Here is a 57671-nt window from a genome sequence, read left to right as displayed (position 1 = left end):
CTTCCGCCTCGTCTTTGGCGCGCATCAGGCTGGCGGTGCGGCGCTCGACCATTTTCAACAGCTCGTCACGGTTGTCCTGCAAGGCCAGGCGATCGGTTTCCCGGCGCTCGATGTCCCGCAGGATCGCCCGGCGCATGTCATCCAGTGCGTGGGCCACGGTGTCGATTTCGTCGCTGCCGCGGCGCTTGTCCAGGTGCAGGGGTTCCTGCCATTCACCGGCGGCGATGCGCCGGGCAAACTCGGCCATGACTTTCAGGTGCCGGGTCACCAGTCGATAAAACAGCCCCGACAAGGCAACGGCCAGACCGCAGAGGAACACCGCCATCCACAACAGGCTGGTCAAACCGGTGGCGTAGAGACGCTGGTACACCGCCCCCAGATCGGTACTGACCTCCAGCTCGCCAAGGTGGCGCAAAGGGCCTGACGGCGGCTGATAGTCCAGGGCAAAGCGCTCGATGCGCAGCGGTCCCGTGGGGTGCGGATTGCCCTGTACCAGGTCGAAATCGGCGCCGGTCAAGTGCACCCGCGCGACGTCGGAGAAGTCCACCAGCCCGCGCAACTGCACGTTCAACTGTTCCTGGTTCAAGTCCCAGAGGCTGCGTTCCAGGCTGGCCAGGTAGCCGGCGCGGATCAGCTCCATGCGCGAATCGATATCGCGCATTTCCCGCCGATACTCGATGTACAGTTGCACGCTGCTGGCCAGCACGGTGAAGCACAGGCTGAACAACAGAATGAACAGCAACAGGCGTTGCAACAGTCCACCGGGACGGGCGCGAATCATTGCGCATCTGCCGGCAGATTGATCATGTCACGGTAGGTCACTTCGCTTTCGTTGAGCCAGCGTTCGATGTCGCCGGCATCGACCATGCGCTGCAACTGCGCATTGATCTCGGGCATGCGCTGGGCCAAGGGTGAGCGCCGCGACACGGCGACGCGCAGATAGTCCACGCTCAAGGCCTTGGGCAAGGCAATGATGTCCTGGCCGCCGGGCAGGTTTTCCACATACAACTGGCCGGTGCGCCGCTCCTGAGTGATGAAATCGATGCGCCCGCGAATCAGCTTGCCGAAGTTCTGGTGGCTGTCGGAAACCCATTCGATATTGTTGTTGTGCGCAACCATGCGATCGAACTCCACACCGTAGCTCTCGCCGAACAACAGGCCGCCACGGTAATGGGCCAGATCGTCCAGTTGTTCGAATGTAACCGGGTGTTGGCGGTTGATGAACAGCGCCACTTCTTCACGCAAGACCGGCACCGTCGAGAACAGCATGCTCTGTTCGCGTTGCGCGGTGCTGTAGGCCAGCACCACATCGACCCGGCCTTCAGCGGCGTCCAGCAGGCAGCGTTTCCAGTTGCCCAGCACGACCATCTCGACCTCATACCCCAACTGGCCGAACAGGCTTTTCACCACGCTCGGCGCCAGGCCGCGCACCTGCTTGCCGTCGCTCCAGGAGATCGGCGGGTACACCGGGTAATCGCAATAGCGAACCTTGTCCGCCGCGACGGCATGGCCGGCCACCAGCATCGCCAGCAGGCAAAGCCATCGCGCCATCAGGTTCAGGCTGCCACGCCAGCGGTGAACAGGTAACCGGCGCCATGGATGGTGATGATCAACTGCGGTTCGGCCGGATCGTCGTGCAACTTGCGGCGCAAGCGCCCGACCAGCACGTCAATGGAGCGGTCGTTGGGCACCCATTCGCGGTTGCGGATCTGGTCCATCAACTGATCGCGGCTGAGGGTGTGGCCGCTGTTGCGCAGGAACACGCTGAGCAATTGGTATTCGCCATGGGTCAGCAGGGTTTCGCTGCCGGACGCATCGATCAGGCGACGGCGGTCGGTGTCCAGTGACCAGTCGGCGAATTGCTTGACCGGTTTGGCCACCGCGACGGCAGGTGCTGGCGTTTGCGCATGACGTACCCGGCGAATCAGGTTTTTCGCCCGGGACACCAGCTCCCTTGGATTGAGGGGTTTGATCACGTAGTCATCGGCGCCGCATTCGAGACCGACGATGCGGTCGATTTCGTCGTTGCGCCCGGTGATCAGGATGATCCCGACTTCCGAACGCACCCGCAGCTCGCGGGTCAGGGTCAGGCCGTCCTTGCCCGGCAGGCGGATGTCGAGCATCACCAGGTCCACGGCCTGGCCGGCGAGGAAGGTTTCCGCCAGTTCCGCCGTGGCGGCGCAATGGACGTCGTAGCCTTCCTGGGACAGGTAGGCGTGCAACAGATCGCGAATCAGCGGATCGTCATCGACGATCAATACCCGAGGAGTCATCGCTTGGTGTCCGGCTCAGGCCCGAGGGCCAGTTTCTTATTAGAGTGTTTTCCCGCTTCGGCGCCAGAGAGTATCCAGTACTGAACGACTGATCAACAGTCGCTCGTCTGCACGCAAAAGCGCTGACGGCCGCCGGCCTGCAACCCGTCGACCCAAGCCTCGCAAATCTGGATGCCCTGCTCCGGGGTGAAGGTGCCAGGGTTCAGCCCGGACTCCAGCCACAAGCCGTCGAGCAACGCGCTGAGGCTGATGGCGGCGAGGTCGGCGTCGAAGTTTTCCCAGCCCTCCTCCCGGGCCAGTTCCGCCAGCACCTTGCGCAGGACGCCGCGATACTCGCCATAGGAATGATCGTGGGCCTGGTTGATGGCCTCGGCGGTTTTCACCGCGCCCCAGAACGCCAGCCAGGCATCGAGCAGTTGCGGATCGAGCAGTTCGGCGGAAAACGACCCGCGGAAAAACGCCGACAAGCGCTCCCGGGCATTCGGCGCGGCTTGCTCCATGGCGTCGCGCAGCAAGGTCATGACCCGCCCGGTGATCGCCATGTAGGCCTCGGCCACCAGTTCATCCTTGCCGGAATAGTGATGGCTGATCAGCCCCACCGAAACCCCGGCCTCGGCAGAAATCTTGCGGATCGACGCGCCCTGGAAGCCATGACGCTTGAGGCACACCAGGGTCGCTTCGATCAGGTTGGCTTTGCGCAACTCCGGTTCCATGCGGGAAAAACGGGCTTCCTGATTCATGGGCGACACGCTCCTTGGTTCAATCGTTTAGGCCTGCGCGGGTTAGCGGCGGGCTGAACGACTGTACAGCAAGAGTGTGCCATTTCTCCAGTCAGTTGCCAGTCTGATAGACCGCGGCGCCTGCTTCGCTGGCAAGCCAGCTCCTACAGGTTATCGGGTTGCCACACATTTTTGTGGTCGACACCCCCCCCTGTAGGAGCTGGCTTGCCAGCGAAGGCGCCAGCCCATTCATCGCAGAGACTTGATCAGTCCCGATACCCCGGCGCCACTCGATCCAGCATTCGCAACAACGCCGCCCAGGCCAGTTGCATGGCATCCGGATCGCTCAGTTCACCCTCCTCCGGCGGCCGTCCCGGATCATTGAACTGGCGTTCTGTATGCGCGCAAACCTCGTCGGACGGCAATACCACCTCACCGGCAGCCTGCGCGGCCAACTGAATCTCACAAGCCTTTTCCAGGTAATACATACGCAGGAACGCCTGGCTCACCGTCTCGCCGACGGTCAGCAAGCCATGGTTGCGCAGCATCAACACCGGCTTGTCACCCAGGTCCGCCACCAACCGTTGCTGCTCACTGAGGTCCAGCGCGACACCTTCATAGTCGTGGTAAGCAACACGGCCATAGAACTCCATGGAAATCTGGTTCACCGGCAACAACCCGCACTTCAACGCCGCCACCGCGCACCCGGATTTGGTATGGGTGTGCAGCACGCATTGCGCATCTTCACGGGCGCCATGAATGGCACTGTGGATCACGAAACCGGCCGGGTTCACCGGGTACGGCGACGACTCCACGGCATGACCATCGAGGTCGATCTTCACCAGATTCGACGCAGTGATTTCATCGAACATCAACCCGTAAGGGTTGATCAGAAAGTGATGCTCCGGCCCCGGAATGCGCACCGAGATGTGAGTGAAGATCAAATCGGTCATGCGAAAGTGCGCAATTAAACGGTAACAGGCCGCCAGCTCCTCGCGCAGGCGCTGCTCGGTGGCGTTGCGTTCAGGGGCCAGGTAGCTGGCGATGTTGTTCATGGTTGTGGTTCTCCAGGCTGATCGGCTGGGGCAGACGGTAAGGCTGGACGCTTGGACACGTCCAGCCATCCGCGTTTATTTGCTGGCCCAGGCGTTGAAGCGCTCTTCCAGTTCTTCGCCATGATCGACCCAGAAACCGACATTCATCGACAGTGCGCCCTTGAGGTTCTGCGGCGCGGTGGGCACCCATTGCGCCAGTTTATCGTCCAGCCGTGCGGCGGCCTGGGTGTTGGTCGGGCCGTAGGGAATCTGCTGCACGTAGTTGACCTGGGCGTCCGGCTGGTTGGCGAAGGCGATAAAGCGCTTGGCCTGATCCACATGCCTGGAGCCTTTGATGATCGCCCAGTAGTCCATGCCGTACAGGCTGCCGGGCCAGACCAGCCCGAGGTGGCTGCCTTTCTGCGCGGCGTCGGCGATGCGTCCGCTGTAGGTCGAGGTCATCACAACATCGCCGGCGGTCAGCCATTGCGGCGGTTGCGCGCCGGCCTCCCACCACTGGATGTAAGGCTTGAGTTCAGTGAGTTTGGCAAATGCCCGGTCCACGCCCTGTGGGGTGCCGAGCACCTTGTAGACGTCTTCGGTCTTGACCCCGTCCGCCAGCAAGGCGAATTCCAGGTTGTACACCGCGCGTTTACGCAGCCCACGCTTGCCGGGGGTTTTCTTCACGTCCCAAAAGTCTGCCCACGAGGTCGGGGCCTGGGCCAGTTTGTCGGTGTCGTAGGCAATCGCCACGCTCCACACCAGCGCGGCGGAACCGCATTCCTGCGCCGCTTCGGGGATCAACTGGTCGGCGTGGCCCAGGCGGGTCCAGTCCAGCCGCTCGTACATGCCTTCCTCGCAGCCGCGCATCAGGTCCGGGCCTTCGATCTGCACTACGTCCCAGTCGACGTTGCCGGTGTCGACCATCACTTTGATCCTGGCCATCTCGCCGTTGTATTCGCTCTGGATCACCTTGCTTTGATCCACGGCGGCGAACGGTTGAAAGAACGCCACGTCCTGGGCTTTTTGTCCGGCTCCGCCGTATCCGACCACCACCATGTCCGATGCTGCCTGAGCGCTGCCCAGGCCCATGGCCACGGACAACACCAAGGGATAAAAACCGTGCTTGAGCGTGTGCGACTTCATCAGTGGTTCCTCTTGCAGGTGCCACGGGACCCAAGGCCCATGCAGCCCTTTTTTATTGTTGTGAGGTTCGGCCCGGGAGCGGGCTCGAGACGAAACTACTGCAAGGCATAGTAAAAAAACAAGTTGATTTTTTACTGAAGGTAAATTTCTATAGGCCAATAATAACAACCGAAAACCTAATGCCTCTGTAGGAGCGAGCTTGCTCGCGATGGACCTGAGGGCGACGCGTTCATCCAGACAACACGCGTTATCGTTAACGTCCATCGCGAGCAAGCTCGCTCCTACAGGCCAGCCTGCCAGGAGTACCCGCCCCATGCCGACCTCGACACCCGCCTTCGCGCACCTGTTCGAACCCCTGGAGATCCGTGGCAAGCGCCTGAAGAACCGCATCATGTCCAGCGGGCACGACACCTCGATGCCCACCGACAACCTGGTCAATGAACAATTGATCGCCTATCACCGGGCACGTGCCGAAGGCGGTGCCGGGCTGATCGTGCTGCAAGTGGCCGGGGTGCATGACAGTGCGCGCTACACCTCCCACGTGCTGATGGCCACCGACGACGCGTGCATCGAGGGTTACCGCAAACTGGCGCAAACCTGCCATGCCCACGGCACGGTGGTGTTGTCCCAGGTGTTCCATCCGGGGCGGGAGATCATGGAGTCCAGCGATGGCCTGCTGGCGGTGGCCTACTCCGCCTCGTCGGTGCCCAACGAACGCTTCCGGGTGATGCCCCGCGCGCTGGATCAGGCGATGATCGACGAGATCGTCGACGGTTACGCCGCTGCCGCCCGCCGCCTGCATCAGGCCGGGATCGATGGCGTCGAGGTCGTGGCCAGCCACGGTTACCTGCCGGCGCAATTCATCAACCCGCGGGTCAACCGGCGTACCGATGGCTACAACGGTGAGCTGGAACAGCGTTTGCGTTTTCTGCGCGAAGTCATCAAAGCCGTGCGCGCGGCGACCGACGAGCAGTTCATCGTCGGCCTGCGCATCTCCGCCGACGAGCGCGACCCGGAAGGCCTGACCGAGGACGAATCCCTGGCCGCCGTGCAGTCACTGCAAGCGCAGCTCGATTACGTGCATATCGTCGCCGGTACTTCGGCATCCCTTGGCGGCGCGGTGCATATCGTGCCGCCCATGGCGATCGAAGCGGCATACCTGGCTAAAGAAGCCGGGACATTCAAGGCGAGTCTGAACATTCCTTTGTTCGTCACCGGGCGCATCAACCAGCCCCAGGAAGCCGAGCTGATTCTGGCTCGCGGCCAGGCCGATGTGTGCGGCATGACCCGGGCACTGATCTGCGATCCGCAAATGCCCAACAAGACCGACACCGGCCGCGTCGAAGACGTGCGGGCGTGCATTGCCTGCAATCAGGCCTGTATCGGCCACTTCCACAAGGGCTTGCCGATTTCCTGCATCCAGCACCCGGAAACCGGGCGCGAACTGATCTTCGGCGAACGCCGACAAGCGCCACAGCGCAAACGCATCATGATTGCCGGCGGTGGTCCGGCCGGGATGAAAGCCGCCACCGTCGCGGCCCAGCGTGGTCATGAGGTGACGCTGTACGAAGCCAGTTCGCAATTGGGTGGTCAGGTGTTGCTCGCGCAGTTGCTGCCACGGCGCAGCGAGTTCGGCGGTGCCAGCACCAACCTGCAGCGGGAAATGGAGCTGGCCGGTGTGCGCGTGGTGCGCAATACCCGGGTCGACCGCACGCTGGTGGAGCAGGAAAAACCGGACATGGTGATCGTCGCCACCGGTGCCGAGCCCTACTGGCCAGCCTTCGAGCGCGGCGGTGAATTGCAGGTGGTGGACGCCTGGCAAGTGCTGCGCGATGAAGTACAGATCGGCCGTTCGGTGGTGGTGGTCGACTGGCGCTGCGACTGGATCGGCCCCGGCATCGCCGAACGCCTGGTCCGCGCCGGGCATCAGGTGCAACTGGCGGTCAACGGCACCCATTGCGGAGAAAACCTGCCGCTGTACGTGCGCGATCAACTGGCCGGCGAGCTGCATAAACTGGGGGTTCCGATCACGCCGTACGCGCGGCTGTACGGCTGCGATGACAACACGGTCTACCTGCAACACACCGCCAGTGGCGAACCGATGCTGATGGAGAATATCGATACGCTGGTGCTGTGCCAGGGCCACCAACCGCTGGATACGTTGGGTGATGAACTGCAAGGGCTGGTGGAGTTTCGCCGCATCGGCGACTGCCTGGCGCCGCGTACCGCCGAAGAAGCGATTTATGAAGGCTTGAAGGTCGCGTGGGAGCTTTAAGGCTGTTTATACTCCGGGGCTTTAGATTCAAATGATCGCTCTCTGTAGGAGCGAGCTTGCTCGCGATGGTCGCTAACGATGACGCGTGTTTTCTGGATAAGACGCGGTGTTCTGAAGTCCATCGCGAGCAAGCTCGCTCCTACAAGGGGCGAAGTGCAGCCCCCGGTTCGGAACATTCCATGAGCAACAACAGCAAGACCCCGCCCGCATCAGGCAGCGCCGAACCGCATTTCCTCGGCACGCGCATTCGTGGCCTGCGCAAGCGCCGGGGCATGACCCTGGCGGAACTGGCGCAACAGAGCGAACTCACCGCCGGCTACATCAGCCAGCTGGAACGCAACCTCGCCTACCCGTCGATTCCGGCGCTGTTCAACATTGCCCGCAGCCTCGGCGTGACCATCCAGTGGTTCTTCGCCAGTGAAGCGGTCACCGCGCCCGAAGACGATGGCATCGTGGTGCGCAAGAGCAGCCGCCTGAACGTGCATTACGAAGACGGCATCGTCGACCAGTTGCTGACGCCGCAAGCCAACCGCCAACTGGAAATGCTCCACTCGCGTTTCCCGCCCGGCACCTACAGCCAGCAAAGCTACAGCCACGACGGTGAAGAAGCCGGTTACTTGCTCTCGGGGAGTTTCGAGTTGTGGGTTGGCGAGCGCCATTTCCAGCTCAATGAAGGCGACAGCTTCAGCTTTTCCAGCCAGGAGCCGCACCGCTACGGCAACCCCGGCGATGTCGATGCGGTGGTGATCTGGGTGATTACACCGCCGACGTTCTAACGTCGGCTGCGACCGCTTGCCTGACTGGTACTCGCACGCTTGAGGGTGTCACTCGGCAACTCGTTGAACAACGCGCGATAGCTGCTGGAAAACCGCCCCAGATGCCAGAACGACCAATGCATGGCAACTTCAGCCACGGTGGTTTGCGTGGGCGTGCGGCTCAGCAGTTCGCGGCGGGCACTGTTGAGTCGACGCAGGCGCAGCCACTGGGTCGGCGACATGCCGGTGTAGGTCTTGAACGCATGCTGCAACTGGCGCAGTGAAACCCCGGCCACCTGGGACAACTCCAGCAGGTTGAGGTGTTCTTCCGGGGTGTCCGCGGCCCATTCCCCTACCCGCTTCATGATCGCCCGCTCCCCGGCCCGACGCTGCAATGCACCCTGGTCGAGGCCGACACAGGCGTTGTCGAGAATGAACAGGCAATCTTCCAGCAATTGCTGGGTCAGCGCTTCGCGGCTCGGTGGATCGAAGGTTTGCGACAGCCGCGTCAAGGTGCCGCTGAGCCAACGGCAGAACAGCGCGTTCTGCTGGGAGTTCAGCGGTGCCATGAACAGCCCTTCGAGCCTGGCGATGTCGAGGCTGTGGCGCTTTACAAACTCCGGCCCGAACACCACGGCGATTTCCTGGTAGTTCTCCGGGGTGATCCAGATGTTGCGGCTTTCGCCATTCAACACGTACAGCGCGTTGTCGCCGCGATCGAAACAGAACGACAACGAGCCCTGGGGCGCACTGAAATTCTGCTCGACCCGGGTGTTCATCGACTCTTCGTAAATCTCCACGCCCTGCAGGTCCAGATAACGCACCCTACCCGCGAAATGCCCCGGCGACATCTGCTGGTATTGCTGCACCCAGCCCGGCGTGGCGCGGATTTGCTCGGCGACATCGGCGGTGTTGAAGGCTTGGACCTGGAGGGAATTGGAACCTGTCATGGGGCGACCTTACGCACTCTTTTGGTGCGCTTTGTGCTGCTTAAAGTGGATAGATGGAACTGCAAGGCTCGCACAAGATAGTCGTCAACGCGCTACAGGGGAAGTGTCCGGCGGATGAAACCGGTCTCTCCTGGCGTTAATAAAACCAATAACGAGGTCTTTATGAATGTCCCTTTCGATCAGCTGTTCACTTGGCTGAAAGATCACAAGATTACCGAAGTCGAGTGCGTCGTCAGCGACCTGACCGGCATTGCACGCGGCAAAATCGCACCCACCAACAAGTTCCTGCATGAGCGAGGCATGCGCCTGCCGGAAAGTGTGTTGTTGCAAACGGTAACCGGGGACTTTGTCGACGACGACATCTACTACGACCTGCTCGACCCGGCCGATATCGACATGGTCTGCAAGCCGGACGCCGACGCCGTCTACGTGGTGCCATGGGCCATCGAGCCGACCGCCATCGTGATCCACGACACCTTCGACAAGTTCGGCAACCCGATCGAACTGTCGCCGCGCAACGTGCTGAAGAAAGTCCTGCAGCTGTACACCGACAAAGGCTGGCGGCCGATTGTCGCGCCGGAAATGGAGTTCTACCTGACCCAGCGCTGCGAAGACCCGGACCTGCCGCTCAAGGCGCCGATGGGCCGTTCGGGCCGAGCCGAAAGCGGTCGCCAGTCGTTCTCCATCGACGCGGCCAACGAATTCGATCCGCTGTTCGAAGACGTCTACGACTGGTGCGAACTGCAAGGTCTGGACCTCGACACGCTGATCCACGAAGACGGCCCGGCGCAGATGGAAATCAACTTCCGTCATGGCAACGCACTGGACCTGGCCGACCAGATCACCGTGTTCAAACGTACCATGCGTGAGGCGGCGCTCAAGCACAACGTGGCGGCAACCTTCATGGCCAAGCCGGTCGGCGACGAGCCGGGCAGCGCCATGCACCTTCACCAGAGCGTGGTGGACATTGCCACCGGCCAGCCGATCTTTGCCGATGCCGATGGCAACATGAGCGAGCTGTTCCTGCATCACATCGGTGGCTTGCAGAAGTACATCCCGAAAGTGCTGCCGATGTTCGCGCCGAACGTCAACTCGTTCCGCCGCTTCCTGCCGGACACCTCGGCACCGGTGAACGTCGAATGGGGCGAAGAAAACCGCACCGTCGGCCTGCGCGTGCCGACCTCAAGCCCGGATGCCATGCGCGTCGAGAACCGTCTGCCGGGCGCTGACGCCAACCCGTACCTGGCCATCGCCGCCAGCCTGCTGTGCGGTTACCTGGGCATGGTCGAGCGCATCGAGCCGAGCGCTGCGGTGCAAGGCCGCGCCTATGAGCGTCGCAACCTGCGCCTGCCGATCACCATCGAGGACGCCCTGACCCAAATGGAAGAGTGCGACACCATCGGCCGCTACCTGGGCAGCAAATTCGTGCGGGGCTATGTCGCGGTCAAACGCGCCGAGCACGAGAACTTCAAGCGGGTGATCAGTTCGTGGGAGCGTGAGTTCCTGATGCTGAGCGTTTAAAGCCCTCGCTCCCCCAAGGGATCACACATCCCCCTGTGGGAGCGGGCTTGCTCGCGAAAGCGGCCTGTCAGTCAACGATGATGTTGAATGTACCGGCCTCTTCGCGAGCAAGCCCGCTCCCACAGGAGGACACAGAACACCAAAGATTTGCCTGAAGAATCCAATAATTCCAAGAAGGTATCGATATGCGTCTTTTGAAATCCGTGGTCCCGGCCGCGCTGGCGGTCTTGTTCAGTGCCGTTGCCCAGGCCCAACCCCAGGTCAGCGTGTACAACTGGACCGACTACATCGGCGAAACCACCCTCGTCGACTTCCAGGCCAAGACCGGGATCAAGGTGATCTACGACGTATTCGATTCCAACGAAACCCTGGAGGGCAAGCTGCTTGCCGGTCGTACCGGGTATGACGTGGTGGTGCCGTCCAACCACTTCCTCGCCCGCCAGGTAAAGGCCGGCGCGTTCCTCAAGCTCGATCGCGAGCAACTGCCGAACTTCAAGAACCTCGACCCGAAACTGCTGGCGCTGCTGGAGAAAAACGATCCGGGCAACTCGCACTCGGTGCCGTACCTGTGGGGCACCAACGGCATCGGCTATAACGTCGACAAGGTCAAGCAAGTGCTGGGCATCGATCACATCGATTCCTGGGCCGTGCTGTTCGAACCGGAAAACATCAAGAAGCTCAGCGCCTGCGGCGTGTCGATGATGGACTCGGCGGACGAAGTGTTCCCGGCGATGCTCAATTACATGGGCATGGACCCGCGCAGCGAAAGTGTCGAGGACTACAAAAAGGCCGAAGCCAAGCTGCTGCAGATCCGCCCCTACATCACCTACTTCCACTCCTCCAAGTACGTCTCGGACCTGGCCAATGGCGATATCTGTGTAGCGTTCGGTTATTCGGGTGACGTGTTCCAGGCCGCCAACCGCGCCAAGGAAGCCAAGAACGGCGTGAACATCGCCTACGCCATTCCCAAGGAAGGCGCCAACCTGTGGTTCGACCTGCTGGCCATCCCCGCCGACGCCAGCAACCCGAAAGAAGCCCACGCCTTCGTCAACTACCTGCTGGACCCGCAAGTGATTGCCAAGGTCAGCGCTTCGGTCGGCTACGCCAACCCGAACCCGGCCGCCAAGCAGTACATGGACCCTGAGCTGGTCAGCAACCCCGAGGTTTATCCGTCCCAGGAAGTCCTCGACAAACTCTACATCTCCACCACGCCGCCGCAGTCGATCATGCGCCTGATGACCCGTTCGTGGAGCAAAGTGAAGTCCAACAAATGAATCAGTACACCAAGGAACACGCCCACTCCTATTACGCAGCGTCCGCCAAGGGCATGAGGCAGCGTCCCGCGCTGTCCTCGGACCTGGAGGCCGATGTCTGCGTGGTCGGCGCGGGCTTCACCGGCATCAACACCGCCATCGAACTGGCCCAGCGCGGGCTCTCGGTGGTCCTGCTGGAGGCTCGGCGGATTGGCTGGGGCGCCAGCGGGCGCAACGGCGGCCAGTTGATTCGTGGCATCGGTCATGACGTCAGCGGCTTTGCAAAGCACATCGGTGCCGAAGGCGTGCAATACCTGGAGTACGCCGGGACCGAATCGGTGCAGGTGGTGGCCAATCGCATCCGAGAGCAAGGCATTGATTGCGACTTGCGCTGGGGGTTCTGCGAACTGGCCAACACCCCGGCGCATTTTGCCGGGCTGAAGGCCGAGCACGCGCAATTGCTTGAGTCTGGTTACGCCCATGAAACCCGCTTGATCGAACCGGGCCAGATCCGTGAGCACGTGGTGGACTCCGGCGTTTACGCGGGCGGTCTGGTAGACATGGGCTCGGGCCACCTGCATCCGCTGAACCTGACGCTTGGCGAAGCGAACGTCGCCGAGTCCTTGGGCGTGCAGATCTTCGAGCAGAGCCCGGTGCTGGAGTTGATCCACGGCAGCACCGTGCAGGTGCGCTGTGCCGGCGGCACTGTGCGTGCGGGCACGTTGGTGCTGGCTTGCAACGCGCATCTGGAAGAACTCGAACCGAAGCTCAGTGGCAAGGTGCTCCCGGCGGGTAGCTACATCATCGCCACCGAACCCTTGTCGGCAGAGGCCGCCGCAGAACTGATCCCGCACAACCTCGCGCTGTGCGACCAGAAAGTCGGACTGGATTACTACCGGCTCTCGGCTGACCGGCGTTTGTTGTTCGGCGGTGCCTGTCATTACTCCGGGCGCGACCCGGCGGACATCGCTGCCTACATGCGCCCGCAGATGCTCAAGGTGTTCCCGCAACTGGCCAATGCGCGCATCGACTTTCAATGGGGCGGCAAGATCGGTATCTCGGCCAACCGCTTCCCCCAGGTCGGGCGCCTGAGCCAGCACCCGAACGTGTTCTACGCCCAGGGTTACTCCGGCCATGGCCTGAACGTGACCCACTGGTGCGCGAAGTTGTTGGGCGAAGCGATCCATGCCGGCCACAGCAAAGGCTTTGACGTGTTCAGCGCCGTGCCGCACATGACCTTCCCCGGCGGACGCGCCCTGCGCTCACCGTTGCTGGCCCTTGGCATGTTCTGGTATCGGATGCGGGAAGTGCTGGGTTGACCGGGTAGCCGTGGCGAGGGAGTTCCCCCGCCTGGCCGACAGAAATGCAGCGGTCTTGAGCAAGACCGCTGCCGCACCGCTAGTTAGGCACCGGGATATTGACGCCCTCCTTCTGCAAGCTTTCCCGAATCGACTGGAATTTCTGGTACTTCGACAATTCGATCGGCCCGTCATAGCCCATGCTTTGCAGCTTGCGTGGCGGGTATTTGATGTAGGTCTGCATCAGCTTGTTGATCGCCTGACTGATCGGCACCATGGTCCAGGTGCGCTCGGTGACATTACTCATGAAGATGTCATAGCGCTCCTGTGGATCTTGCAGCAAGTCAAAGACTTGCGGTACGACCGCCACGTACTTCGACTCACCTTTCCAGCCCAGGTTGGTGTCCACGGCCAGGCCACCGGTCGGCACACCGTTGTCGCCACGCAGGTTGAACACGGCCTTGTAGTTGCCTACGCGGGCCGCCCCCGGCGACAACTCGTTTTCGGTGAAATAGAACCACTCCTTACGTGGGTCGGGGCCAGTGCCGGTTATCACCGGGGTCATGTCGTAGCTGTCGAAATAGATCGGCTGACCTTCGCGATCTTTCTCCGGCAACTTGATGCCGGCCACCGAGGCGAAGGTCGCCATCAAATCGAGCCCGCCGAGAATGTCGTGGTTCTTGGCATTGGGCTTGATTTTTCCAGGCCAGGTCATGATTGCAGGGACCCGGTTACCGCCCTCGCGCACGGTGCCCTTGGTGCCACGGAATGGCGTGTAGCCGGCGTCCGGATAAACGTCCTGCCAGGCGCCGTTGTCGGTGGTGTAAACCACCAGCGTGTTTTTATCCAGGCCCAGCGCCTTGAGCTTGTCCATGATATGGCCGATGCGCGTATCCAGTTCGACCACCGAGTCGGCGTACTTGGACTTGGAGATCGACTTGTGAACGAACTCCGGTGCCGGCAGGTTCGGCTGGTGCACTTTCATGAAGTTGACGTTGATGAAGAACGGCTTGTCGGATTTGGCGGCGGTGTCGAGGAATTCCAGTGCGGCTTTTTCCACATAACCGTCAAAGTAGGGGATCCCGACTACACCGGGTTTGCCATCGATGACCGGCGTATCAACATACTGGCCGTTGATCTTGAACTCTTCGACGGCCTTTTCTCCCGCCTTGCCCGAGAGTGCGCCCTTGGTCACCTTGGTAAACATTTCCCGGGTTTCCGGGTCCATGTCGGGGAACCATGTCGGGTCGGCGTAGGTGTAGGCATTGAGGTGATAGAGGCCGACGTACTTCATCACGTCATAGCCCTGGGCATTGGGCAACGCATAGTCGGCTTCACCCAGGTGCCACTTGCCGGTGAAGTAGGTTTCGTACCCGCCGGTCTTGAGCACCGAGGCCAGCGTCCACTCGGCGGCGGGCAAACCACCGCCCTGGCCCTGGAAGGCCACGGTGGTCATGCCGCTGCGATTGGGGATGCGCCCGGTCTGCATGGCGGCTCGCCCTGGCGTGCAGCTTGGTTGCGCGTAGAACGAGTAAAAGGTTGTGCCCTCAGCGGCCAGTTCGTCGATGCTGGGTGTCGGCATGCCCCGGCCGACACCGCCACCGTACGGCCCCAGATCGCCGTAGCCGGTATCGTCGGACACGATGAACAGGATATTGGGCTTTTCTGTTTGTGCAGCCTGGGCCATACCGTTAAGCGCTATCAGTAATGAACCTGCAATGTAGAACCTTGAGCGATGCGAGAGTGTTTTCATGGCGACCTTCCTTTATCGGGACGGATCCTTGTGGCCGGCTACTTGTTTTCAAGTAATCCGTGACCGGACCCTGGTGAGTTACCCCAAACCATGCCCTCTGGTTAGTTCCAGGCGTTCTACTGACCAGACAACTGAATTCCTGTAGCTACTCAAGGCACCCGAGTCAGCCTAGTACGGTTATTTTCATTACGCGCAATGCAGGCAGTGGAATTCGAAGTCGTTCGTCGCTTGCTTCCCATGTAATTCCGTGGGTCGAGTCATCCCCCGGCGGCGGATAGTGTTCAAGGTGCGACTTTCGATTTGCTCAATTGCGAGTCACTTCTATATTGAGGGAGTGCTCTGAACCTCCTGCCTTCTGTTGAGCTTGACCCATGGCAACTACTGATCAGCTGATCATCTGCGAGCACTGCGACAGCGTGTACCAGAAAGTCACGCTCGCCAAACATCAAAAAACCCTGTGTACGCGCTGCGGCGGCGTGCTTCAGCGCTATAACGGCCTCACGGTGGAACAGCGTCTTGCGTTGACCTTCACGGCGCTGATGCTGTGGGTATTTGCCAATTTCTATCCGGTGATGAGCATCAGCCTCAAAGGCGTGAAGAACAGCGCAACGCTCTGGGACTCGGTGCTGGCCCTGAGCCTGGGGCCTATCACGTTCATTGCCATGGTGGCGGCAATCGCCATGATCATCGCGCCGATTTTCCAGCTGTTGCTGCTGATCTGGGTGCTGGGCTTCGCCCTCGCCCATCGACGTTCGCCCGGTTTCAAACTCTGCATGCGCTGGCTGGAAACCCTGAGGCCCTGGAGCATGCTCGAAGTCTGCCTGCTGGGCGCCATGGTCGCGGTGATCAAGCTCGCCGGTCTGCTCGATGTGCTGCCCGGCATCGGGTTGTTTGCCCTGGCTGCGCTGAGCCTGATGATGATCCGCATCGCCGGGCGCGACATCCGCGAATTATGGGACATTGTATGAGCACGCCTCCTTACGCCGACGAGCTCAACCTGTGCCTGTGCCACACCTGCGGCCTGGCCTGCGACATGACTGGCGAACCTCACGAATGCGAGCGCTGCGGCGCGCCTTTGCATCGACGCAAGACCAATGCCTTGACCCGGACCTGGGCCTACATGATCGCGTCCCTGGTGTTTTACATCCCGGCCAACCTGTTGCCGGTGATGAACACCAAAATGGTCGGCCATGGCGCCGACAGCACGATCATGAGTGGCGTGTTGGAGTTCTGGGAAGCCGGAGCCTGGGACATCGCCCTGATCATTTTCATTGCCAGTATCGCGGTGCCGGGCATCAAGTTCGTCGCCATCACGCTACTGCTGGTCACTGTGCATCGCGACAGCGAGTGGGCGCGCAAGGAGCGGTCGACGCTGTACCGCTTCGTCGAGGTCATCGGTTACTGGTCGATGCTCGATGTGATCGTGGTCGCCCTGGTGGCCTCGCTGGTGAAATTCCAGGCCCTGGCCGACATCGAACCGCGTCCGGGCATTCTGTTTTTTGGCCTGGTGGTGGTGTTCACCATGCTGTCGGCCATGAGCTTCGATCCACGCATGATCTGGGATAAAGAACGGGAAAACCCACACAATGAGGAGGTCACGGATGAAGTCACAAGCCACTGACGGGCCGCAAGCCCCCGGGCCGGCGCCGATCAAGACCCGCCGCTTCAGCGTTTCACTGGTCTGGATCGTGCCGATCGTCGCGGTGCTGGTGGGTATTTCGCTGGTGGTTCACAGCATTCTGCAGGAAGGTCCGACCATCGTTGTCACGTTCAAGACCGGGGACGGCCTGACCGCGAATAAAACCGAGGTCAAATACCGTAATGTCGTGATCGGTCATGTCTCCGATGTGGAGCTGAGCGGTGACCAGAAGAGCGTCAACGCCACCATCAAGCTGGAAAAGCAGGCCGAAAGCTTTACCCGCGAAGACTCGCAATTCTGGGTCGTGCGGCCGCGCATTGGCGCGGGCGGTGTGTCCGGCATCGACACGCTACTGTCGGGCGATTACATCGGTGCCGATATCGGCCAGGCCAACGGCCGGGCAAAAAACTTCATGGGGCTGGAGAGTCCGCCGCCCATCACCTACGGCGAGCCGGGAAAGCGTTTCACCCTGTTCACACAGGACCTGGGGTCGCTGGATATCGGCTCTCCGGTCTACTACCGCAAGATCCCGGTGGGTCAGGTGGTGGCCTACGCGCTGGACCCGGATGGCAAAGGCGTGAACATCGAGCTGTTCATCCATGCACCCAATGACAAGTACGTCACCGAAAACACCCGTTTCTGGAACGCCAGCGGCATAGACGTGAGCGTCGGTGCCAACGGTTTTGCGGTCAAGACCGAATCGTTGTCTTCCTTGCTGGTGGGCGGTATTGCCTTCCGCGCGCCCGACTACAGCCCTGACGATAAACCTGCGGCTGCCGAGTACGCCTACGAACTGTTCGAAGACCAGCAAACCGCCCTCGCCCCGCCAAACGGCAAGCCGCAGTACCTGGCCATGCGCTTCGACCAGGCACTGCGCGGGCTCAAGGTCGATGCCCCGGTGGAATTCCTCGGTGTGGAAATCGGCAAGGTGGTGGCAGTCAATCTGGATTACGACGAGAAAAAACGTTCCTTTCCAATCAACGTCGGTATCGTGATTTACCCGCAGCGCCTGGGCCAGGCCCATATCAAAATGCTCAAGGCGCTCGATCATGACCCTAATAACGAAGCCGCTGGCGTACGCTTGATCGGCACCTTCATCGAAAACGGCCTGCGTGCCCAGGCCCGCACCGGCAACTTCCTGACCGGCCAGTTGTACATTGCCCTGGACTTCTACCCCAAGGCCGACAAAGTCGCCTTCGATGCAAACGCACGCCCGGTCATGATCCCGACCCTTCCCGGCAGCCTCGAGCAATTGCAGGAAAAACTCGAATCCATGGTCGACAAGATCAACAAACTGCCGATCGAGCGAATCGCCGGCAATCTCGATGGCAATCTCGTCGAACTGCGCAAAGGCATCATGCAATTCAACGGCAAGATCATGCCTGGCGTGCAGACCACCTTGTCAGATGTCAGCAAAACCCTGGAAACCGCCAATTCGACCCTGCAGTCCGCCAGTTCGACCTTGGCCGACGATTCACCGCAACGGGAAAAACTGGGGCAAACCCTGGATGAGCTGGGACGCACGTCGAGGTCCTTGCGTGACCTTTCGGATTACCTGGGGCGGCATCCGGAATCGCTGCTTCGCGGCCGTCCGAACAATGCCGCACCCGTGGATCTGCAGGGGCCACCGCGCAATTGAACACAGGAGCAACACCCATGGCTTTTCCGCTGAAGTTCACCCTGGTCACCGCGATGTTGCTGCTCGCCGCTTGCCGCAGTGACCCGATTCAATTCCACACCCTGACCCCGGCCCAGGTGGGCGATCATTCAATGACCACCGTCGGGGTGATTCAGATCGAGACGATCAGCGTGCCGCCCCAGGTCGATCGTGCGCAGATCGTCATTCGCCAAGGCAACAGTGGCCTGGCGATCCTGGAAACCCATTGGTGGGCTGCGACCCTCGTGGATGAATTGCGCGGTGCGCTGGCCGATCAACTGAGCAACAGTCCGGTACAAGGCAAATATTCGGTGCGGGTCGATGTGCAGCGTTTTGACTCGGTCCCCGGTCAATACGCGTTGATGGACGTGAAATGGCGTCTGCGCAGTGCCGGCATCGGCGACACGGCACGGGTGATTTGCCGCAGCACCTTGCAAACACCGTCAGGTGCGAGCATCGATGACCTGGTGCTTGCCCAGCAAAACAACGTCAAACGCCTGGCCGCGCTGATCAGCCAGGCTGCCGCCAGACCACAGGCGAGCTGCCCTTCGCCCTGAACGCCTTTTCTCCTGCTTCCCGGATTAACGGCGACACGTTCGCCGTTAATCCCAACCCATACGCCCTCTCTGTTTCCCGCTGTCATTCCATGCAAGTGTAAAAGACAACGTTTCTCAGTAACAAACAAATTATCCGAGCGAACCTCCTATGCAATTTTTTCACATTCCTTTCACCGCTCCGACACCTGCACAGATTTAACGTGGGCCGCAGTTAATTCGCTGAACTTAGTCTCGGCGGACATTTTTTGTGCTGTTTCAGGTTTTGTTTAACAGTACTTCCCTGGCGCTCCTATTGGTGGACAAACTTGGTCAATTCCGTCTCGCGTAAACCGTCTTCGCGCCTGTCTAAATCGGTCGTGGCCATTGCTGCACTGACCGTCGCCGCGGTGGTCACCGGTTTGGTCCTGTGGCCGAAATCCCCGGCCAACCTGGCCCATGAGGGCGCGCAAGCCCGGGCCCAATTGCTGCAACAATGGAGTGCCGGCGAGATCGCGGTACTGGTTCGTCACGCCGAGCGCTGCGACCGTTCCAGCAATCCTTGCCTGGGCCCGGCTGACGGTATTACCCGAATCGGCAGTGAAGCGGCCGCCGGTGTCGGGCAAGGCCTGGCACGCCTGGGTTTGACGCAAGCCGACATCCTGACCAGCCCGGTGACGCGCACCGTGCAGACCGCGCATTACATGTTCAACAGCGACCCACGGACCCAGGAGTGGCTGGCGACCTGCGGCACGACCCTGCGTAACGATGTCGTGGCGCACAAGGTAGCCCATCGCAACCTGGTGCTGGTGACCCACAGCGGTTGCATCGCCGACTTTGAAAAGCAGGCCGGCCTGAAGCATTCGGCGAAGGACGCCGAGTACGCCAGCGCGCTGTTTGTCCACATCGATGGCAATGGTCAACTGCAAGTGCTCGGTATTGTGAATGCCGAAGACTGGAACACTCTGTTACAAGAAAAAAACTGAAATCATTACGGACCGAGAACTTTGCCACTAAGTTGTTTCAAGCCGGACTGAATGGAACCTGAACAAAACAGCGAGAAGTGTGATTGCACTTCTCGCCGTTCAATATCATTCCGGTTTTCTCTCTCACTAGTTGCACATCACTTTTCAACCAGCCATCTAAGCGCCAAGGTCGAGACATGACGTCTAGTCAGCCATTGCCAGATTTTACTGGCCATTCTTCCCGTCTGTACGCCCCACCCGCGCCGACCAGCGAGCGCTGGATGCTATTGGCGTTGTTACTGGCGTTCATCGTGTTCTACTTGCTGCCGCTGATGAGCCACGGTCTGTGGATTCCCGATGAAACCCGTTATGCCCAGATCAGCCAGGAAATGCTGCAGGGCGGGAACTGGATCTCACCGCACTTCATGGGCCTGCGTTATTTCGAGAAGCCGATTGCCGGGTACTGGATGATTGCCATCGGCCAGGCGGTGTTTGGTGACAATCTGTTCGGGGTACGCATCGCCTCAGCGTTGAGTACCGGGCTGAGCGTGTGGCTGACCTACCTGATTGCCCGCCGGTTCTGGGGCGATCCGCGCAAAAGCTTTGCCTGCGCACTGTTGTACATGAGCTTCGGGCTGATTGCCGGTCAGGCCGGGTACGCCAACCTCGATCCGCAGTTCACCCTGTGGGTCAACCTGAGCCTGGTTTCACTGTGGTTTGCCATCGACAGCCGCACCACGCGTGCCCGCCTGGGTGCCTGGACGATGCTGGGTATCGCCTGCGGCATGGGCTTCATGACCAAGGGCTTTCTGGCCTGGCTGCTGCCAGCGGCGATCGCCCTGCCCTACATGCTCTGGCAGCGCCGCATGGGTGAGCTGTTGCGTTACGGGCCACTGGCTGTTGTGGTCGCCGCGGCCGTCTGCTTGCCCTGGACATTGGCCATTCATCATCAGGAACCGGACTTCTGGAATTTCTTCTTCTGGAACGAGCACGTACGTCGCTTCGCCGCCGACAATGCGCAACACGCCCGTCCGTGGTGGTTCTACCTGCCGATGCTGGTCGTCTGCGCCCTGCCCTGGGCCGCGTTGTTGCCGACAACGTTCATCCAGGCCTGGAACGACAAGCGCCAGCCCGTCAGCGGTTTTCTCCTGCTCTGGCTGTTGTTGCCATTGGCGATTTTCAGCGTGAGCAGCGGCAAGTTGCCGACCTACATCATGCCGTGCCTGTTGCCGCTGGCGCTGCTGATGGGTCATGCGCTGACCAGCCTGCTGGAACGCGCACAGGGGCGGACGATTCGCGTCAACGGCTGGCTCAACGTGGTCATTGCCACGACGGCCTTGATCGCTTTGCTGTACCTGCAACTGAGCAAAGAGGTTTTTGAGAATACCGAGATGTTCAGCCTGTCCCTGGCGTTCATCGTGCTGCTGGGCTGGATCATCGCCAACGCCCTGCAAATCCTGCGGCCATTGACGTTATGGGCGATGCCGGCCCTCGGCATCTGGCTGCTGGTGGCACTGCTGCCCGCCGCCATGCCGAGCCAGATCGTCGACAGCAGGATGCCCGACCGGTTTATCGCCGAACACCTGGACAGCTTGAACCAGACCACCTCGCTGCTGAGCAACGACCTGGGTGCGGCCTCGGCCTTGTCGTGGCTGACCAGGCGACCGGAGGTGGCGCTGTACAATGTTGTCGGCGAGCTCAAGTATGGTCTTTCGGATCCGGACGCGGCCTCGCGCAAAGTGACTCAGCAAGACATCGGGCAATGGATGACCGAAGCGCGTAAGAAGGGCTCGGTCGGGGTGGTAATGAGGGTCAACAGCGTCGATGAAATTCAGGAAGTCGAGGCGCTGCCCATCGACGGAAAACGCTATCAGCGCGGCAACCTGCAAGTCCTGATCTTCCCGCAAATCCAGCCCTGACAGGCAAGACGCAAAAAACCCGAGAGGTCGAACCGGCCTCTCGGGTTTTTCGTTTTCGCATCGTTTAAGCGACGAGTCGAACCACAGTGGGCACAGCGCTGCTAATCTGAATGAAAATTACATGTATTTACGGTTTTTTTTACGTTATTTTCTCATTTGGATCTCTACATTCCCTGCAATTCAAAACATGCAAATGATTCGCATTGATTTACAAGCGTTTCAATGCGTATGACTTTCAGAAAAATGCACCAGGAGCAGCTCGCAGAATGATTCCCAACATCCCTTCGTTCTTGAAAAAGGCCCTGCTGGCCACCGCTTTGCTGAGCGCTGGCCAGGTCTACGCAGCTGACTCCGTCGGCATCGTGGTGTACAACGCGCAACACGAAGGCCTGACCAAGGCCTGGGTCGAGGGCTTTACCCAGGAAACCGGTATTCCCGTGACCTTGCGTAACGGCGATGACACCGAGATGGGCAACCAGATCGTGCAGGAAGGCACGGCTTCTCCGGCGGACGTATTCCTGACCGAAAACTCCCCGGCCATGGTGCTGGTCGACAACGCCGGGCTGTTTGCGCCTGTCGACAAGACCACGCTGGAACAGGTTGACTCCGCCTATCGCCCGGCCCACGGCAAATGGGTCGGGATTGCCGCGCGCTCCACGGTGTTTGTGTACAACCCGGGCAAACTGTCGGAAGCCAATCTGCCGAAATCGATCATGGACCTGGCCGATCCGAGCTGGAAGGGTCGCTGGGCTGCGTCGCCAGGCGGTGCTGACTTCCAGGCCATCGTCGCTGCCATCCTGGAACAAAAGGGTGAAGCCGCCACGCTGGAATGGCTGAAAGCGATGAAAACCAACTACACCAACTACCGTGGCAACAGCTCGGTACTCAAGGCGGTGAATGCCGGGCAGATCGACAGCGGCGTGATCTACCACTATTACAGCCTGGTGGATCAGTCCAAGACCGGCGAAAACAGCAAAAACACCGCCCTGCACTATTTCAAGCACAAAGATCCGGGCGCTTTTGTTAGCATCTCCGGCGGCGGCGTCCTCGCTTCCAGCCAACACAAAGAACAAGCCCAGGCGTTTCTCAAATACATTACCGACAAGGATGGCCAGGCCGTCCTGAAAAACGGCAAGTCGTTTGAGTACGCCGTGGGCAAGAACGCTGAATCCAACCCTAAACTGGTGCCCCTGCAGCAACTCGATGCGCCGACTGTCGATGCTTCCAAACTCGACAGCAAAAAAGCCGTGGAGCTGATGACACAGGCCGGACTGCTCTAAATTGATGCCTGAAACCCTGCCTGCGGGTGTCGCCGAGGCGACACCCGCACATTTGCGTCGACGATCCCGCGGAGTCTTTGCGGGACGTGGCGGTGTATGGGTGATCGGTTTGTCGGTGCTGGTTTCATTACTGGCACTGCTACCGATCGCTTACGTTATTGGCGTGTCCCTGCAGACAGGCTGGTCAACCGTCGTGACCCTGGTGTTCCGCCCCCGGGTTGGCGAACTGCTGATCAATACCGTATTGCTGGTACTGCTGACGATTCCGTTGTGCGTGGCGCTGGGGGTGACACTGGCGTGGCTCACAGAACGTACAAATTTGCCCGGACGACGCTGGTGGTCGTTGCTGGCCACCGCACCGCTGGCGGTGCCCGCGTTCGTTCACAGCTACGCCTGGGTCAGCCTGGTGCCACCGATCCACGGCTTGTTTGCCGGTGTCCTGGTCTCGGTCATCGCCTACTTCCCGTTCCTGTATTTGCCGGTAGCGGCCACCTTGCGCCGGCTCGACCCGGCCATTGAAGACGTCGCCGAATCCATGGGGCTCAAACCCTGGAAAGTGTTTTTCCGCGTGGTGTTGCCGCAATTGCGCCTGGCGATCTGCGGCGGTGCCTTGCTGGTCGGCCTGCACCTTCTCGCCGAATACGGCCTGTACGCGATGATCCGCTTCGACACCTTTACCACCGCGATCTTCGATCAGTTCAAATCGACCTTCAACGGCGCAGCGGCGCACATGCTGGCCAGCGTGCTGGCGTTGTGTTGCCTGGCGATGTTGACGGCCGAATCCGCCGCCCGGGGTTCTGCCCGTTATGCTCGCGTCGGTTCGGGAAGCGCCCGGGAGCAACGGGTCGTGTGCCTGAAACCGGCATCCACCCTGCTCTCGTTGACCCTGCAAATCGTGACCTGCACCCTGGCCCTGGGCGTGCCCTTGATCACCCTGGGCAAATGGCTGATCGCCGGCGGTGTGGAAGTCTGGGACATGGCCGAATTGCTGCCGGCCCTGGAGCAAACCCTGTTGCTCGGTATTGCGGGCGCGGCGCTGACCACCTGCGCGGCGATCCCGATCGCCTGGCTGTCAATCCGCTACCCCGGCCGACTGCAACGAGTGCTGGAAAGCTGCAACTACATCACCAGCTCCCTGCCGGGAATTATCGTGGCGCTGGCGTTGGTGACCGTCACGATCCATTTTGCCCGGCCGATTTACCAAACCACCTTCACCGTGCTGCTGGCGTACCTGTTGATGTTCTTGCCCCGCGCGCTGGTGAGCCTGCGCGCAGGCATTGCCCAGGCCCCGGTGGAACTGGAAAACATTGCCCGCAGCCTGGGCCGCTCGCCGGCCCGGGCACTGTGGCTGATCACCTTGCGACTGGCCGCTCCGGGGGCTGCCGCCGGCGCGGCGCTGGTGTTCCTGGCGATCACCAACGAGCTGACCGCCACCCTGTTGCTGGCTCCGAATGGCACGCGCACCCTGGCGACCGGATTCTGGGCCATGACCAGCGAAATCGATTATGCCGCCGCTGCACCCTACGCCTTGTTGATGGTTATGCTGTCGCTGCCGCTGACCGGACTTCTTTATCACCAATCGAAAAAAACGGCTGGCCGATGAACACTCTTGAATTGAATGCCCTCTACAAATCCTATGGCGCCCATTGCGCCCTGGACAACGTCAGCCTGTCGGTGCCCAGCGGCAGTCGCACGGTGATCGTCGGTCCTTCCGGCTCCGGTAAAACCACGTTACTGCGGATGATTGCCGGCTTCGAATTCCCCGACGCCGGACGTCTTTCGTTCAATGGCCAGACCCTGGTCGACGGCACCCACGAAGTGCCGGCCCATCAACGCCTGATCGGCTACGTGCCGCAGGACGGCGCACTCTTTCCACACATGACCGTGGCCGCGAACATCGGCTTCGGCTTGGCGACCAAGGGCACTGAAAAACAACTGCGCGTCGCCGAGCTGATGGACAGCGTGGCGCTGGACGCGAAGATGGCCGAGCGCTGGCCTCACGAATTGTCCGGTGGCCAGCAACAGCGCGTGGCCCTGGCCCGGGCGTTGGCGCAACAGCCACGGCTGATGCTGCTGGACGAGCCGTTCTCGGCGCTCGATACCGGATTGCGCGCCGCAATGCGCAAGATGGTTGCGCGGCTGCTGGAAGACGCGGGCGTCACCACCATTCTGGTCACCCATGACCAGAGTGAAGCCCTGTCGTTCGCCGACCAGTTGGCGGTGATGCGCCATGGCCGACTGGTCCAGTCAGGGCATCCGCTGGACCTCTACCGCTACCCCGAAGACGAACAGACCGCCCTGTTCCTGGGGGATGCCGTGGTCATGCCCGCACGCATCGAGGCCGGTTGGGCCCATTGCGACCTGGGGCGGATCCCGGTCAACAACCACCGCAACAACAGCGCGGCGCAGATCATGCTGCGCCCCGAACAACTTCAACTGGCCAGCATCCTGCCCAGCGACCCGGAAGCCAGCGGTTGCCGGGCCGTGGTCACCGACCGGGACTTCAGCGGCAACACCTGCACGCTGACGGTGGAACTCCAGCCATTGACCAGCCGCGAGCAACCGGGCCGATCACTGCTGGTGCGCAGCTCAGGCATGTATGCACCACCCGCCGGCAGCTCGGTTCAGGTCTCGACCATCGGCCATGCCCATGTGCTGAGCGAGATGTGATCGTTCACAGATCGAATCGATCCACCGCCCGACGCCGCTCGTTGTCATCGCGCACATCGTAGTTGGCCGTGGTCTGGATGTTGCTGTGGTGCGCCAGCTTCTGCGCAATCGACAAGTCATGCTCTTCGATCACCCGGGTTATGAATGAACGCCGGAAGTCGTGGGGCATGATTTTCACCCCGACCTGCGCGCCCCGTTGCCGGGCGATGTAGTAAATCGCGTGCTTGGTGATGCGCTCACGGGTGATATGGCTGCCCCGGCGGATGCGGTTGAACAGGAACGGGTCGTCCGGCTCGCCGTCCTTGAGCAGCGAACGGCGCAGTTCAAGCCAGGCTTCAAGCTTGGCGAAGGCCCAGGCCGGGGCGTACTTGATCAACTGTTTGTTGCCCTTGGCCGTCACCCGCAGGCTGCGCTCGGTGAAATCGACCTGGTTCAGCTCCAGGTTCACCGATTCGGATTTGCGCATCCCCGAACCGTACAGAATCCCGATGATCGCTGCATCCCGCAGGCCTTGCGGCCGCGGATCGGCGGCGCAGACCGCCATCAATTCCTGAATCAGCGTGCGCCTGAGATTGCGCCCCTGGGACAGCCGTGTCCCGGCCATGCCCTTCACCGTACGCATCTTCAACAGATGGTCCTGAGAGATCAGGCTCATGCGCCACGCTTCGTTCATCACCCCGCGCACCGCGTTGACATACAGCGAGGAGGTGTTCGGCGCATAACCATCCGAACGCAAAGTGGCCACCAGGGCGATCACATCCTCGGGCTGCAAGTTGTGCCAGGGTATCTCCTCGATATCCTGGTCTTCGAAGCCCAGGCGGTCGGCGGCATCTTGCAGCACATAACGCATGGTCAGTTGGCTGGATGGCGCCAGTCGCGCCAGATACAGGGTCAGCGGATTGGTGAGGGGTGAGCGTGAGTCAGTAACAGGTAAGTCAATCAAACGAAACGGCCTTGAATGTAAACAGTTCAATGAAACAACTAAGAAGTGAAATAACGATGATATAAAAGACAATACACTTGTAGGACTTTTCCTAAAAACGCGGTAAACGGAAGAAGTCTGAACAGCGGCTTAATAGCCTTCAGATAAAACGATTCCCCAACCGTTTTTTCATGTTCCTTTCACAAAATCGGGCATAACCTTCTGTAAAGTCGGCGCAACCCAAATGGACGTCCAACCTGCCGGCCATGGCGAAAAAAGTCAACCGACGCGGTTTTTCACCTCCACACCAGTAACTAGTTGATTTGATGCAGATTCTGATTTAGCGTCTATGCTGATTTTTGGATCCCTTTTAGCCTCAAAGGCTATTTACGTTTTCAGCCCCTGAGGTGCCCATGAGTCAGGCGTTTCTCCCTTTCTCCCGTCCCAGCATCGGCGACGAAGAAATCGCGGCCGTAGAGCAAGTATTGCGCTCCGGGTGGATCACTACCGGACCGAAGAACCAGGCACTGGAAGAACACTTCGCCAACTACGTCGGTTGCCGACATGCCGTGGCACTTTCCTCAGCCACCGGCGGGATGCATATCACCCTGCTGGCATTGGGTGTCGGTCCCGGCGATGAAGTCATTACGCCCTCGCAAACCTGGGTTTCCACCGCCAACATGATCACCCTGCTGGGTGCCACGCCAGTGTTCGTCGACGTCGACCGCGACACGCTGATGACCGACGTGGCCACTATCGAAGCTGCGATCACTTCGCGCACCAAAGCCATTATCCCGGTGCATTACGCCGGTGCGGCATTCGACCTCGATCCGCTCTACGCCCTGGCCGACAAACACGGCATTGCCGTGATCGAAGACGCCGCCCACGCGGCAGGCACTTTCTATAAAGGTCGCCACGTCGGTTCCAAAGGCACGGCGATCTTCTCGTTCCACGCGATCAAGAACATGACCTGCGCCGAAGGCGCCATGTTCGTCAGCGACGATGAGGCCCTGGCCTCGCGAGTACGCATGCTCAAGTTTCACGGGCTGGGGGTTGATGCCTACGACCGCCTGACCCACGGCCGCAAGCCCCAGGCCCAGGTGGTCGAACCCGGCTTCAAGTACAACCTGGCCGACATCAACGCGGCCATCGCACTGGTGCAACTGGAACGCCTGGACGAAATCAACGCCAGGCGCACTCAACTGGCCCAGACCTACTTGCAGCGCCTGGAAGGCTTGCCGGTGCAGCCGCTGGCCGTCCCCGCCTATTCGCAAAAACACGCCTGGCACCTGTTCATCCTGCGTATCGATGCCGAGCGCTGCGGGCTGGATCGCGAAGCATTCATGAAAGCGCTCCAGGAACAGAATGTCGGCACAGGTATTCACTTCATTGCAACGCACCTGCACACTTACTACCGCCAGCGTTACCCCAACCTGTACCTGCCCAACACCGAATGGAATTCGGCGCGGCTGTGTTCGATCCCGTTGTTCCCCGACATGACCACCGATGATGTCGAGCGCGTCGTCGGTGCCATCGAAAACTGTATGGACAGAAGCCTTTGAGACCTTACCCAATCAACTTCGTTTCGATCGTCATTCCGGTCTACAACGAACAGGAAAGCCTGCCTGAGTTGCTCCGGCGCACTGAAGCGGCTTGCCAGCAGTTGCACCAGGCCTATGAAATCGTGCTGGTCGACGACGGTAGCCGTGATGACTCCGCGCAGATCCTGGAAGACGCCGCCTCCCGCGAAGGCAGCCCGGTGGTGGCAGTGATCCTCAACCGCAACTACGGCCAGCACGCGGCGATCATGGCCGGTTTCGAACAGTGCAAGGGCGATGTCGTCATCACCCTCGATGCCGACCTGCAAAACCCGCCCGAAGAAATCCCGCGGCTGGTGGCCCAGGCCGAACTTGGCTATGACGTCGTCGCGACGGTGCGCAACAACCGCCAGGACTCGGCCTTGCGCCGCTGGCCATCGAAGCTGATCAACCTCGCCGTGCAGCGTTCCACCGGCGTGGCCATGAGCGACTATGGCTGCATGCTGCGCGCCTACCGACGCACCATCGTCGACGCCATGCTCGCCTGCCGTGAACGCAGCACCTTCATTCCGATCCTGGCCAACAGCTTTGCCCGCCACACCACGGAAATCCCCGTGACCCACTCCGAGCGTGAACACGGCGATTCCAAGTACAGCCCCATGCGCCTGATCAACCTGATGTTCGACCTGGTCACCTGCATGACCACCACGCCGCTGCGACTGCTGAGCATCGTCGGCGTCGGCATGGCGGCCCTGGGTGTTCTATTCGCCATTGCGCTGATCCTGTTGCGTCTGGTGTTCGGTTCCGGCTGGGCCGGTGGCGGTACCTTCGTACTGTTCGCCGTGCTGTTCGTCTTCACCGGTGGTCAATTCATCGGCATGGGCCTGTTGGGTGAATACCTGGGCCGCATGTACAGCGACGTGCGCGCACGTCCGCGCTTCTTCATTGAAAAGGTGCTGCGTAGCCAGCCCGAATCCCCCTCTTCCGTTGTTACCGTCGACGGCCTTACTTCCACTTCTTCAGATCAGGTTCCTTCATGAGTGCAAAAGCTGTTGTCTTCGCCTATCACGATATTGGCTGCGCCGGCATCGAATCCCTGCTCTCCTCCGGGTTTGAGATCGCTGCGGTGTTCACCCACGCCGACGATCCGAAGGAGAATGCGTTCTACGGTTCCGTCGCACAGTTGTGCGCCCGCCACGGCATTGCCGTGCATGCACCGGAAGATGCCAACCACCCGTTGTGGATCGAGCGTATCGCCAAACTCGATCCCGACTACATTTTCTCCTTCTACTACCGCAACCTGCTGAGCGAACCGCTGTTGGCCACTGCGCGCAAAGGCGCGTTCAACCTCCACGGTTCCCTGTTGCCACGCTATCGTGGTCGCGCACCGGCCAACTGGGTACTGGTCAACGGCGAAACGGAAACCGGCGTGACCCTGCACCGCATGGTCAAGCGCGCCGATGCGGGCGCCATCGTGGCCCAGCAAAAGGTCGCCATCGAGCGCAGCGACACCGCGCTGAGCCTGCACGGCAAGTTGCGCACCGCCGCCGCTGAACTGCTGCGCGACACCCTGCCGGCGCTGCTGCAAGGCAAGGTCAGCGAAACACCGCAAGACGAATCCAAAGCCACGGTGTTCGGCCGTCGCACTCCGGCTGACGGCAAACTGGTCTGGGCCAAGCCGGCCGAAGAACTGTTCAACCTCGTGCGCGCCGTGACCCAGCCATACCCCGGTGCCTTCTGCGCGGTAGGCGAGCACAAGCTGATTGTCTGGAGCGCTGAAGTCGCCAAGGGCAACGAAGGCCTGGCGCCAGGCCGCGTCATCAGCGTCGACCCGCTGCGCATCGCCTGCGGTCAAGACTCGCTGATCATCAACGCCGGCCAGCGCAACGACAACGGTTTGTACCTGAGCGGTCCGCAACTGGCCAACGAACTGGGCCTGGTGGACGGTTCCGTGCTGCGCGGTGCCGAATCCGGCCGTGCCCCACGTCGCACCCGCGTGCTGATCCTCGGCGTCAACGGCTTCATCGGCAACCACTTGTCCGAGCGCCTGTTGCGTGACGACCGCTACGAGGTCTACGGCCTGGACATCGGTTCGGACGCCATCGAGCGCCTGCGCAGCCACCCGAACTTCCACTTCGTCGAAGGCGACATCAGCATCCACTCCGAGTGGATCGAGTACCACATCAAGAAGTGCGACGTGGTACTGCCGCTGGTGGCCATCGCCACGCCAATCGAATACACCCGGAACCCGCTGCGTGTGTTCGAACTGGACTTCGAAGAAAACCTGAAACTGGTTCGCTACTGCGTCAAGTACAACAAGCGCGTGATCTTCCCGTCGACCTCGGAAGTCTATGGCATGTGCCAGGACAACAACTTCGACGAAGACAACTCCAACCTGGTGGTCGGTCCGATCAACAAGCAGCGCTGGATCTACTCGGTCTCCAAGCAACTGCTGGACCGCGTGATCTGGGCCTATGGCCAGAAGGGTCTGAATTTCACCCTGTTCCGTCCGTTCAACTGGATGGGTCCACGCCTGGACCGTCTGGATTCGGCCCGAATCGGCAGCTCCCGCGCCATTACCCAGCTGATCCTGAACCTGGTGGAAGGTACGCCGATTCGCCTGTTCGACGGTGGCGAGCAAAAACGCTGCTTCACCGACATCGCCGACGGTGTTGAAGCCCTGGCACGGATCATCGATAACGACAACGATGTCTGCAATGGCCAGATCATCAACATCGGCAACCCGGAAAACGAGGCCAGCATCCGTCAGTTGGGCGAAGAGCTGCTGCGTCAGTTCGAAGCCCACCCGCTGCGCGCCAACTTCCCTCCGTTCGCCGGTTTCCGCGACATCGAAAGCAAGGCGTTCTACGGCACCGGTTACCAGGACGTGTCGCACCGCAAGCCGAGCATCGCCAACGCCAAGCGCCTGCTGGACTGGACGCCAACCGTGGAGATGAGTGAAACCATCGGCAACACCCTGGACTTCTTCTTGCGCGAAGCCATGCTCGAAATCGCGGACAAGCGTTGATGCAGGCGGGACTGCGGATCGATGTCGACACGTACCGGGGCACCCGAGAGGGAGTGCCTCGGTTGCTGGAAATCCTTGATGAAGCACAGATCAAGGCGACGTTCTTCTTCAGTGTCGGGCCGGACAACATGGGGCGCCACTTGTGGCGCCTCATCCGTCCACAGTTTCTCTGGAAAATGCTCCGTTCCAACGCAGCCGGCCTGTATGGCTGGGACATTCTGCTGGCCGGCACCGCATGGCCTGGAAAACCGATCGGCCGCGACCTGGGGCACTTGATGCGCCAGGCCCGGGATGCCGGGCATGAGGTTGGCCTGCACGCCTGGGATCACCACGGCTGGCAAGCCAACGCCGGGCGCTGGAGCGACGCACAACTGGTCGAACAGATACGCCGTGGCGTGGACACCCTCAGCGACATTCTCGGGGACAAGATCACCTGCTCGGCGTCCGCCGGCTGGCGTGCCGACGAGCGTGTGATCGAAGCCAAGCAGGGCTTCGGCTTTCGCTATAACAGCGATTGTCGCGGCCTGAGCCTGTTCCAGCCACGATTGGCCGATGGTCGCCTGGGCGCACCGCAAATTCCGGTGGACCTGCCGACCTTCGACGAAGTGGTCGGGCCGACCGTCGCCGCCAAGGACTTCAACAGGTTCATCCTGGACCGGTTCACGCCGGAAAAACTCAATGTCTACACGATCCATGCCGAGGTAGAAGGGATTCTGATGGCTAATGATTTCCGTCAACTGCTGAGCGATGCACATCAGCGGGACATCCGTTTTCAACCCTTGGGCGACTTGCTGCCCGAGGCCCCTGACAGTTTGCCGATCGGCCGCGTGGTACGCGGTGCGCTCGAAGGTCGCGAAGGCTGGCTGGGAGTGCAAGGCGCATGAGCAAACGCTGGGCTTTGCCGTTACTGCTGGCCATGGTGGCGCTGGCATACCTGCTGCCATTGGGCAGCCATGGCTTATGGATTCCTGACGAAACCCGCTACGCCCAGATCAGCCAAGGCATGCTCCTGAGTGGCAACTGGGTGTCGCCACACTTCATGGACGTGCGCTATTTCGAAAAACCCGCGGCCGGCTACTGGATGATTGCCATCGGTCAGGCGCTGTTCGGCCAGAACCTCTTCGGAGTGCGCTTCGCTTCGGCACTGAGCACCGGTTTGAGCGTGCTGCTGTGCTACCTGGTCGCCCGCCGGATGTGGAACGAACCGCGCAAGAGTTTCGCCTGCGCGCTGCTGTACATGAGCTTCACGGTCATTGCCGCTTCGGCGGGGTATGCCAACCTCGATCCGCAATTCACCTTCTGGGTCAATCTGAGCCTGGTCGCGTTGTGGTTTGCCCTGGACAGCGTCACCCGCGGTCAACGCCTGATCGCGTGGGCGGTGCTGGGCCTTGCCTGCGGCATGGGCTTCATGACCAAGGGTTTCCTGGCCTGGCTACTGCCGGTGCTGATTGCGCTGCCCTGGATGATCTGGCAAAAACGCTGGCGTGAACTGCTGGTCTACGGCCCGGTGGCGGTCGTGGTCGCCATCGCCGTCAGCCTGCCATGGGCGCTGGCAGTGCACGCCCAGGAGCCTGACTACTGGCGGTTTTTCTTCTGGCACGAACACATCCGCCGTTTTGCCGGGGACGATGCCCAGCATAACGCGCCATGGTGGTATTACCTGCCGTTGCTGGTCGCTTTCAGCATGCCGTGGGTTGCATTGCTGCCGCCCGCGCTGAAGCAAGCCTGGCAGACCCGACGCCAGTCCAATATCGGGTTCCTGCTGCTGTGGCTGTGGATGCCGTTGTTCTTCTTCAGCCTGAGCAAGGGCAAGTTGCCGGCCTACATCCTGCCGTGCCTGTTGCCCCTGGCATTGTTGCTCGGCCATGCACTGGCTGACCGATTGAAGCTGGAGCAAGGTCGCGTCCTGGGCATCAACGGCCTGCTGAACCTGGTGGTGGGTGTGGTCACCCTGCTGGCCCTGGTTTATCTGCAATTGAAAAAGCCGATTTACGATCATGAACTGCACAACCTGGTGTTGGTGTTCATCGGCTTGATCGGCTGGATCATGGCCAACCTGCTGCAGGCCTTCCGCCCGTTGCAGTGCTGGGCAGCCCCGGCTTTTGGCAGCCTGCTGCTCATCGGTTTATTGCCTGCCGGACTGCCCAATTCCGTAGTCGCCAACAAAACGCCTGACCAGTTCATCCTCGATCACGCCCAGGAGCTTGGCCAGAGTGCCAAATTGTTGAGCAACGATCTGGGTGCCGCGTCGGCATTGTCCTGGCGGGTGAAACGGCCGGAAGTGGCTTTTTTCAACACGATAGGCGAATTGAAATATGGCCTTGCCTATCCTGATTCGCTCAAGCAGCGCGTCAACCCTGACCAGGTGCAACAGTGGATGCACGACGCTCGCCAACTAGGCTCGGTCGGTGTGGTCATGCGGGTCAAAGGCGAAGAAGAGCTGCGCGAACTTGATCAATTGCCCAAAGAGGGCAAACGGTATGAACAAGGCAACCTGGTTATTTTGATTATCCCTCAGGCGACGCTATGAGCCTGCTATTGCTACTGGTCGCCTGCCTGCTGACCTGCCTGGGCCAGATTGCCCAGAAATATGCGGTAGAAAGCTGGCGCGGCAAACCTTCCGGGTGGATGGAGAGACTGCGCTCACCCTGGCTTTGGCTGGCCCTGGCCTCTTTGGGACTGGGCCTGCTGGTGTGGCTGCTGGTGCTGCAACGCCTGGAAGTCGGGATTGCCTACCCGATGCTGAGCCTGAACTTCGTGCTGATCACCCTGGTCGCGCGTTTCGTGTTCCACGAAACCATCGACCGCCGCCACTGGCTGGGTGTGGCGCTGGTGATCGGCGGCGTTGCACTGCTGGGGCAACACGCATGAACCTGAGTCGCGGTATCACCTTCGCACTGGGCAGTGTGTTGCTGGTCAGCGCCGCTCAACTGGGCATGCGCTGGAGCATGAGTCATCTGCCACAACCCGAACACTGGCTCAGCGCCCACATCGACCTGACACCCGTTGCCGTGGTGCTCGTAGCGATCTTCGCCTATGCCTTGTCGATGCTCTGCTGGCTCGCCGCCCTGCGGGACCTGCCCCTGGGCCGGGCCTACTCGTTGCTGAGCATCAGCTACGCGCTGGTGTACCTGCTGGCCGCCAGCCTGCCGCTGTTCAACGAATCATTCAGCCTTACAAAAAGCCTTGGCGTGGCATTGGTCATCCTCGGCGTCATTACCATCAATTCTCGACCTGCTCGTGCGCCCGAATTAAGGAGTGCCCCATGAAAATCAGTGTGTTTGGTAGCGGTTATGTTGGCCTGGTGCAGGCAGCGGTATTGGCGGAAGTCGGCCACGACGTAGTCTGCATGGACGTTGACCAGAAAAAAGTCGAACTGCTCAAGCAGGGCCACGTGAGTATTTTCGAACCCGGGCTGGCCAGCCTGGTACGCGAAGGCCTTGACGCCAAACGGTTGCAGTTCACCAGCGACGAAAAATTCGCGGTACAGCACGGAGAGGTGCTGTTCATCGCGGTCGGTACTCCATCCCGGGACGACGGTTCAGCGGATTTGCGCTACGTGATGTCGGTGGGCGAAGCGGTTGCACGTCATCGCGAACAGCCGGCGATCCTGGTGGAGAAATCCACCGTTCCGGTCGGCACCGGCGACGCCTTGCGTGCCCACATTGACAAATGCCTGCTCAATGCCGGGCGCGTATTGCAGTTCGATATCGTGTCCAACCCGGAGTTTTTGAAAGAAGGTTCGGCCGTGGCCGACTGCCGCCGCCCGGACCGTATCGTCGTTGGCTGTGAACGCGACGAAGTGCGTGAAGTGATGCGTGACCTGTACTCGCCCTTCAACCGCAACCATGAACGCATCATGTTCATGGACCTGCGCAGTGCCGAACTGACCAAGTACGCCGCCAACTGCATGCTGGCGACCAAGATCAGCTTCATCAACCAGATCGCCGAACTGGCCGAACACCTGGGTGCCGACATCGAATCGGTACGCCTGGGCATCGGCGCCGACTCGCGAATCGGCTACCACTTCATCTACCCCGGTTGCGGCTACGGCGGCTCTTGCTTCCCCAAGGACATGCGCGCCCTGATCCACAGCGCCGAAGAGGCCCATTGCTCCAGCGACCTGCTGCAAGCGGTGGAAGCCATCAACGAGCGGCAGAAACACAAACTGTTCGAACGCATCAACGCGTTCTACAAGGGCGACTTGCGTGGCAAGACCTTTGCCTTGTGGGGCCTGGCGTTCAAGCCAAACACCGACGACATGCGCGATGCACCAAGCCGGGTGTTGCTGGAATCGCTGTGGGCCGCCGGGGCGAATGTCCGTGCGTTCGATCCGGAAGCCATGCAGGAAACCCAGAAGCTGTATCCCGACGAATCGAAACTGATGCTCATGGGTACGCCTGAGTCGGTCTTGTCCGGTGCCGATGCACTGATCATCTGCACCGAATGGCAACAGTTCAAGGCGCCGGACTTCGAGCTGATCCAGCAGCGGCTCAACGCACCGGTGATCTTCGACGGCCGCAACCTGTACGACGCAGACCGTCTGGCACGCATCGGTTTCACCTACTTCCCGATCGGCCGCGGCGAATCGCGCAAATTGCCGATTCCTTACCAGCAATGGTCAACCGAACCCGTGGTCGCCTGAATCTCATGATCCCTCGCATCCGCCAACAGTCCCTCGCGCTGGGTCTGTTGGCGCTGGTGTTGTTCTGCGCCGGGATGTATCAGCAGGCGGCCATCGGTTTCGATTCGCGCTTCGTGCTGTTCGCCCAGGAGATGCTGCGCAATGGGCCGTCGTTTTTTCCGACGACCTATGGCCAGCCCTACGCAGACTATTCGGGACTTTCTACGCTATTCATCTGGCTGCTTTCACTGCCGTTCGGCCAGGTCACCAGCCTGACCGCATGGCTGCCAAGCGCCATCGCCGCAGCGGTCATCGTCACCTTGATGTACCGCCTGCTGGCACCCTATTCCACGCGTTGGGCGCTGCTGAGCATCGCCTTGATGCTGTTGACCAACACCTTCATCACGGAAACCCGCGCGGTTTCCCTCGACCTGATGCTGGCAGCTGTCGCGTTCAGCGTGTTCTACCTGGGCTACGCCGCCGATCACTTCGCGGCGCCGCGCCGCCGGGTTCTGATCTTTGCCTTGCTGATACTGGGCTTCTGGATTCGCGGGCCCATCGGCCTGGTTATTCCTACGGGGATGCTGTGCAGCTATTTCCTGGTCAATCGGCAATGGCGACGGCTGATCGTCTTCGGATTGCTGGCAGCGGTGCTGCTGGCGGTGTGCATCGGTCTGTTGTTGTGGCTGGCGGACGTCAGCGGCGGCCCGGCCTTCTTGCAGGACGTGATTCGCATGCAGTTCATGGGACGCATGGACGGTAGCGAAGGCTCCAACGAGGTGTTGTATTACTTCACCAGTTCGGTAGGCAACTACGCACTGGCTTGGCCACTGGCAGTGCTGGCGCTGGTGGCGATCGCCGCTTCTGGCCGACAACAGTCAGGCCCGGCATTGCGCCTGACGCTGTACTGCGCAGCCGCCGGGCTGATCGTGATGGTCGGCCTTTCTGTCCCGCAGGCGAAAAAGGCCCGTTACCTGCTGCCGATGCTGCCCATGGCGGCGATCATTGCGGCTTATCCGTTTTACGCCGTGCAAGGTCGACTGTTCAGTTGGTTGCGCGTATTGATGCAGGGGCTTTGGCTGCTGATCCCGGGGCTGCTGATCGTGACCTTGCTGGTGATACAGCGAAGATTCCCCGAAGACGTGGCTCCCCTCACTTCGTTGTTCATCATTCTCGGCGTGCTGCAAGCGATCGCCGTGGCAGCGTTCAAGCAGCCCCACTGGCGCGCACAGATTCTCGCCCTTTGCGCGGTCCTGGCACTGTGGTCGTTATATATCCTGCAGTTCGAGCCAATCCAGCGACAGCTTTACGACAACCGGACCTTCAGCCACGAAGCGTTTGAACTCGTGCAAAAAGACCCCGCACCACTGGTGATGCACGCGATGGGCAAGGATGCCAAAGCCATCAAGTTCATGGTCAACATCAATCAAGGCCTGCAACCGGAGTTCACCGATTCACCACAGGAACTTGAAACCATCCAGGGCCCGGCGTGGCTGATGATGGACCTGAACGTTTACAAGACACTGCAAGGCACGGCCATAGGTGCCTTGCCACCCGTGCTGAGCGGGCGTTTCGACAAGAATGATTTCGTGCTGCTGCACCTCCAGTAAACCCCGTAGCAAAGACCGAGTGTCCGACTGCCAGAGTAGTAGCGCTCACGACCGGGCTGATGCCGGCCCGATTGAATAAGGACATTCACGCCGTGACCACCTACTCCCCCCTCATCCGCCGCCTGCTGATCTGCTCTTTGACCATCGTCGTCAGCCGCGCCATCACCAGCCCGCTGCTCACACTGTTCATCAGCGACAAACTTGGCCTCAACCAACAGGACGTTGGCTTGCTGCTCGGCATTGCGGTGTTCGTCGCCACCCTGCTCTCCCTCTACGGCGGCTACATCATCGATCGCTTCGAAAAACGCCGGCTGCTGATCCTCGCCATGCTTTCCAGCGCCATCGGCCTGGTGCTGCTGACATTCGCCGAAAACCTTTACCTGACCACGATGACCCTGATCGTCACCGAAACCGCGTCGGCGCTGTTTCTGATCGGCTCGAAAGCGATTCTCAGTGAAAACCTGCCTGTGGGTCAGCGCGCCAAGGCGTTTTCCTTGAGCTATACGCTGACCAATATTGGCTACGCTGTCGGGCCGATGCTCGGTGTGCTGATTGCCGGTGCCTTTGCGAGCGCACCATTCCTGATAGCTGCGGCCATCGCTTTTTTCAGTATTTTCCTGATGACCGGCATTCCCGGGGACCCGGCCAGTGTTTCTCTCACCGGTCAGGCGCAGAGCTTTCTCAAAACCCTGATTACCCTGAAAAACGACCGCACCCTGATCATGTTCACCGCCGGTTGCCTGCTTAGCACTGTGGTGCACGGACGCTTCACGTTTTACCTGTCGCAGTATCTGCTGGTGACCAGTAACCCCCAACACACCATGGAAATCATGGCCGCCCTGCTCGCCTGCAACGCAATCAGCGTGATCTTGTTGCAATACCAGATCGGGCGTTTTCTCAAGCGTGAGCAACTGCGCCAATGGATCGTCGCCGGCACCGGTCTGTTCATTCTCGGACTGATCGGCTTCAGCCTGGCCGATAGCCTGGTGAGCTGGTGCGTGGCGATGTTCATTTTCACCCTCGGCGAAATGATCATTTACCCGGCGGAGTTCCTGTTCGTCGACACCCTCGCTCCGGAAGAACTGCGGGGCAGCTACTACGGTGCGCAAAACCTTGCTGCCCTTGGCGGTGCGCTAAGCCCGGTGATTTGCGGCTTCATGCTGATGCACACCCCGGCGCCGACGATGTTTTATGCCTTGAGTGCACTCGCGGCCCTGGGTGGTTTGCTGTGCTATACAAGCGGCCGACGGGGCGCTTTAAAGCAAAATTAATGCACTGAAAGCTCATTAATATGAATTTGTCAGTAGCGGGATTGAACGGCACACTGTGCGCGTTCCTCCCCCAACAGTTGGAACAACTTCAAGGGCTTTCTGGGTTCCCCAGCCAAGCCCTTTTTTTGTCTGGATTTTTTCTGCCGGAGTTTTCTCGGAATGCTTGCTCGCTGGTTGCCCGCCGCCATCAACACCCGCCCCACCGAATGGAGTCGCGCCGCCATCGGCATGGCCTTGGGGACGCTGGTCAGCGTGTGGCTGTGTGGCCTGGTGTTCGGTATTGAGGTGGCGCAGCACCTGATCGGTCCGCTGGGGGCGTCGGCGGTGCTGTTGTTTGCCGTGTCTTCAGGCGCGCTCGCCCAACCCTGGTCGATTCTCGGCGGCTACTTGAGCGCCGGGGTGATTGCGTTGCTGGTGGCCCATGTGTTGGGCCGAACCCTCGGTAGCGCTTGCCTGGCCGCGGGCATGGCGTTGATCCTGATGTGCTGGCTACGGTGTTTGCATCCACCAGCCGGTGCATTGGCCCTGACCCTGGTGTTGGCCGATCCGGCGACCATTGCCATGGACTGGAAAGCCATTGCACCGGTGATGCTTGGCGCGGCGACGATGCTGCTCTGCGCCCTGGCCTACAACAACCTGACCCGCATTCGCTATCCCAAGAGTGCCAGCGAGCCGGTGGCCAGGATTCCTGCCGATCACCCGCCGGTCGACCGTCAGGCCATCACCGCCGAAGACCTGAAACTGGCGCTGGCCGACATGGAAGCGTTCTATGATGTCACGCCCGAAGACCTCGAACAGTTGATCCAGGCCAGCCAACTGCACGCCAAACGCCGTAGCGTGGCCGAGGTGTTCGCCCCGCGCCTGTAAGTCGCTGTTTTTGGAGGTTCTTTTGCCGTGGTCGGGCGGTTCTGGCATCCTGCGCCTCCATTTTCTGACCCGGCCCGCCTTCTGGCACGCAAACCACCATGACCGCCTCCGAAAAAGCCCCCGCTCCACGCCACAGCGACCTGATTTACGGCCTTGATGACCGCCCGCATCTGACCGCCACCGTCTTCGCCGCCCTGCAACACGTGCTCGCAAGTTTCGTCGGCATCATCACCCCGACACTGATCATGGGCAGCGCCCTGGGCCTGCAAAGTGAAATTCCTTACCTGATCAGCATGGCGCTGTTCGTCTCTGGCCTGGGCACCTTCGTACAGGCACGGCGCTTCGGTCCGGTGGGCTCCGGCCTGTTGTGCCTGCAAGGCACCAGTTTCTCGTTCATCAGTGTGATTCTCAGCGCCGGCTTCATGGTCAAGGCCCGGGGCGGCGGCACCGATGAAATTCTCTCGACCATCTTCGGCGTGTGTTTTTTTGCCGCGTTCATCGAGGTGGTGTTGAGCCAGTTCATCGGTAAATTGCGCATGCTGATCACCCCGGTGGTGACCGGAACGATCATCACGCTGATGGGCCTGTCGCTGATCAAGGTGGCCATGACCGACATCGCCGGAGGCTTCGGCGCCCCGGACCTGGGCGCTGCCAGTCACCTGGCCCTCGCGGCGCTGGTACTGGGAACCATCGTGGTGTTGAACCGGGTGGACGTGCCGTTTCTGCGCCTGGGGGCAATTGTCATCGGCCTGACCCTGGGTTACGTAGTGGCATGGCTCATGGGCCAGGTGGATTTCCACAGCCTGCCCGAAGTCCCGCTGGTGAGCGTACCGGTACCGTTCAAGTACGGGTTCTCCTTCGATTGGGTGGCGTTCATTCCGGTGGCGGTGATTTTCCTCGTTTCGCCGCTGGAGGCCGCCGGCGACCTCACGGCCAACTCGATGATCTCCCGGCAACCGGTCAAAGGCCCGGTGTACATCCGCCGGATCAAGTCCGGCCTGCTCGCCGATGGCCTCAACTCGGCCATGGCGGCGGTGTTCAACAGCATGCCAATGGTGACCTTCGCCCAGAACAACGGGGTGATCCAGCTCACTGGCGTGGCCAGTCGTTACGTGGCGTTTTTCATTGCCGGTTTGCTGGTGATGCTTGGCCTGTTCCCGATGATCGGCGCGGTATTGCAGTTGATGCCCAAACCGGTGCTGGGTGGCGCGGAACTGGTGATGTTCGGCACCGTCGCCGTGGCCGGAATCAAGATTCTCGCCGAGGCCGGCCTGCATCGGCGCAACATGCTGATCGTGGCGATTTCCCTCGGCATGGGCCTGGGTGTAGCCGCGGTGCCGGAAGTCTTGCGTGAACTGCCCAAGGCCCTGCACAACATTTTCGAATCGCCCATCACCGTCGGCGCGCTGTGCGCTATCGTTCTTAATATCTTCCTGCCTGAGGAGTTCATCGAGCTGGAGGAAGACGAATTCGACCCGGAAGCCTCCGTGCTTCAGGTGATGCAGAACCCCGATATGACCGCCAGGGATGAACCCGCGAAGGCTGCGGTTGTCGCACAGTCAAACCGCTAGACGGGCTCAAGGGCTGAGCCGCTGGCGGTTCAGCCCATTTCAGATGAGAGCACGTCCATGCGCAGCCTCCACGCGGTCCTGATTTCCCTCCTGCTCTGCCTGAGCGCCTGTTCCTCGCTGCCCAATCGAGACCCGTTGAAAATCAACGTCGTGGGCGTCGAGCCCCTGCAAGGCGAAGGCATGGAAGTGCGCTTTGCCGTGAGAATCCGCGTGCAGAACCCCAATGACATCACCGTCACCTACAGCGGTGTCGCGCTGGATCTGGACATCAACGGCCAGCCCTTCGCCTCTGGCGTCACCGATGAGAGGGGCACGATCGGGCGTTTTTCCGACGTCGTCGTGAGCGTACCGGTCAGCGTTTCGGCGTTTTCGATGGTCCGCCAGACCTATGGCATCAGCCAGATGAAAACGCTCAACAACATGCCTTATATCCTGCATGGCAAGCTCTCGGGTGGCCTGTTCAACACCATGCGCTTCGTGGACAGTGGCACGCTCAATCTGCCGGGATCGACCACTGGCAGCCGTTAACAGCCTGCGAAGAAATGACCGTTGCGCTGCTGAACCTACTCGCTGTCATTGAGAATCAGGCTGCGGTAATGCCCCGGATTTGACCCCGACCATTTGCGAAACGCCTTGTAGAACGAACTGACGTCAGCGAACCCCAGCCGCGTGGCGATTTCGCTGAAGCTGATCGCCGGCTCGGCCAGCCAGACAATCGCCAGTTCCTTGCGCACGCCGTCCTTGAGGCCTTGGTAGGTTTGCCCTTCTTCGGCCAGTCGGCGGCGCAAGGTTGAAGCCGACATGCACAGGCGTTGCGCCAGGGCTTCGGTTTCCGGCCAGTGTTCGGCCGGCAGGTGGCGCAGGTCGTGTTTGATGCGGCTGGCCAGGCTCTGCGGGTCGCGGTATTTCACCAGAATGTTCGCCGGCGCACGGGCCAGGAATCGCTCGAGTTCTTCAGGGCTGCGCTTGATGGGCAGGTCCAGGCAATCGGCGGAGAAAATCATCCGCGTGCGCGGGCGGTCGAAGCGCAGGTTCTCGGAAAACATCACCTGATAGTCATCGCAGAAATCCGGCTTCGAACAGCGCAGTTCGATGGCCAAAATCGGAATCCGCCGCCCTGCCAGCCAGCAGGCAACGCCATGCACGATCATCCAGTAGGTGAAATAGGTGAAGGCCCGGCGCGGGTCTTTGTCGTCCTCCAGCAGGACGATTTCCGCCAGGCTTTGCTGACGCACCAGCTGCGCCGGCAAGTGCTCAAGCATCAACGACAGAAAGTCCAGGCCGCAGGTCAGTCCCGCCGCCACGTTGGGCTGGAGCATGGCCGTGCGACACAGAAAGGCAAAACTGCCGGACTTTAGCTTGCGCGGGTCCATGCCAAAAAACTCGTCATCCCCGCGCCGTGCCAACAGCCGCCAGCACTTCGCATAGGTGGTGGCCGGCAGGCGGGCATCGCTGCTGTCCAGTAACCGCGGGTCGATTCCGAGCTTGTGCAACACCTCTTCGGTGGCGGCTCCCGGGGCGCAACTTTGCAGCAGTGCTTCACGCAGCAGTTGTGCGCTGATGGTGTCTTTTTCCGACATGGATCGCGGCAAGGCCTGTTCTTGTTCGAGTGGGGGCATATTAGCTGAAACCGCTCGCCTGACGCTGTTCCTGTGGGCAACGAAACCCTGCGGGTGTTGGATTGGCTGAAAAATCTGTAATCGATCAATTACACCTGTAGGAGCGAGCTTGCTCGCGATGGTAGTGAACGATGGCATGCGCTTCCTGGATAAACGCGGTGCTCTCGGGTTCTTCGCGAGCAGGCTCGCTCCTACAGGTAATTGGCAACCTGAAAAGTCAGTGCCTGCGCAACCACTCGATAAACAGCGCAAACAACTCTGACTGCGAGCCCTCTTCCTCAAAGTGATGATGCCGGAATCAGCACCGTTCCCCACAGTCCAGCCGCAACCGCGCCACCACTGTAGATAAATTGCGACCCGGCACCGCGCCGAATCGCCTGCGTCCCGGCAGCTATGGCCAACCAAGACGAAGCACAGCCTGGATGACCCAACATTGCATCAAGGTCGCACAATCCCGACCTATCGACAGACATGGGGACTTCAGTCATCACGCGTGCAATGGCGGCCTTCCCCCGAACATCAATACCTGCTCGCCAAACCTGTTCGACTGATCTCGTTTCAAGCGGCGCCCACTCAATCGCCTGTCGCGTAGCGTAAAGCAGGTCATCGGAGATGGGCTTGCGCGCCTGCTCCGGCCGATGAAGTAAGGCTATCGGCGATAACGTGGTTTGCGTCAGACGGTTACCAAACAGCAACCCGACGGCAACTTCCGCCGTGCCATCCGGCTGCTGCGGCGCAAAGTGCACGGCCAAAACCAACAACAACTCCCGATCAGCAATACGCTTGTCCAGCCACTGGTCCAATGCAGTCAGCCCGCGACCATCGACGGGGGTTATGAGTTGGCGAATACCGGATTCGCGCCATGCCTGTCGCCACACTCGGCGCCATTGCTGCTCCGGCAAACCGGTATCGACATCCAGCAACAGGGCCAACGGTTGATCATCAGGCAACTGCGCCAAAGTCGGCGCCAGGTCGGCGAGTGTCTGCGCCCATACACTCAGCAATATTGCTTCCGGGTTTTCATCTGCATCGTTAGATAAACAACTATGGCGAAGTATTGATCCATCCACCCTGGACGCTTGTGACTTCAGCGCCTTCGTCCCACTCAGCAGAGCGTCCAGCTGTATTTCCGGATCATCCGCAGGTTCTGCAAGAGCAGTCTGCACGCTCACGCCAAACACCTGTTGCGAGCGACGCCCCTGACGCATCTTTCGGCTCATGTCTTTTTCGCGAGCCTCATCCCAGCCATCGGCGGCACCCTCTTCACCGGTGTACAACAGCACTCGCCCGAATCCCAGCACGCACCAACCCAGGATTGGGATGCCCAAGGCCAGGCTCCAGAAATCCGAAGGCCGCTGGGGTACGGTTTCGTCGCCGAACAACAGCGTGCCTCCGACGCCCAGCAAACAGAACAGCAACAACAGGCCGAGCCAAAGTAAAAATCGAGGTGGTTGAGGACGCAGTGCGAGAGGCGGAATTTTATCCAGTCTGATTGGCATGACTTCACCTAACTCGCCGAAAAATTTATCGACTTGCATTGCACCCACTTTGTAATTATTTCAACTTTCGCTTGGTATGAGACCTTGCACCATCCGCCCCACGAATCCTCCACTAAAACCTTGTCCCCCTTAATTAAATACATCTTTGGTGAATACTGCAGCAACGGTTCCGAACCGCCATCATAAAGAGATGCTTTTTCCATAATGGAGCCGTTTATTACTTTGCCAGTAAGGATGGTTTGAAACAAAGGCGACCCCGCCGTCTTCTGAACACTTTTTTTGTCTTTATACGGATACACATACGTAGTTCCCCCTTGCTTATCCACCTCATCCCCACCCAAATGAAAAAAACGAGTGAGCTTCTTGTCCAGAATTAGAGTATCCGCCTCCAACCTAAAAACACTTACATCGTAAATATCGCTTGCCGGATCCCATATTTTTGGCATCTCCATGCGATGTACGACGAACAACAGCTCTTCTCCCCCTTCACCAACGGGAAGAAAAAATGCGTCAGTGATTACTCCTCCCGTACCCAAGTATGGAAACTCATAAACAAGCTTTGGGTTTTCAGATAAAATAACTGAATAAAGGGATATTCCATCAGTCTCACGAAACAATTGCGCATCTGCTTGCAAATTAGTTTTTGTGTAGACAATACATGCATTCACTCTATCTAGCTCCATAGAGCTATAAGCCTCCCGAAGACCAATACCGCTGCATTTATTCGCCCCGGATATTTTTTTTGGGCCAAGCTCTATCGTTTGGATGCCTCGATATGCACTATCGGGTAAATAATTTAAACCAGGGAGATCACAATTTTTATTGAAAACCTTTTCACCTTGTTTTTTTGCAACAACTTTATAGCTCAAGGAGTTCAGACTTTCGAAGGAGTACAGGTAATTTCCCTTTGTAAAGCGAAGAGCTACCCCGTTACTTTCATGGTTTGTCGAATTGTAAATCGTGAATATTCCTTTGGGAGGTGTTTTTTTCTCTGGATACTGCAACTCTACGCTTGCCGGACCAAGACCGTAGGACGGTTTACCAAAGCGATACTGTACATAGCCACTATCAGGAGATGTATTGGCCTTCGCGCAAATTGACGCAACTCTCCCTACATAGTTGCATTGATCCTGACCGGGATTAAATGCGCAACCAATGTAAATATCCTCCCCTTCAGTGCACATTGTTGAATTTATGTCTACGTATGGATCCCTCGCCCAAACCTTAAGACTCACAAAAGATGCAACAGCCAAAAAAACCATCAGTATTTTTTTCAATTTAAACTCCCTTTCTTTAACAGGTCAACAAAGTACTCCCTTCTATCTGGGTGGCTCGCTGTATGTTTATTTACAACAGTGGTTATTGAATCCACAACATCCAAAGCGCTGCCTTTATCTGCTATTTTATATAACTCATTATTCAGCCAAAAACTCGCAGCCGATCGAACTGCATATTTCATCTCCAACAACAAATCAGGATTCACAACAAAATCTGCATTATCGTTTGGCCACTGCGCCGAATACTTTGAGTGCCAACGTTGAAATAGTGTGTAATTGTGTAACCCTGTCAACTGCTTCAAACCTCGCCCTCTATACCTCCACCCATCACCGCTTGAAACCCCTCGATTGCCAAGTTCGGTACGCCCCCCATAGGCGCCATTAGCGATGGCCTCGTAATCGACTCGGGTCATAGGCGCGCCGTTTTCTTTGATTTTTCCTGTCTTAATTTTGTACCCGTATCGCCCGGCTTCTTCCGGGTTACTCCGAAAATAACTGAACAAGTCAATCAACGCGCTGGATTTATACGCGAAACTTTCATCTACCGATAAATCCTCCCCTGTTTCTTGTTTTATCTGTGCAAAAAAATGAGCTCTTCGCAACGGAGTATCTAACTTGAAAAAATCGAGATTTGCGTTTAACTCGTCAGCGATTTTCTGCAAATCACCGTATCGATCTTCACGGAGCGTCGGATAAATGCTTTTCATAGTTTCAAGGGAAAACTTAAATCGGTTACTGCTAAAAATCCCCACCAACCCAATCGGATGAAAGTGATAAGCACTCCCCCAAGAAGGCAACCCGACCTTTTCCGCAACCTCCCTCCACCACCCCATCTGCGCAATCCGCTGCTTCTCCGCCAGCCAATTCAAGTGCGGTGTCGAGCCGCTATGGCCTAGCAACTCATCCAGTGCGTCCCATATCTTCGGCTGCTGAAACCACTCGCTTTCCTTGTACAGAATCATCTGCGAAATCGACTGCGCATGAGCCGGTCGCTCAAGGGCCGCCAGCAATTCAGAGACCGTTAGCGTGCCGTCGGGGTTGCGACCGATGATTTCGTACAACCGCCTTTTCATCGGGCCCTTGTCGTCTTTTTCGGCAATGGCACGATAGCGCTCGCGTTCCTCGTCGCTGAAACGGCCAATGGTGCTGAGAAAAGAGGCCAGCAAGTGTTTGGGTCTGCTGTAGTCGATGATGACGTCATAGCCTTCCCAGGCCCACGGACTGACCCAAGGCGTTACGCCTGGCTCTTCACACACCCAGCCATCAAGAAGATTGTTGTCGGCGTCGTGAAGCAAATGTTTCAGGTAATACCAGGTGCGAGCTTTGCGTGTCGGGCTCGCGGGCACCTGGATTTTTCGGTCCGCCGGCAGATCATCGAGCAGCTTCTTGGGGACCAGCAAATCGGCAGCACTGCGCGGGCTGGAAGCACTCGATGCCTGCAATAGCGCAGCCGTGGTATTTCCTTCAGGAGGTACTACGGGCGTGCCCATAGGGAGCTTCAGCCAGGTCCTGTCTTTCTCCGGCAGGCGTTGGGCCCACAATCGACTGGCTTCGATGAATTCCTCAACGTCATCACCACTGAAGGTTTCCAGGTGGAGCTTCTCGTCCGGCTGATTCGCGCCGCCGTCCTGATACAGGCCAAGATGGCCGATGAGGTCACCTGCCTTGATTGCGACAGGCTGGTCAAGCACCACGATCTGATCTGTCGCTACCGGCTCAATGGCACTTTCCAGCGAGTCAAAATGTACATACTGGTTGATGCGTTCGAGCTTGCGAAACTCGCCTTCGCCACTGACCGTGACCTCCGATTCAAGCGGTAAATCGAAAATTACGTTATCGGCAATCACCGGTTCGGCCCGGACGTTGACTGTCCTCTTCGACGAACTGATGCGGGTTTCTTTGCGGTCTGGGTGTTTGAGCACCTGAGTAGAGAGATAGCCCTTGATCGAGCCATCGGGGTTGAGCAGTTTTGCCGGCCCCAGGCTGCTCTCCAACCTGCGAAATGGTCCGGTGCCACTGATAGCCACTTCGGCGCCTCGCGGCAGAAAATCGATTAGCTGACCATTCGACTTGTTGTACACCTTCAAACCAAGCTGTTCAGGCTGGCCGGGAAGGACGTCATTTGCCGTCTGCTTGACGCGAAAGGTCGGATGCTCGGGCCAGAATTTCGGGCGAGCGAGGGTGGAATCCTTCTGGTACTTCGCCCAATCTTGCAGATGCATGTAGAGGCTATAAAAAGTCAGGCTCGGTGGAGTGTCCTGGCTGCTTTCGATCTTCGGCGGTTGAAGGTGATGGCGAACCAATACGAAGTTGCGCGAAAAGGGTTTCTCGACCGTTCGATCGTTGGCGAAGTAAGCGGTTGTCGGCGACTGCGTATCGATGCGGTAGGCCACCACTTCGCCGTCGGCCAGGCAATGCACGCTGGATTGCTCCAGGGTGCCGGCGGTGCCGCTGTCGAAGTGCACGCCGCCGTGCCACAGGCCGCTACGTCCAAGTGGGTAATAGCCAGCCACCGCTTTGGCCAGTTGGGTCAGTTGCATCAGCGGATCGCGGGTGTCCTTGAACGGATGGCACCAGTTTTCCACGGGGCGCAGTGTACGGGTGGCGGGCACTGCCGCCGGCTCGGGCAAGATTGAGATCTGCGGTGCATCAGAACGCGAAGTCGTGTCGTACTTGTGGAGTCCAAACAGTCGAGAAAGAACGCTGGCCATGTTGTATGTCGCTCCTTGTTTTGCAAAAGGGGTCAACCAGGGAGATGCGTACGTCCCAGGGGATCAAATTCATGCTCGGTCAATGCAGAGCGATGACGGCCCGACAGCTTTCTAGAAGCTGGTAAGCGTTCAAATAGGAAATATCTACAAGGCACGTAGGATGGGTCCGGGAAGGCTGCGCGCCCGGTCCGTCAGTTTTTGTACGGTCTTGTCGACTGGTTGCGGTGAGGGGTTTTCGGCGTTTGGTTTCAGCGGTTTTGCGAGCGAGCGGCTACTTGTTTAAACGCCTTCGAGGTTACTTCACGAAAGCTACATCACCTTGCGTCGTTGCCTACGGTTACGCCAGAATCCGCCGGCTTGTGCGCCCTGGGACCGCTCGGTAACTTGATTCGCGTCACTGATTGTCAGTGATCGGGTTTAGTAGCCCGTGGTTAAATCTAAGTCGTACAACGCTTCTATCAGTCAGGCATTGCGCCTGCGGTTTGATGGTGGCTGTACGTAGGGCGCCCTTGGGCGCGCCGGCTTCTTAGATTCCCCGGTCTACTAACCTGCGTACAGCTGCCACCCCTTTCTTTAGTAGGGAACTGGTGCCGGCACAAATCAGGAATCTAAGAAATGTTCAAGGTAACGCCAAGCCCGCCGGATACTGATCCGACAACGTCCTCCAGAACCAATAATCCCCTCGACCCCACCGCCACCATTCCCTCTGCAGCCGATATCCGAGACGCTCCACGCAAACTATGCACGATGTTTTTCGTTAATCCTGAACTCGATACCGAAAGCCTCCTGGCCCACGCGTGCGAATCGCTGGCCTCTGCCAATGTCATGACGATGGATCTGGCGGACCGGACGGAGGGATCGAGTCGCAATACGCTCTTGGGTATCGCGCAAGTCATCATGCTGGGAGAACTGGCGGTGAATCGGGCGCTGGATCGAATTGATCCGCCTGAGTAGAAGAGCAAAAGATCGCAGCCTGTGGCAGCTCCTACATGAGTCCTGTGCAACCGCCATTTTGCGGGTGTACGCAAGACCTGTGGGAGAGACTGCCAGCGATGACGCCTACCAGCCGACCAGGTTTTTCACAGGCGAACGAATTCCGCGATCAGGCCGGCCGGTAGGCCGCCTCGCTTTGGCTTTGGTTTTTGATCTTCTTGCCCCCTCGAGAGGCCGAGCGCAGGTTCTGCTCAGTGGGTAACCCGGCATGGATGCCGGGTTAGCCGCCCCCGGCCATGGATGGCCGATGGCGGCGGGCCCACGGAGCAGGACCGGAGCGAGGGCATGCCGAGCCTAGGCGAGGCACCGAACGACAGGGGCAAGAGCCCTTTGGTTACTTTGGGGCTTTTCCAAAGTGACCCGCTGTAAGAGCGGAACCATAAGTGGCCATGACCGCAGCAACGGATATGTACACCTCATGGAAAATAGTCGGCAATCAGGCCGCCATCGCTGGCAAGCCAGCTCCTACAGGGTAAAGCGTGATCTTCAGGATCGTTCAGCTTAGGTTCAGGTAACTGCCAATCAATACCATATGTGAATGAGTGTCATTATGTTACAACTTAGCTCCCTAACTAAGTTCGAGACGCCGCTGAATGCTTGTTCCTTTCTTGATCATGCTGCGCGAAGGTGTCGAGGCCGCGTTGATCGTTGGCATCATCGCCAGTTACCTCAAACAGACCGGTCGCGGCCGATGGCTGCCGGCGATGTGGATCGGGGTGTTTCTTGCCGTCACCCTCGCCCTGCTGGTGGGCGGTGGCCTGGAACTGCTCAGTGCCGAGTTTCCGCAGAAACAACAGGAGCTGTTTGAAGGCATCGTCGGGCTGATGGCCGTCGGCATTCTCAGCTCCATGGTGTTCTGGATGCGCAGGGTGGCGCGTTCGATCAAACATTCATTGCACGCGTCCCTCGACCACGCGTTGACCGGTTCCGGGCACCAGGTGATTGCGCTGATCGCCATGGTGTTTTTCGCCGTGGCCCGCGAAGGCCTGGAAACGGTGTTCTTCCTGCTCGCCGTGTTCCAGCAAAGCCAAGGCCCGGCGGCACCGATCGGCGCCCTGCTCGGCCTGGTCCTGGCCATCGTCATCGGCTTTTTGATCTACAGCGGCAGCATGCGCCTCAATCTTGCGGCGTTCTTTCGCTGGACCGGCCTGTTCATCCTCGTGGTGGCGGCCGGCATCCTCGCCAACTCAGTGCAGGCGCTGCATGAAGCCGGGCTGTGGAACCACCTGCAAACCGTGCTGTTCGACGTCAGCGCGACACTGCCGATGGACGGCCCGTTGGGTTCGGTGCTGGCCGGCATGTTCGGTTACCAGGACGCCCCGACCGTCAGCACCCTGGGCGCGTATCTGATCTATCTGCTGGTGGCGCTGGGGATGTTCTTCACCCCGGCCGGCGCACCCGCCCGGCAATCCTCTTCCGTTTCCAGCCAGTAAGGGCTCCCATGCCAAATCAAGCCCCACCCCAGGCTTCCCCTCCCCGCGCCTTGCGCTGGGCGGTGGCCGGCTCGGTGATCGTGATGATCGCCGCCGGCGGCCTGTTCTACTACGCCGCGAAAATCGCGGCGGCCAAACGCCAGGCCAACCAAGATGAGGTGGTGGTGACCATCCACCCGCACAGCTGTGAACCCAATGCGCTCACCATCCCGGCCGGTCGCGCCAGCTTTCGCATCGTCAACCGCTCCGACCGCGCCGTGGAATGGGAAATCCTCGACGGTGTGCTGGTGATCGAAGAACGGGAAAACATCGCCCCCGGTTTGAGCCAGGTGATCAACGCCAACCTGCTGCCCGGCGACTACAGCATCACCTGCGGACTGCTGAACAACCCCCGTGGCACCTTGCATGTCACGCCGACAGCCGCCTCCGAGGCTGCCGCCAAATCCAGGCCGTCGATGGTCGCGTTTGTCGGGCCGCTGTCGGAATTCCGCGTGTACCTGAGCAGCCAGAGCACTGCGCTGATCAAAGCCGTCGCCGCCCTTCAGCAAGCCATCGAGTCCGGCGACCTGAGCCAGGCGCAAGCCCTATATGTTCCGGCGCGCGCGGCGTATCAGCATGTGGCGCCTGCCGCTCAACGCCTGGCGGAGCTGGATAACGCCATCAATGCTCGCGCCGACTATTTCGAAAAACGCGAGCAGGACCCGGGCTTCACGGGTTTCCATCGCATCGAGTACGCACTGTTTCAACAACGTGAACTCGCGGACCTGGCACCGATTGCCCAGCGACTGCTGACGGACGTCACCACCCTCAAACAACAGTTGCTGGCCCAGTCACTGCCGCCGGAGCAACTGGTGAGCATCATGGTGCGCAATCTCAACGGCATCGCCGATGTACGCGCCAGCAGCGGCGAAGAAGAACGCTACAGCCATAGCGACCTGAACGGCTTCGCCGCCAACCTCGACGCCACCCGCAAAGTCGTCGACCTGTTGCGTCCGTTGCTGAGCAAATCCGCGGCCGGGCTGCTGCCGACAATCGACGCTGCCCTCAACGCCTTCGACGCCGAACTCAATGGTTTCAAGGTCGGCGACGGTTATGCCAGCTACGACAGCGTCAGCGCCGAGCAGCGCCAACAGATCGCCGACAAGGCCAAGGCACTGGCCACCGCACTCGATGCAATCGATCCCGCCCTTGGCCTTTCCGGCCTGTCAGCAGAAGACGCAAACCGATGAACGATCCAGAGCAATTCAATCTCCAGCGCCGCCGCGTACTGATGGGCATGGGCGCCGCCCTCGCCGGCTCAGCGCTCAGTTGCCCGGCCATCGCCGCCAGCCCCGCGCAAGTCACCGAAGCACCGAGCAGCGACAAAACCTTCGACCGTCACGCGTTCCATGGCAGGCACCAGACCGGCATCGTCACGCCGCGCCCGGCGGCCGGCATGCTGGTGTCGTTCGATGTGTTGGCCAGCGACCGTGAAGACCTCGAGCGGCTGTTTCGCACCTTGAACCAGCGCATTGCGTTCCTGATGCAGGGCGGCCCGGTGGCCCAGGTCGATCCGAAGCTGCCGCCTGTGGACTCGGGCATCCTCGGTCCGGTGGTGACCCCGGATAACCTGACCATCACCGTGTCGGTGGGCGAATCGCTGTTCGACGAACGTTTCGGCCTGGCCGCCGCCAAGCCCAAGCGACTGGTGCGCATGGTCGGTTTCCCCAACGACGCGCTGGAAGCCGATTGCTGCCACGGCGACTTGAGCCTCCAGTTCTGTGCCAACACCACCGACACCAATATCCACGCCCTGCGCGACATCGTGAAAAACCTGCCGGACTTGCTGCTGGTGCGCTGGAAACAGGAAGGCAGTGTGCCGCCCCAGGCCCCGGCGAAATCCGGCGTGCCGGCACAGAGCGCGCGCAATTTCCTCGGTTTCCGCGACGGTTCGGCCAACCCCGATTCCAACGACGCCAAGGCCATGGACAGCATCGTCTGGGTGCAGCCCGGCAGCGATGAGCCGGCGTGGGCAGCCAATGGCAGCTATCAGGCCGTGCGGATCATCCGCAACTTCGTCGAGCGCTGGGACCGCACGCCGTTGCAGGAACAGGAAAGCATTCTCGGCCGGGTCAAAAGCACCGGTGCGCCCATGGGCGGTGCCCACGAATCCGCAGTGCCGGACTACAGCAAAGACCCGCAAGGCAAGCTGACCCGACTTGACGCGCACATTCGCCTGGCCAACCCGCGCACCGCCGCGACCCGGGCCAACCTGATCCTGCGTCGGCCGTTCAACTACTCCAACGGCGTGAACAAGAACGGCCAGCTCGACATGGGCCTGCTGTTCATCTGCTATCAGGCCGACCTGGAGAAAGGCTTCATCACCGTGCAAACCCGGCTCAACGGCGAACCGCTGGAGGAATACCTCAAGCCAGTCGGCGGCGGCTACTTCTTCACCTTGCCCGGTGTCACCGGCGAGCAGGATTTCATTGGTCGCTCGCTGCTCGATGCCACACAACCAAAAACAACCGCCTGACCAATACAACACTAACGGAACCGCCCCATGAAAAAGTCGCCCCTCGCGTTAACGCTGACCCTTGGCTTGCTCAACACTTCGCTTTCGACCTTCGCGGCGACAGCGCCGCTGGACCTGGTGGGGCCGGTTTCGGACTACAAGATTTACGTGACCGAGCAACTGGATGAACTGGCCAGCCACACCCGGCAATTCACCGACGCCGTGAAAAAGGGCGACCTGGCCACCGCGCAAAAACTCTACGCGCCGACTCGCGTCTACTACGAGTCGATCGAGCCGATTGCCGAGCTGTTCAGTGACCTGGATGCGTCCATCGACTCCCGCGTCGACGATCATGAGAAAGGCGTGGAGGCCGAAGACTTCACCGGTTTCCACCGGCTCGAGTACTCGCTGTTTTCGCAAAAGAGCACCAAAGACCTGGGCGAACTGGCTGACGACTTGAACAAAGACGTGAAAGACCTGCAAACCCGCGTCGCCGGCCTGACCTTCCCGCCTGAGAAAGTCGTGGGCGGTGCCGCTGCGCTGCTCGAAGAAGTGGCGGCGACCAAGATCTCCGGCGAAGAAGACCGCTACAGCCATACCGACCTCTATGACTTCCAGGGCAACATCGACGGTGCGAAGAAAATCGTCGACCTGTTCCGTCCGCAGATCGAGAAGCAGGATGCGGCGTTCGTGGCCAAGGTCGACAAGAACTTCGCCACCGTGGACAAGATCCTGGCCAAGTACAAGACCCAGGACGGCGGGTTCGAGACCTACGACAAAGTGAAGGACGTCGACCGCAAGGCGCTCGTTGGCCCGGTCAATACTTTGGCTGAAGATTTGTCGACGCTGCGTGGGAAACTGGGGCTGAACTGAGTTTTGCAGCGCCGGTAAGGTCCTCATCGCGAGCAAGCTCGCTCCTACAGTGGATCGGGGTCGAACACAACATTGTGGCCGACACCAAACCCTGTGGGAGCGAGCTTGCTCCGGGCGGCGTTCCGACGATTGCTTTTCTGAAGTCCACCGGATTTACAGGATGCGGTAGAGCAAGCGCTCGATCCGCACACGGCTCACACGCTTGAGAAACTTGGCCACGCCCGCCGGGTACTCGGCCAGGGTCTCCAGGTTCTGGAAATGCTCGATTCGCCGGGTGTGCTGGAAGATCTCTGTCAGCTCGTTGTGACGCGGCTCCAGCAGTTCGCCATGGGGATCATCGATCAACAAGGCGTTTTCCAGATCGAGTCGAAACGCCCGCGGGTTGAGGTTGTTGCCGGTCAGCAAGGTATAGCGCCGGTCGATCCACATGCCCTTGAGGTGATAGGTGTTGTCACCATCACGCCACAGGTGCAGGTTCAACTGCCCACTGTCGATGTTGCGCTGATGGCGCTTGGCAAACCGGCGCAAGCTGATTTCGTACAGGTACGGCAGCGCCGAAATGACCCGGAACGGTTCGCTCGGCGGAATGTAGAAATCGTTGGCGGTCTTGTCGCCGACCACAATGTCGATCTTCACCCCACGGGCCAGTGCGCGGTTGATCTCGCGGATGATCGCCAGCGGCAGGTTGAAGTACGGTGTGCAAATGGTCAGTTGCTGCTGGGCGCTGGCGATCAGTTCGCAGATCACCCGGTTCAGCGGATTGTTCTTGCCGACGCCGAGCAAGGGGCTGACAGACAAACCGGTCCGGTCGGTAGTGCCCCGCGTGGTGTCGTAGGCCGCGTGCTTGAGGCGGCTGCGCAGGTCGCCGATGTCATGGCGCAGGCTGCGGGTGGTCGGCAGGTTCGGCAGGTCGAGGCGGTGCACCGCCTTGGAAGCCACCAGGCCGTGCTGCACCAGGTGCTGCATCGAATCGGCCAGATCACGATTGTGCAGCAGGTGATAGCGGTCGTAGCGGTACTTGTCGAACTTGTGCAGATAGACGTTGTTCAGGCTCGCGCCGCTGTAGATCACGCAGTCATCGATCACGAAACCTTTCAGGTGCAACACGCCGAACAGTTCGCGGGTTTGTACCGGAACGCCGTAGACCGGCACAACACTTTCGTGGGTGCGGGTCATTTCCTGATACCAGGCGGAGTTGCCCGGTTGCTTGCCGGCACCGATCAGGCCGCGCTGGGCGCGCAGCCAGTCGACGACGACCACCACGTCCAGTTCCGGACGTGCCAGCTTGGCCGCGTGCAAGGCATCGAGAATTTCCTGGCCGGCTTCATCCTGTTGCAGGTACAGCGCAACGATGTAAATGCGCCGGGTCGCGCTGGCGATTTTCTCCAACAGGCAATGACGGAATTCTGCAGCGCCGGAGAGAACGCTAACGGCATCGGCCGCCAGCGGAAAACTGCGCAACTTGGGCAGCAGGGAGCGTTTGAAAAGCGACGGCATAGGGCTCGCAATTGGGTCGAATCCGAAGAACCCGAGAGCTTACACCATGCAAAGGTTCGGGTCTTGTTACCGTCTGTAATGTCCCCTTCGCGAGCAGGCTCGCTCCTACATTGAAATGCATTCTCCTGTGGGAGCGAGCCAGCTCCGGGCGGCGTTCCGACGAAGACCATTTATCAGGCACTACAAAAACACCCATTGACCATGGAGAACGATCATTCTACTGTTAGCCACATGAACGAAATCATCAGCAATGACACACGCGACATCATTCTGGATGTCACCGAAAAGTTGATCTACAAAAGTGGCATAGCCGCCACTGGCATGGATCTTCTGGTGAAAACCGCCGGCGTCTCCAGAAAAAGCATCTACCGCTACTTCGCCAACAAGGACGAACTGGTGGTGGCCGCCCTGCAACGCCGCGACCAGCGTTGGATGCACTGGTACAGAGGCGCAGTCGGCCAGGCACGAACCCCGGCCGAGCGACTGCTCAACCTGTTTACCGTACTCAAGTCCTGGTTCGCCTCCGACGGTTTCCGCGGCTGCGCTTTCATCAACACCAGTGGCGAAACCGGCGACCCGCAAGACCCGGTGCGCCTGGTCGCCAAAGAGCATAAACAGAAGCTGCTCGACTACGTGTGCGAGCTGTGTACCGAATATGGTGCCGAGGATCCGCAGACGCTGGCCAGACAACTGCTGATCCTGATCGATGGTGCCATTACCGTGGCGCTTGTAATGGGTGATCACAGTGCCGCCGATAATGCGCAATGCATGGCGCGAAAGTTATTGGACCTGTAGCAACTCAATCAAGCTCGACACAATGTTTGAACTTTAACTTGATACGGAGACTTGAAATGTCTGATGCCGAAGTTCGTCCGCCATTACCCCCTTTCACCCGTGAATCGGCGATTGAAAAAGTTCGCCTGGCTGAAGACGGCTGGAACTCGCGCGACCCCGAGCGCGTGTCCCTGGCCTACACCCTGGACACTCAATGGCGCAATCGCGCCGAGTTCGCCCACAACCGCGAAGAAGCCAAAGCTTTCCTGACCCGCAAATGGGCCAGGGAACTGGATTATCGGCTGATCAAGGAACTCTGGGCCTTTACCGACAACCGCATCGCCGTGCGTTATGCCTATGAATGGCATGACGACTCGGGCAACTGGTTCCGCTCCTACGGCAACGAAAACTGGGAGTTCAACGAGGACGGCCTGATGGCCCACCGCTTCGCCAGCATCAACGACATGCCGATCAAGGAAAGCGAGCGCAAGTTCCACTGGCCGCTGGGGCGTCGTCCTGACGATCATCCGGGGCTGTCGGATCTGGGCCTGTAAACACACATCGCAAGCTTTTGCTTCACCCCCTGTAGGAGCTGCCGCAGGCTGCGATCTTTTGACTTTGCTTCTAAAGATCAAAAGATCGCAGCCTGCGGCAGCTCCTACATACCGCGGGATCGACAGATCGCGGCCTGACGCAGTACCCGCACATAGCCAGAATGCATGAGCGGTCGCCGTCGGAAGGGGTTATGGGTAATATGTCGCCCCTTCCCCGCAGCCCTTTCTGCACCCGCCGAATAAGCCGAGCCCATGCCTTTCGAACTCAGCGTTGACCTCTCCACCCTGGCCATCCTGGCCCTTGTCGCTTTTGTTGCCGGTTTCATCGACGCCATCGCCGGTGGCGGTGGGCTGTTGACCACCCCGGCCTTGTTGACCGCAGGCCTGCCGCCGCACCTGGTGCTGGGCACCAATAAACTCAGCTCGACCTTCGGCTCGGCGGTTGCCAGTTTCACCTTCTACCGCCGCAAGCTGTTCCACCCCGCGCAATGGGTACACGCCATCATCGGTACACTGGTCGGCGCGCTGACCGGTGCCGTGGTCGCGCACTACCTGCCGGCGGAGTGGCTGAACAAAATGCTGCCGGTGATCGTCTTCGCCTGTGGCGTTTATCTTTTGTTTGGCGGCACGCCGAAAGCGCCAGTGGACAGCGATGCACCGATCAAGAAAAAGTGGCAGTCGACCCAGGGCTTCAGCCTCGGCTTCTATGACGGCGTGGCCGGTCCCGGCACGGGCGCGTTCTGGACCGTCAGCAGCCTGCTGCTCTACCCCGTCGACCTGGTGAAGGCCAGCGGCGTGGCGCGCAGCATGAACTTCGTCAGCAACGCGGCAGCGCTGTCGATCTTCATCTTTTCCGGTCAGGTGGACTGGATCATC

At 59.8% G+C, this 57671-nt stretch carries 49 protein-coding genes (2 of these 49 running past the window's edge); 35 read left to right on the top strand and 14 right to left on the bottom strand.

The window, feature by feature from the left end:
• The 6 genes from AC1D19_RS19600 to AC1D19_RS19575 form a co-directional block, all read right to left on the bottom strand.
• Window positions 1–781, bottom strand: the beginning of a protein-coding gene (locus AC1D19_RS19600; protein ID WP_477764214.1) for an ATP-binding protein. 1475 nt of this gene lie to the left of the window's left edge; the window shows 781 of its 2256 coding nt (coding positions 1–781); the start codon lies at window positions 779–781; its stop codon lies off the left edge, out of view.
• On the bottom strand, window positions 778–1551 hold the full coding sequence (locus tag AC1D19_RS19595; RefSeq protein WP_477764213.1) for a substrate-binding periplasmic protein: 774 nt from the start codon (window positions 1549–1551) through the stop codon (window positions 778–780). The genes AC1D19_RS19600 and AC1D19_RS19595 overlap by 4 nt, the downstream gene beginning before the upstream one ends.
• Window positions 1552–1556: 5 nt before the next feature.
• A complete protein-coding gene (locus AC1D19_RS19590) occupies window positions 1557–2273 on the bottom strand; it encodes a response regulator (protein ID WP_477764212.1) in 717 nt (238 codons plus the stop codon).
• A 92-nt stretch (window positions 2274–2365) separates the two neighbouring features.
• Window positions 2366–3013, bottom strand: coding sequence for a TetR family transcriptional regulator C-terminal domain-containing protein (locus AC1D19_RS19585; RefSeq protein ID WP_477764211.1), 648 nt, complete (start codon window positions 3011–3013; stop codon window positions 2366–2368).
• A gap of 245 nt (window positions 3014–3258) precedes the next feature.
• Complete coding sequence (locus AC1D19_RS19580) at window positions 3259–4047, bottom strand: class II aldolase/adducin family protein (protein WP_477764210.1); 789 nt, start codon at window positions 4045–4047, stop codon at window positions 3259–3261.
• A 75-nt stretch (window positions 4048–4122) separates the two neighbouring features.
• Complete coding sequence (locus AC1D19_RS19575) at window positions 4123–5172, bottom strand: ABC transporter substrate-binding protein (protein ID WP_477764209.1); 1050 nt, start codon at window positions 5170–5172, stop codon at window positions 4123–4125.
• Window positions 5173–5485: 313 nt separating this feature from the next.
• Between AC1D19_RS19575 and AC1D19_RS19570 the strand changes: the two genes are divergently transcribed.
• On the top strand, window positions 5486–7447 hold the full coding sequence (locus AC1D19_RS19570) for an oxidoreductase (protein WP_477764208.1): 1962 nt from the start codon (window positions 5486–5488) through the stop codon (window positions 7445–7447).
• A gap of 179 nt (window positions 7448–7626) precedes the next feature.
• The gene (locus AC1D19_RS19565; protein ID WP_477764207.1) at window positions 7627–8223 is read left to right on the top strand and encodes a cupin domain-containing protein; all 597 of its coding nucleotides are present in this window, start codon (window positions 7627–7629) and stop codon (window positions 8221–8223) included.
• On the opposite strand, the gene AC1D19_RS19560 is transcribed toward AC1D19_RS19565, so the two are convergent.
• Window positions 8220–9152 (bottom strand): helix-turn-helix domain-containing protein, encoded by a 933-nt coding sequence (locus tag AC1D19_RS19560; RefSeq protein WP_477764206.1) that lies wholly within the window; start codon window positions 9150–9152, stop codon window positions 8220–8222. The two genes, AC1D19_RS19565 and AC1D19_RS19560, sit on opposite strands and share 4 nt — an antisense overlap.
• 162 nt (window positions 9153–9314) lie before the next feature.
• On the opposite strand from AC1D19_RS19560, the gene AC1D19_RS19555 reads away from it, so the two are divergent.
• The 3 genes from AC1D19_RS19555 (at window position 9315) to AC1D19_RS19545 (ending at window position 13245) form a co-directional block, all read left to right on the top strand.
• Window positions 9315–10673: a glutamine synthetase family protein gene (locus AC1D19_RS19555; protein WP_150813217.1), complete on the top strand. Its 1359-nt coding sequence runs from the start codon at window positions 9315–9317 to the stop codon at window positions 10671–10673.
• Between the two features lie 185 nt (window positions 10674–10858).
• Window positions 10859–11947 (top strand): polyamine ABC transporter substrate-binding protein, encoded by a 1089-nt coding sequence (locus AC1D19_RS19550; protein ID WP_046037074.1) that lies wholly within the window; start codon window positions 10859–10861, stop codon window positions 11945–11947.
• Window positions 11944–13245 (top strand): NAD(P)/FAD-dependent oxidoreductase, encoded by a 1302-nt coding sequence (locus AC1D19_RS19545; RefSeq protein ID WP_477764205.1) that lies wholly within the window; start codon window positions 11944–11946, stop codon window positions 13243–13245. The genes AC1D19_RS19550 and AC1D19_RS19545 overlap by 4 nt, the downstream gene beginning before the upstream one ends.
• Window positions 13246–13324: 79 nt before the next feature.
• Here the strand turns inward: AC1D19_RS19545 and AC1D19_RS19540 are convergent, their stop codons facing one another.
• Entirely contained in the window at window positions 13325–14977 is a 1653-nt protein-coding gene (locus AC1D19_RS19540) for an arylsulfatase (RefSeq protein WP_477764204.1), read from the bottom strand.
• A gap of 371 nt (window positions 14978–15348) precedes the next feature.
• Here AC1D19_RS19540 and AC1D19_RS19535 point away from each other — a divergent pair, with 371 nt between their 5' ends.
• From AC1D19_RS19535 to AC1D19_RS19495, 9 genes are all read left to right on the top strand, one after another.
• Complete coding sequence (locus AC1D19_RS19535; protein WP_477764203.1) at window positions 15349–15945, top strand: paraquat-inducible protein A; 597 nt, start codon at window positions 15349–15351, stop codon at window positions 15943–15945.
• Complete coding sequence (locus tag AC1D19_RS19530; RefSeq protein ID WP_477764202.1) at window positions 15942–16598, top strand: paraquat-inducible protein A; 657 nt, start codon at window positions 15942–15944, stop codon at window positions 16596–16598. Before AC1D19_RS19535 ends, AC1D19_RS19530 begins: the two co-directional genes overlap by 4 nt.
• Window positions 16579–18255 carry a PqiB family protein gene (locus AC1D19_RS19525; RefSeq protein WP_477764201.1) on the top strand — a complete coding sequence of 559 codons (1677 nt, stop codon included), beginning with the start codon at window positions 16579–16581 and terminating at the stop codon, window positions 18253–18255. Before AC1D19_RS19530 ends, AC1D19_RS19525 begins: the two co-directional genes overlap by 20 nt.
• A gap of 17 nt (window positions 18256–18272) precedes the next feature.
• Window positions 18273–18830, top strand: a complete 558-nt coding sequence (locus AC1D19_RS19520) for a PqiC family protein (RefSeq protein ID WP_477764200.1) — start codon at window positions 18273–18275, stop codon at window positions 18828–18830.
• A gap of 305 nt (window positions 18831–19135) precedes the next feature.
• Complete coding sequence (gene pmrG, locus AC1D19_RS19515) at window positions 19136–19792, top strand: lipopolysaccharide core heptose(II)-phosphate phosphatase PmrG (RefSeq protein WP_477753660.1); 657 nt, start codon at window positions 19136–19138, stop codon at window positions 19790–19792.
• Window positions 19793–19968: 176 nt separating this feature from the next.
• Window positions 19969–21690, top strand: a complete 1722-nt coding sequence (gene arnT / locus AC1D19_RS19510; RefSeq protein ID WP_477764199.1) for a lipid IV(A) 4-amino-4-deoxy-L-arabinosyltransferase — start codon at window positions 19969–19971, stop codon at window positions 21688–21690.
• Between the two features lie 266 nt (window positions 21691–21956).
• Window positions 21957–22970 carry an iron ABC transporter substrate-binding protein gene (locus tag AC1D19_RS19505; protein ID WP_477764198.1) on the top strand — a complete coding sequence of 338 codons (1014 nt, stop codon included), beginning with the start codon at window positions 21957–21959 and terminating at the stop codon, window positions 22968–22970.
• 4 nt (window positions 22971–22974) lie between these two features.
• Window positions 22975–24573 carry an ABC transporter permease gene (locus AC1D19_RS19500; RefSeq protein ID WP_477753657.1) on the top strand — a complete coding sequence of 533 codons (1599 nt, stop codon included), beginning with the start codon at window positions 22975–22977 and terminating at the stop codon, window positions 24571–24573.
• Window positions 24570–25640, top strand: coding sequence for an ABC transporter ATP-binding protein (locus AC1D19_RS19495; RefSeq protein WP_477764197.1), 1071 nt, complete (start codon window positions 24570–24572; stop codon window positions 25638–25640). The genes AC1D19_RS19500 and AC1D19_RS19495 overlap by 4 nt, the downstream gene beginning before the upstream one ends.
• Before the next feature lie 4 nt (window positions 25641–25644).
• Here the strand turns inward: AC1D19_RS19495 and AC1D19_RS19490 are convergent, their stop codons facing one another.
• Window positions 25645–26583 carry a site-specific integrase gene (locus tag AC1D19_RS19490; protein ID WP_477753655.1) on the bottom strand — a complete coding sequence of 313 codons (939 nt, stop codon included), beginning with the start codon at window positions 26581–26583 and terminating at the stop codon, window positions 25645–25647.
• A 392-nt stretch (window positions 26584–26975) separates the two neighbouring features.
• On the opposite strand from AC1D19_RS19490, the gene arnB reads away from it, so the two are divergent.
• The 13 genes from arnB to AC1D19_RS19425 all read left to right on the top strand — a co-directional run bounded on the left by arnB (window position 26976) and on the right by AC1D19_RS19425 (window position 41599).
• A complete protein-coding gene (gene arnB, locus AC1D19_RS19485) occupies window positions 26976–28124 on the top strand; it encodes a UDP-4-amino-4-deoxy-L-arabinose aminotransferase (RefSeq protein ID WP_477764196.1) in 1149 nt (382 codons plus the stop codon).
• Window positions 28121–29140, top strand: a complete 1020-nt coding sequence (gene arnC, locus AC1D19_RS19480) for an undecaprenyl-phosphate 4-deoxy-4-formamido-L-arabinose transferase (protein WP_477764195.1) — start codon at window positions 28121–28123, stop codon at window positions 29138–29140. Before arnB ends, arnC begins: the two co-directional genes overlap by 4 nt.
• Entirely contained in the window at window positions 29137–31128 is a 1992-nt protein-coding gene (gene arnA / locus AC1D19_RS19475; protein WP_477764194.1) for a bifunctional UDP-4-amino-4-deoxy-L-arabinose formyltransferase/UDP-glucuronic acid oxidase ArnA, read from the top strand. Before arnC ends, arnA begins: the two co-directional genes overlap by 4 nt.
• Window positions 31128–32012, top strand: a complete 885-nt coding sequence (gene arnD / locus AC1D19_RS19470) for a 4-deoxy-4-formamido-L-arabinose-phosphoundecaprenol deformylase (RefSeq protein WP_477764193.1) — start codon at window positions 31128–31130, stop codon at window positions 32010–32012. Before arnA ends, arnD begins: the two co-directional genes overlap by 1 nt.
• The gene (gene arnT / locus AC1D19_RS19465) at window positions 32009–33658 is read left to right on the top strand and encodes a lipid IV(A) 4-amino-4-deoxy-L-arabinosyltransferase (RefSeq protein ID WP_477764192.1); all 1650 of its coding nucleotides are present in this window, start codon (window positions 32009–32011) and stop codon (window positions 33656–33658) included. The genes arnD and arnT (AC1D19_RS19465) overlap by 4 nt, the downstream gene beginning before the upstream one ends.
• A complete protein-coding gene (gene arnE, locus AC1D19_RS19460; protein ID WP_477764191.1) occupies window positions 33655–33999 on the top strand; it encodes a 4-amino-4-deoxy-L-arabinose-phosphoundecaprenol flippase subunit ArnE in 345 nt (114 codons plus the stop codon). The genes arnT (AC1D19_RS19465) and arnE overlap by 4 nt, the downstream gene beginning before the upstream one ends.
• Window positions 33996–34397 carry a 4-amino-4-deoxy-L-arabinose-phosphoundecaprenol flippase subunit ArnF gene (arnF, locus tag AC1D19_RS19455; protein WP_477753648.1) on the top strand — a complete coding sequence of 134 codons (402 nt, stop codon included), beginning with the start codon at window positions 33996–33998 and terminating at the stop codon, window positions 34395–34397. Before arnE ends, arnF begins: the two co-directional genes overlap by 4 nt.
• Window positions 34394–35773 (top strand): UDP-glucose dehydrogenase family protein, encoded by a 1380-nt coding sequence (locus AC1D19_RS19450; protein WP_477764190.1) that lies wholly within the window; start codon window positions 34394–34396, stop codon window positions 35771–35773. Before arnF ends, AC1D19_RS19450 begins: the two co-directional genes overlap by 4 nt.
• Before the next feature lie 5 nt (window positions 35774–35778).
• Window positions 35779–37362, top strand: a complete 1584-nt coding sequence (locus tag AC1D19_RS19445) for an ArnT family glycosyltransferase (RefSeq protein WP_477764189.1) — start codon at window positions 35779–35781, stop codon at window positions 37360–37362.
• Between the two features lie 92 nt (window positions 37363–37454).
• Complete coding sequence (locus AC1D19_RS19440; RefSeq protein WP_477764276.1) at window positions 37455–38633, top strand: MFS transporter; 1179 nt, start codon at window positions 37455–37457, stop codon at window positions 38631–38633.
• A 159-nt stretch (window positions 38634–38792) separates the two neighbouring features.
• Window positions 38793–39500: an HPP family protein gene (locus AC1D19_RS19435; RefSeq protein ID WP_477764188.1), complete on the top strand. Its 708-nt coding sequence runs from the start codon at window positions 38793–38795 to the stop codon at window positions 39498–39500.
• Window positions 39501–39598: 98 nt separating this feature from the next.
• Window positions 39599–41071 (top strand): nucleobase:cation symporter-2 family protein, encoded by a 1473-nt coding sequence (locus AC1D19_RS19430; RefSeq protein ID WP_477764187.1) that lies wholly within the window; start codon window positions 39599–39601, stop codon window positions 41069–41071.
• Between the two features lie 57 nt (window positions 41072–41128).
• The gene (locus AC1D19_RS19425) at window positions 41129–41599 is read left to right on the top strand and encodes an LEA/WHy family protein (RefSeq protein ID WP_477764186.1); all 471 of its coding nucleotides are present in this window, start codon (window positions 41129–41131) and stop codon (window positions 41597–41599) included.
• Between the two features lie 35 nt (window positions 41600–41634).
• Here the strand turns inward: AC1D19_RS19425 and AC1D19_RS19420 are convergent, their stop codons facing one another.
• The 4 genes from AC1D19_RS19420 to AC1D19_RS19405 all read right to left on the bottom strand — a co-directional run bounded on the left by AC1D19_RS19420 (window position 41635) and on the right by AC1D19_RS19405 (window position 48177).
• On the bottom strand, window positions 41635–42651 hold the full coding sequence (locus AC1D19_RS19420) for an AraC family transcriptional regulator (protein ID WP_477764275.1): 1017 nt from the start codon (window positions 42649–42651) through the stop codon (window positions 41635–41637).
• A 317-nt stretch (window positions 42652–42968) separates the two neighbouring features.
• Window positions 42969–44228, bottom strand: a complete 1260-nt coding sequence (locus tag AC1D19_RS19415; protein ID WP_477764185.1) for a hypothetical protein — start codon at window positions 44226–44228, stop codon at window positions 42969–42971.
• Window positions 44198–45466, bottom strand: a complete 1269-nt coding sequence (locus AC1D19_RS19410; protein WP_477764184.1) for a hypothetical protein — start codon at window positions 45464–45466, stop codon at window positions 44198–44200. Before AC1D19_RS19410 ends, AC1D19_RS19415 begins: the two co-directional genes overlap by 31 nt.
• A complete protein-coding gene (locus AC1D19_RS19405) occupies window positions 45463–48177 on the bottom strand; it encodes a glycoside hydrolase family 19 protein (RefSeq protein WP_477764183.1) in 2715 nt (904 codons plus the stop codon). The genes AC1D19_RS19410 and AC1D19_RS19405 overlap by 4 nt, the downstream gene beginning before the upstream one ends.
• 615 nt (window positions 48178–48792) lie before the next feature.
• Here AC1D19_RS19405 and AC1D19_RS19400 point away from each other — a divergent pair.
• The 5 genes from AC1D19_RS19400 (at window position 48793) to efeO (AC1D19_RS19380) (ending at window position 53970) form a co-directional block, all read left to right on the top strand.
• Window positions 48793–49131 carry a DUF6124 family protein gene (locus AC1D19_RS19400; RefSeq protein ID WP_223543149.1) on the top strand — a complete coding sequence of 113 codons (339 nt, stop codon included), beginning with the start codon at window positions 48793–48795 and terminating at the stop codon, window positions 49129–49131.
• 632 nt (window positions 49132–49763) lie between these two features.
• A complete protein-coding gene (gene efeU, locus AC1D19_RS19395; RefSeq protein ID WP_477764182.1) occupies window positions 49764–50603 on the top strand; it encodes an iron uptake transporter permease EfeU in 840 nt (279 codons plus the stop codon).
• An 8-nt stretch (window positions 50604–50611) separates the two neighbouring features.
• Window positions 50612–51832: an iron uptake system protein EfeO gene (gene efeO / locus AC1D19_RS19390; protein WP_477764181.1), complete on the top strand. Its 1221-nt coding sequence runs from the start codon at window positions 50612–50614 to the stop codon at window positions 51830–51832.
• On the top strand, window positions 51829–53118 hold the full coding sequence (gene efeB / locus AC1D19_RS19385) for an iron uptake transporter deferrochelatase/peroxidase subunit (protein ID WP_477764180.1): 1290 nt from the start codon (window positions 51829–51831) through the stop codon (window positions 53116–53118). The genes efeO (AC1D19_RS19390) and efeB overlap by 4 nt, the downstream gene beginning before the upstream one ends.
• A 27-nt stretch (window positions 53119–53145) precedes the next feature.
• Window positions 53146–53970 (top strand): iron uptake system protein EfeO, encoded by an 825-nt coding sequence (gene efeO, locus AC1D19_RS19380; protein ID WP_477764179.1) that lies wholly within the window; start codon window positions 53146–53148, stop codon window positions 53968–53970.
• A 153-nt stretch (window positions 53971–54123) separates the two neighbouring features.
• Here the strand turns inward: efeO (AC1D19_RS19380) and pssA are convergent, their stop codons facing one another.
• On the bottom strand, window positions 54124–55467 hold the full coding sequence (pssA, locus tag AC1D19_RS19375; RefSeq protein ID WP_477764178.1) for a CDP-diacylglycerol--serine O-phosphatidyltransferase: 1344 nt from the start codon (window positions 55465–55467) through the stop codon (window positions 54124–54126).
• Window positions 55468–55698: 231 nt separating this feature from the next.
• Between pssA and AC1D19_RS19370 the strand changes: the two genes are divergently transcribed.
• From AC1D19_RS19370 to AC1D19_RS19360, 3 genes are all read left to right on the top strand, one after another.
• Complete coding sequence (locus AC1D19_RS19370; RefSeq protein WP_477764177.1) at window positions 55699–56262, top strand: TetR/AcrR family transcriptional regulator; 564 nt, start codon at window positions 55699–55701, stop codon at window positions 56260–56262.
• Window positions 56263–56318: 56 nt separating this feature from the next.
• Window positions 56319–56795 carry a nuclear transport factor 2 family protein gene (locus tag AC1D19_RS19365; protein WP_477754414.1) on the top strand — a complete coding sequence of 159 codons (477 nt, stop codon included), beginning with the start codon at window positions 56319–56321 and terminating at the stop codon, window positions 56793–56795.
• 252 nt (window positions 56796–57047) lie between these two features.
• On the top strand, window positions 57048–57671 hold the 5' portion of the coding sequence (locus AC1D19_RS19360; RefSeq protein WP_477764176.1) for a TSUP family transporter. It continues 156 nt past the right edge of the window; the window shows 624 of its 780 coding nt (coding positions 1–624); the start codon lies at window positions 57048–57050; its stop codon lies beyond the right edge, outside the window.

The organism is Pseudomonas sp. P1_C12 (assembly GCF_056406435.1).
Note: the sequence above shows the minus strand (reverse complement) of the source record. Positions and strands in the feature narration are given on the sequence as shown.

What these genes read in the sequence shown, in the direction of transcription:
- AC1D19_RS19415 (WP_477764185.1), bottom strand. Translation starts at nt 44,228, where the DNA reads ATGCAAGTCGATAAATTTTTCGGCGAGTTAGGTGAAGTCATGCCAATC.
- AC1D19_RS19370 (WP_477764177.1), top strand. Translation starts at nt 55,699, where the DNA reads ATGAACGAAATCATCAGCAATGACACACGCGACATCATTCTGGATGTC.
- arnB (WP_477764196.1), top strand. Translation starts at nt 26,976, where the DNA reads ATGAGTCAGGCGTTTCTCCCTTTCTCCCGTCCCAGCATCGGCGACGAA.
- AC1D19_RS19555 (WP_150813217.1), top strand. Translation starts at nt 9,315, where the DNA reads ATGAATGTCCCTTTCGATCAGCTGTTCACTTGGCTGAAAGATCACAAG.
- arnF (WP_477753648.1), top strand. Translation starts at nt 33,996, where the DNA reads ATGAACCTGAGTCGCGGTATCACCTTCGCACTGGGCAGTGTGTTGCTG.
- arnA (WP_477764194.1), top strand. Translation starts at nt 29,137, where the DNA reads ATGAGTGCAAAAGCTGTTGTCTTCGCCTATCACGATATTGGCTGCGCC.
- AC1D19_RS19430 (WP_477764187.1), top strand. Translation starts at nt 39,599, where the DNA reads ATGACCGCCTCCGAAAAAGCCCCCGCTCCACGCCACAGCGACCTGATT.
- AC1D19_RS19495 (WP_477764197.1), top strand. Translation starts at nt 24,570, where the DNA reads ATGAACACTCTTGAATTGAATGCCCTCTACAAATCCTATGGCGCCCAT.
- AC1D19_RS19525 (WP_477764201.1), top strand. Translation starts at nt 16,579, where the DNA reads ATGAAGTCACAAGCCACTGACGGGCCGCAAGCCCCCGGGCCGGCGCCG.
- AC1D19_RS19590 (WP_477764212.1), bottom strand. Translation starts at nt 2,273, where the DNA reads ATGACTCCTCGGGTATTGATCGTCGATGACGATCCGCTGATTCGCGAT.
- pssA (WP_477764178.1), bottom strand. Translation starts at nt 55,467, where the DNA reads ATGCCGTCGCTTTTCAAACGCTCCCTGCTGCCCAAGTTGCGCAGTTTT.
- efeU (WP_477764182.1), top strand. Translation starts at nt 49,764, where the DNA reads ATGCTTGTTCCTTTCTTGATCATGCTGCGCGAAGGTGTCGAGGCCGCG.
- AC1D19_RS19530 (WP_477764202.1), top strand. Translation starts at nt 15,942, where the DNA reads ATGAGCACGCCTCCTTACGCCGACGAGCTCAACCTGTGCCTGTGCCAC.
- efeB (WP_477764180.1), top strand. Translation starts at nt 51,829, where the DNA reads ATGAACGATCCAGAGCAATTCAATCTCCAGCGCCGCCGCGTACTGATG.
- efeO (WP_477764179.1), top strand. Translation starts at nt 53,146, where the DNA reads ATGAAAAAGTCGCCCCTCGCGTTAACGCTGACCCTTGGCTTGCTCAAC.
- AC1D19_RS19445 (WP_477764189.1), top strand. Translation starts at nt 35,779, where the DNA reads ATGATCCCTCGCATCCGCCAACAGTCCCTCGCGCTGGGTCTGTTGGCG.
- efeO (WP_477764181.1), top strand. Translation starts at nt 50,612, where the DNA reads ATGCCAAATCAAGCCCCACCCCAGGCTTCCCCTCCCCGCGCCTTGCGC.
- AC1D19_RS19545 (WP_477764205.1), top strand. Translation starts at nt 11,944, where the DNA reads ATGAATCAGTACACCAAGGAACACGCCCACTCCTATTACGCAGCGTCC.
- AC1D19_RS19520 (WP_477764200.1), top strand. Translation starts at nt 18,273, where the DNA reads ATGGCTTTTCCGCTGAAGTTCACCCTGGTCACCGCGATGTTGCTGCTC.
- AC1D19_RS19560 (WP_477764206.1), bottom strand. Translation starts at nt 9,152, where the DNA reads ATGACAGGTTCCAATTCCCTCCAGGTCCAAGCCTTCAACACCGCCGAT.
- AC1D19_RS19420 (WP_477764275.1), bottom strand. Translation starts at nt 42,651, where the DNA reads ATGTCGGAAAAAGACACCATCAGCGCACAACTGCTGCGTGAAGCACTG.
- AC1D19_RS19535 (WP_477764203.1), top strand. Translation starts at nt 15,349, where the DNA reads ATGGCAACTACTGATCAGCTGATCATCTGCGAGCACTGCGACAGCGTG.
- AC1D19_RS19405 (WP_477764183.1), bottom strand. Translation starts at nt 48,177, where the DNA reads ATGGCCAGCGTTCTTTCTCGACTGTTTGGACTCCACAAGTACGACACG.
- AC1D19_RS19435 (WP_477764188.1), top strand. Translation starts at nt 38,793, where the DNA reads ATGCTTGCTCGCTGGTTGCCCGCCGCCATCAACACCCGCCCCACCGAA.
- AC1D19_RS19580 (WP_477764210.1), bottom strand. Translation starts at nt 4,047, where the DNA reads ATGAACAACATCGCCAGCTACCTGGCCCCTGAACGCAACGCCACCGAG.
- AC1D19_RS19540 (WP_477764204.1), bottom strand. Translation starts at nt 14,977, where the DNA reads ATGAAAACACTCTCGCATCGCTCAAGGTTCTACATTGCAGGTTCATTA.
- AC1D19_RS19585 (WP_477764211.1), bottom strand. Translation starts at nt 3,013, where the DNA reads ATGAATCAGGAAGCCCGTTTTTCCCGCATGGAACCGGAGTTGCGCAAA.
- AC1D19_RS19565 (WP_477764207.1), top strand. Translation starts at nt 7,627, where the DNA reads ATGAGCAACAACAGCAAGACCCCGCCCGCATCAGGCAGCGCCGAACCG.
- AC1D19_RS19425 (WP_477764186.1), top strand. Translation starts at nt 41,129, where the DNA reads ATGCGCAGCCTCCACGCGGTCCTGATTTCCCTCCTGCTCTGCCTGAGC.
- AC1D19_RS19595 (WP_477764213.1), bottom strand. Translation starts at nt 1,551, where the DNA reads ATGGCGCGATGGCTTTGCCTGCTGGCGATGCTGGTGGCCGGCCATGCC.
- arnE (WP_477764191.1), top strand. Translation starts at nt 33,655, where the DNA reads ATGAGCCTGCTATTGCTACTGGTCGCCTGCCTGCTGACCTGCCTGGGC.
- AC1D19_RS19500 (WP_477753657.1), top strand. Translation starts at nt 22,975, where the DNA reads ATGCCTGAAACCCTGCCTGCGGGTGTCGCCGAGGCGACACCCGCACAT.
- arnT (WP_477764192.1), top strand. Translation starts at nt 32,009, where the DNA reads ATGAGCAAACGCTGGGCTTTGCCGTTACTGCTGGCCATGGTGGCGCTG.
- AC1D19_RS19450 (WP_477764190.1), top strand. Translation starts at nt 34,394, where the DNA reads ATGAAAATCAGTGTGTTTGGTAGCGGTTATGTTGGCCTGGTGCAGGCA.
- AC1D19_RS19400 (WP_223543149.1), top strand. Translation starts at nt 48,793, where the DNA reads ATGTTCAAGGTAACGCCAAGCCCGCCGGATACTGATCCGACAACGTCC.
- AC1D19_RS19365 (WP_477754414.1), top strand. Translation starts at nt 56,319, where the DNA reads ATGTCTGATGCCGAAGTTCGTCCGCCATTACCCCCTTTCACCCGTGAA.
- AC1D19_RS19570 (WP_477764208.1), top strand. Translation starts at nt 5,486, where the DNA reads ATGCCGACCTCGACACCCGCCTTCGCGCACCTGTTCGAACCCCTGGAG.
- AC1D19_RS19505 (WP_477764198.1), top strand. Translation starts at nt 21,957, where the DNA reads ATGATTCCCAACATCCCTTCGTTCTTGAAAAAGGCCCTGCTGGCCACC.
- arnD (WP_477764193.1), top strand. Translation starts at nt 31,128, where the DNA reads ATGCAGGCGGGACTGCGGATCGATGTCGACACGTACCGGGGCACCCGA.
- arnT (WP_477764199.1), top strand. Translation starts at nt 19,969, where the DNA reads ATGACGTCTAGTCAGCCATTGCCAGATTTTACTGGCCATTCTTCCCGT.
- AC1D19_RS19550 (WP_046037074.1), top strand. Translation starts at nt 10,859, where the DNA reads ATGCGTCTTTTGAAATCCGTGGTCCCGGCCGCGCTGGCGGTCTTGTTC.
- AC1D19_RS19575 (WP_477764209.1), bottom strand. Translation starts at nt 5,172, where the DNA reads ATGAAGTCGCACACGCTCAAGCACGGTTTTTATCCCTTGGTGTTGTCC.